This is a genomic window from Streptomyces sp. NPDC046122 (assembly GCF_056429965.1).
The window spans coordinates 7,326-63,504 of the sequence record NZ_JBWKLQ010000015.1 but is presented as its reverse complement, the minus strand read 5'-3'; the positions used below and the strand labels follow the sequence as shown (position 1 = coordinate 63,504).

The window sequence follows — 56,179 nt, the reverse complement described above, 5'->3', positions numbered from 1 at the left end:
CCGCTGGACGGGGACGACGCCGGGGGCGTACCGGGTGGGCGGCGGCACGGGGCCGGGGTGACGGGCCGGGGCGGGCCCCGCGAAGGCGGTGGCCGGCGCGGAAGATCACCGGCCGGGTGGCTTTCCGCCCGGGGCGCGTCCCTGGCGACCGTCCGCGTCGTTGACATGCGGGGTCAGCAAAGCTGAGCTTCCCGGTCAGCTCCGTACCTACCGGTCAGTCACTACCGTCTCGGCAACGACCCCAGCCCCCCGTAGGAACGTTGGGAGAGCCGTATGAGTCACCCGAGCCGCACCCGCACCCGCACCCGCGTCCCCGTCCGCGCCAGAGTGGTCACCACCCTCACCGCCCTGGCCGCGATCACCCTCACCGCCGTCCCCGCCGGCGGCTCCGCCGCGGCGGCGGCGCAGTCGCCCGGCGCGCCCGGCGACCTCCTGAGCTCCGCCCCCACGTCGTTCCACCCCCTGCCCAACCAGCCCACCCGCACCGACGCCTGGCACATCACCTACCGCTCCACCACCGCCAAGGGCGCGCCCAACGTGGTGTCCGGCACCGTGATCGTGCCCAAGGACGGGCGCACCGGCCCGCGCCCGCTCGTCACGTACGCCGTCGGGACCGTCGGGCTCGCCGACCAGTGCGCGCCGAGCGCCGGGTTCCCCGAGGGCACCACCGTCGAGGCGACCCTCATCAACCAGGCCGTCCAGCGCGGCTGGGCCGTCGCCGTCACCGACTACGAAGGGCTCGGCACCCCGGGCGACCACACGTACACCGTCGGCCGCGCGGAGGGTCACGCCGTCCTCGACGCCGCCCGCGCCGCCCTGCGCCACCCGGAAGCCGGCCGCAGCGGTCTGGGCGACGACTCGCCCATCGGCATCATGGGCTACTCCCAGGGCGGCCAGGCGTCGAGCTGGGCCGCCGAACTGCACGACTCGTACGCCCCCGAACTCAACGTCAGGGGGACGGCGACCGGCGGTGTTCCGGCCGACCTGCTCGACGTGGCCGAGTTCAACGACGGCAACATCGGCGCGGGCCTGATCCTGATGGCCGCCACCGGCCAGCAGGCGGCGTTCCCCGAGCTGGACCTCGACAAGTACCTCAACGCCAAGGGCCGCGTCTACGTCGACTTCATGAAGAAGAACTGCGTCGCCGTCGACACGGTCGCGGGCCTCTTCCAGCGCATCTCCGATGTCACCGTCACCAACCCGCTCGAACAGCCCGACTGGCAGCAGCGGCTCAACGAGTCGAACGTCGGCACCCGCGCCCCCGGTCACCCCGTGTACCTCTACCACGGCGGGCTCGACGAGCTGATCCCGTACTCCGTGGGCAAGCAGCTGCGCGCCGACTGGTGCCGCAGGGGCGCGAACGTCCAGTGGCGCTCCCACCCCCTCCTCGGGCACATCGGCGCGGTGACCGCGGGCGCCGTCCCGGCGATGGACTGGCTGGGCCAGCGCTTCGCGGGCGAGCCGGCCAGGAGCAATTGCCCCTAGCGGCGGGCGGAGGGGCGTCCCCGTCCCACCCGGGCGCCCCTCCTCCCCCGGCCCCCCCCTCACCGCCGGTACAGCGCCGCGATCTCCTCCCCGAACTGCCGTACGATCGCCGCCCGCCGGAGCTTGAGCGACGGCGTCAGACAGCCGTTCTCCTCCGTGAACTCGACCGGCAGGACCGTGAACCGGCGGATCGACTCCGCCCGCGACACCAGCCGGTTGGCCTCGTCGACGGCCCGTTGCAGCGCGGCCCGCAGGTCCTCGTCGTCGACCAGCTCGCGCAGCGGGACGTCCTGCTTGTTCGTCATCCGGCGCCAGTGCCCCAGACCGTCCGGCTCCAGCGTCAAGAGGGCGGTGATGTACGGCCGGTCGTCCCCCAGCACCACGCACTGGCCCACCAGCGGATGGGCCCGCAGCCAGTCCTCCAGGGGCGCCGGGGCGACGTTCTTGCCCCCCGAGGTGATGATGACGTCCTTCTTGCGGCCGGTGATGGTCAGGTAGCCGTCGTCGTCGAGCGCCCCCAGGTCGCCGGTGGCGAACCAGCCCCCCTCACCGGTCACGTCCACGGGCGCCTGCCGCTCCCGGTCCCAGTAGCCGCCGAAGACCTGACCGCCGCGCAGCAGCACCTCCCCGTCGTCGGCGATGCGCACCCCCGTGCCGGGCAGCGGCCAGCCGACCGTACCCAGGCGGGGCCTGAGCGGCGGGGTCACCGTCGCGGCCGCCGTCGTCTCGGTCAGCCCGTACCCCTCGAATATCTCGATCCCGGCGCCCGCGTAGAACGACGCCAGACGCCGCCCGAGCGGTGAGCCGCCGCAGATCGCGTACGTGACCCTGCCGCCCAGCGCCGCCCTGATCCGCCGGTAGACCAGCGGATCGTAGAGCGCGCGGGCGGCGCGCAGCCCCAGGCCGGGGCCCTCCCCCGTCCCGTGCTCCCGCGCCTCCAGTGCCTGCCCGTACCGCTGCGCGATCCGGGAGGCGCGGTCGAACGAGGCGGCGCGGCCCATCTTCTCGGCGGTCGCGCGCCCGGTGTTGTAGACCTTCTCCAGTACGTACGGAATGGCGAGCAGGAACGTCGGGCGGAAGCCGCCGAGCGCGGCCAGCAGGTCGTCGGTCGCGATGCTCGGCGCGTGGCCGAGCCGTACCCGGGCCCGCAGGCAGGCGACCGCGACCATCCGGCCGAAGACGTGCGACAGCGGCAGGAACAGCAGGGTGGACGCGGGCTCCCGGCTGACCGACGTGAAGACCGGGTGCAGCAGCTCGATCGCGTTGTCGACCTCGGCGAAGAAGTTGGCGTGGGTGAGGACGCAGCCCTTGGGGCGGCCCGTCGTCCCCGAGGTGTAGATGAGGGTGGCGACCGCCTCCGGCGCGAGGCCGGCGCGGCGCGCGGTGACGACGGCGTCGGGTACGTCCCGGCCGGCCGTCCGCAGCCGGTCGACCGCGCCGGTGTCGAACTCCCACAGGTGCGCGAGGTCGTGGAGGTGCTGGCGCTCCGGACTGATGACCCTGGCCTGCTCGGCGCTCTCGATGGCGCAGGCGACGGCGCCGGAGTCCTGGAGGATCCAACGGGCCTGGAAAGCGGAGGAGGTGGGGTAGATGGGAACGGTGACCAGGCCCGCCGCCCAGGCGGCGAAGTCGAGGAGCGTCCATTCGTACGTCGTACGGGACATGATCGCGATCCGGTCGCCGGGCCGCAGCCCTTCCGCGATCAGGCCCTTGGCCACCGCGAGCACGTCGGCGGCGAACTCGGCCGCCGTCATGTCGCGCCAGGAACCGTCCGGTCGGCGCCGTCCGAGCACGGGATCGGCCGGGGCCTCGCGGGCGTTGTCGAACGGGATGTCGGCGAGCGAGCCGCGCCGCACGGGCGGCACGAGCGCCGGCACGGACACCTCCCGCACCACACCGTCCACTCGGGTCTTCTCGGGAGGGCGCGGCCGGAGCCTCGGCTCCGTCAGCGGTGGTACGGGCGCGGGGTGCATCATCTCGACCTACTCCTGACCCTTGAGTAACCTTACTCCGGAGTAAATCTACGACCGAGCAGGGAGTCCGGACAATGACCTCGCTCGTACCGCTCCTCGCCCTCGGGGCGCTCACCTCGCCCTTCAAGCGCCCGGTCTCCCCCACGACCGCCCTCCCCACCGCCCGCCTCACCCACGCGGCCACCCTTGTGCCGCTGGACCACGGCCAGTTGGCCGCGTACGCCCGCATCTGCGGCTTTCCCTGCACCGACCCGCTGCCGCTCACCTATCCGCACGTCCTCGGCTTCCCCCTCGCCCTGCGCGTGATGACCCGGCGCGCCTTCCCGCTGCCGCCGGCCGGGCTGGTCCACACCGGCGTCACGCTCACCCGCCACCGGGCGCTGCGCCCGGACGACCGCCTCGAACTGACGGTGTACGCCGCCGGGTTGCGCCCCCACCGGCGCGGCACGGAGGTCGCCATGGTCACGGAGGTGCGCCTGGACGGCGCCCTGGCCTGGGAGTCCCGCAGCACGTACCTGGCCCGCCACCGCACGACCGCGAGCGCCGGCACGCCGCTCCGCCCGGCCCCCTCGCCCGCCGGGCTCCCGGCCGTCGCCACCTGGGACCTGCCGGCGAACCTGGGCCGGCGCTACGGCGTCGCGTCCGGCGACCTCAACCCCATCCACCTGCATCCGGCGACGGCGCGGCTGTTCGGCTTCCCGCGCGCCGTCGCCCACGGCATGTGGACGTTGGCCCGGTGCGTTGCGCGGCTCGATCCCGCCGACCGGGCCCATGTACGGGCCGACTTCAGGGCACCGGTCCTGCTCCCGGCGACCGTCACCTGCGGGGCGGCGGGCGACGCCTTCGAGGTACGCGGGCAGGACGGCCGCGTCCACCTCACGGGGACGTGGTCGGCCGCCCGGCCGGACTCACGGGCGCGCTGAGGGCGAAGGCGCCCAGCGCCGCCCGTTCATGAGGTTCCCCAGGCCCGCCCAGGCGAAGTTCATCAGCGTCGCGGCGGTCTCCTTCGCGGAGACGCCGGGCGTCTCGTTCCCCCATCCGGCGAGCGACTCGGCGGCCCCCACCAGCGCGTGGGCGAGACCGGCCACTTCCCGCTCGGCCAGCTCCGGGTCGCAGTCCGCCTCGCGGGCCGCGGCCCCTATCAGGTAGGTCACGAAGGTGAGGATCTCCGCGCGCATGGCCGAGACCTCGGCGGCGAACGGCTCCCCGTGCGTACGGGCCTGGTGGTGCAGGACCGCCCAGCCGTCCGGGTTCTCGGCGGCGTGGGTGAAGAACGCCCGCAGCCCGTCCCACAACTGACGGTCGGCCGGCGCCCCGGGCTCGACCCCGGCCCGTACCGCCGCGAGCAGCGCGCCCGCCTCGCGCCGGATGCAGGCTGTGAACAGCTCTTCCTTGGAGTTCAGATACAGGTAGACGAGCGGCTTCGACACCCCGGCCAGCTCGGCGATCTCGTCCATCGACGCGGCCCGGTAGCCCCGCTGCCCGAAGGTCTGCACGGCGGCGTCCATCATCTGCCGCTCCCGCACGGCACGCGGCATCCGCTTGCCCTTCACAGCCCCACCCACGTCCGCATCCTCCACCCGGCAGCCCGCCGCACCGCACAGCGCGGCCCCCTCCCGGTAAGCGTACGGCGCTGCCCCGGCCGGAACCCGAAGTGCCCCTGAACGCCGGGCGTCCAGGGGCACTTCGCCGGTGTGGCACACGCTCACGCGGTGACGGGCACCGCGACCTTCTCGTCGGCGTCGCGCACCTCGGCGCGCACGTCCTCACGGTCGTCGACCGGCGACGACGAGGCCGAGTTGTACGCGTCGTGGTCGAGGATCTTCTCGCGTGCCGCGACGACGACCGGCACGAGCGCCTGGCCCGCGACGTTCGTGGCGGTCCGCATCATGTCCAGGATCGGGTCGATCGCCATCAGCAGGCCCACGCCCTCCAGCGGCAGGCCCAGCGTCGAGAGGGTCAGCGTCAGCATCACCGTCGCGCCCGTCAGACCGGCGGTGGCCGCCGAGCCGATGACCGAGACGAAGGCGATCAGCAGGTAGTCCTGGACGCCGAGCTGCACGTCGAAGATCTGCGCGATGAAGATCGCGGCGAGCGCCGGGTAGATCGCGGCGCAGCCGTCCATCTTGGTCGTCGCGCCGAACGGCACGGCGAAGGACGCGTACTCCTTCGGAACGCCCAGGCGCTCGGTGACGCGCTGGGTGACCGGCATGGTGCCGACGGAGGAGCGGGAGACGAAGGCCAGCTGGATGGCCGGCCAGGCGCCCTTGAAGAACTGGAGCGGGTTGACCTTGGCGACCGTCGCGAGCAGCAGCGGGTAGACGCCGAACAGCACGATGGCGCAGCCGATGTAGACGTCGGCGGTGAACGTCGCGTACTTGCTGATCAGCTCCCAGCCGTAGTCGGCGATGGCGAAGCCGATGAGGCCGACGGTGCCGACGGGCGCGAGGCGGATGACCCACCACAGGGCCTTCTGGAGCAGCTCCAGGACCGCGTTGCTGAGCTTGAGGATCGGCTCGGCCTTGTCACCGAGCTGCAGGGCGGCGATACCGGCGACGGCGGCCATGAAGACGATCTGCAGCACGTTCAGTTCGGTGAACGGCGTGATGACGTCGGTCGGCACGATGCCGGTGAGGAAGTCGATCCAGGAACCGGAGCCCTCAGGCTTCCGGCCGTCCTTCGGCGTCAGGCCCGTACCGGCGCCCGGGTTGGTGACCAGGCCGATCGTGATGCCGATGGCGACCGCGATCAGCGACGTGATCATGAACCAGAGGAGCGTGCGGGAGGCCAGCCGGGCGGCGTTGTTGACCTTCCGCAGGTTGGTGATCGACACCAGGATCGCGAAGAAGACGAGCGGCGCGACGGCCAGCTTCAGCAGCTGGACGAAGATGCCGCCGACCTGCTCGAGCGTGGTCTTCAGCCAGCTGACGTCCTGGCTGCGGGCGAGCCAGCCAAGGAGGACGCCGAGGACCAGACCGACGATGATCTGGGCCCAGAAGGGGAACTTGTCGGATATCCGGAAGCGGGTCTTCTGCTTCTCGGGCGCGCTGTCGGGCGCGGTCGCGGAGTTCGCGGACACGGACACACTCCGTTGATGACGTACGGCGATACGGGGACGGGGGTGCGGCGGCCGTGAGCTGCACGGGCACGGGACGTGCTGGAGCCTGGAGCGGTCGCCGCTGCGTGATGTCGCTTCTGATGTCAGATGTGGCGGCGACAGGCCGCGGACATGCAGCGGCAGAGATCGACGTGCAGGCGCGCCACCAGCACGAGCGGGACGCTCGTGTCGGGGAGGTGCGCGGCTGCTGTCGTCATGCCGAGAACGTTAACACTTGTACTTTGAGAACATCAAAGCTGTTCTTTGGGTAAGCGGTCCCGCCGCAACGCCAACACCCCGGCCCCGGACGGGTGTCCGGGACCGGGGCGCCGGTCGGGCTGTTGAGTGTGACGTGCCTTACGCGGGCGGCTACTGGGCCAGACCGTCTTCCTGCCTGCGGTTGGACTCCAGCCTGGCCTTCGCGCTGTCCACGCGCTCGACGATCCGCTCGGACATCGCGTCCCGCTGCTTGCGCAGCAGCACGAAGCTGAGCGGCGCGGAGACCACGATGGCGAGCATCAGGACCCACAGCAGGTTGGAGTTGCCGAGACCGGCCGGCAGCACGCCGAAGTGGACCAGGCCCCAGATGACGAAGAAGCAGCCGACGAAGACGCCCAGGCGCATGGCGGTGTAGCGGATCGTTGCGTGCTTGGTGCTCACGGGGGACCTTCTTCTCAACGGCACCTAAAGGGTCCCCACCAGTCAAGCACAACCGCCCGGCGAGCCGTCCGGGACCCCGGCCCTCGCGCGGCCGCAGCGGTGAAGGCGCCGGTCAGTGCAGTTCCAGCAGCATGACGATGTCGTCGCGGTCGTCCCCCGGCGCGACGCGGATCGCGCCGGGCACCCGCCCGACCTCCTTGTAGCCGCAGGAGGCGTAGAAGCGGTCGACCCCGGTGCCACCGCGGCAGGTCAGCCGTATCGCGTCGATGCCCTCGAAGCCGCGGACCGCCGACTCGGCGGCGGCCATCAGGTCGCGTCCGTACCCCTTTCCCTGGTGGGAGGTGTGGACCATCACCGTGTAGAGCCACACCCAGTGCCGCATCAGCCGGTGCGTGTTGTGCGTGATGAAGGCGGTCGCGCCGACCGCGCCCTCCTCGTCGTACCCGACGAGCAGCCGGGTACGGCCGTCACTGATCGCGGCGAGGTGCCTGAGCCACTCGGGCCGGATGTCGTCGTGGGTGACGGGAGGCACGAAGCCGACGGCCCCGCCCGCGTTGGAGACGTCCGCCCACAGGCCGAGGACGCCGTCGCGCAGGCCGGGGCCGATCCGGGGATCGAGTTCGAAGGTCAGCGCCATGCGTTCGACGATAAACGGATCAGCCGAGCGCCTGCGCCGCTATCCGCAGGTCGGACACCAGGCCGCCGTACGCCGCCTCGCGGTCGTCCGCGCGCAGGACCGCCGAGGGGTGGATGGTGGCGACGACGCTCTCGCCGCGCCCTTCGAGCGGCAGCAGCATCCCGCGCTGCTTCGTCACCCGGAACGAGGAGCCGAGCAGCGCCTTCCCCGCGGTGGCGCCCAGCACGACGATGATCTCGGGGCCGACCACGCGCAGTTCGGCGTCGAGCCACGGCTTGCAGGCGGTCATCTCGCGCAGGTTCGGCGCCTTGTGGATGCGGCGCTTGCCGCGCTCCGGGGCGATCTCGAACTTGAAGTGCTTGACGGCGTTGGTGACGTACGTGTCGTCCGGGTCGATCCCGGCCTCGTCCAGGGCCCGGGTCAGGACCTTGCCCGCGGGCCCGACGAACGGGCGGCCCTGCCGGTCCTCCTGGTCGCCGGGCTGCTCACCGAGCAGCAGGACGCGGGCGTCCGGGCTGCCGGCGCCGAAGACGGTCCGGGTGGCGTCCCGGTGCAGCGGACAGCCGCGGCAGCCGGCCGCCGCCTCGCGCAGGCCGGGGAGCCCGGCGCGGGGGCCGGGGAGGAAGGGCTCGGCGTCGTACGCGTCCTCGGGGGCGGGAGGCCCGGTGTGGCTCGCCATGCGGCCCGGGTACCCCCGGGCCGCCCGGCGACACCACAAACCGGCCCTTACCGTCGCCGAACCACTCGTACGGGTCAGACGCGCATGGCCTGCGGCGACTCGCGGCGGTCGGCCTCCGGGCCCGGGTACTCGCGGATGATCTCGTACCGGGTGTTGCGCTCCACCGGGCGGAAACCGGCGTCCCGGATCAGCTCCAGCAGGTCCTCGCGGCCCAGCTTGTTCGGCGTGCCGTAGTTGTCCGCGTCGTGCGTGATCTTGTACTCGACGACCGAGCCGTCCATGTCGTCCGCGCCGTGCTGCAGCGCGAGCTGCGAGGTCTGCACGCCGTGCATGACCCAGAAGACCTTGACGTGCGGCACGTTGTCGAAGAGCAGCCGCGAGACCGCGAACGTCTTCAGCACGTCGACGCCGCTCGCCATCGTCGTACGGGCCTGAAGGCGGTTGCGGATCTTGCCGTCCTTCATGTCCTCGAAGTCGTGCTGGTAGCGCAGCGGGATGAAGACCTGGAAACCGCCGGTCTCGTCCTGGAGCTCGCGCAGCCGCAGTACGTGGTCCACGCGGTGGCGCGGCTCCTCGATGTGCCCGTACAGCATGGTCGAGGGGGTCTTGAGGCCCTTCTCGTGCGCGAGGCGGTGGATCCGCGACCAGTCCTCCCAGTGGGTGCGGTGGTCCACGATGTGCTGGCGGACCTCCCAGTCGAAGATCTCCGCGCCGCCGCCGGTCAGCGATTCGAGACCGGCCTCGATGAGCTCGTCGAGGATCTCGGACGCCGACATGCCGGAGACGGTCTCGAAGTGGTGGATCTCGGTGGCCGTGAACGCCTTCAGCGAGACGTTCGGCAGCGCCTTCTTCAGCTCGCTCAGCGACCGCGGGTAGTAGCGCCAGGGGAGGCTGGGGTGCAGGCCGTTGACGATGTGCAGCTCGGTGAGGTTCTCGTTCTCCATCGCCTTGGCGAGCTTGACGGCTTCCTCGATGCGCATCGTGTACGCGTCCTTCTCGCCCGGCTTGCGCTGGAACGAGCAGTACGCGCACGACGCGGTGCACACGTTCGTCATGTTGAGGTGGCGGTTGACGTTGAAGTGGACGACGTCGCCGTTCTTGCGCGTACGCACCTCATGGGCGAGGCCGCCCAGCCAGGCCAGGTCGTCGGACTCGTAGAGGGCGATGCCGTCCTCGCGGGTCAGCCGCTCCCCGGCCCGGACCTTCTGCTCCAGCTCGCGCTTCAGCCCCGCGTCCATGTACGGCCGCCTCCCATATGTCTACGTAAAACAGGCTCCACCCACGGTACGCCTAGCTTTCCTCGGGCAGTTCCCCGACCCGGTTCTCCCACTTGGTGGAGAGCACGATGGTGGTGCGCGTACGGGAGACGCCCCGCGTGCCGGAGAGCCGGCGGATCGTCTTCTCCAGGCCGTCGACGTCGCCCGCCCGGATCTTGAGCATGTACGAGTCGTCGCCCGCGATGAACCAGCAGTCCTCGATCTCCGCGAGATCGCGCAGCCTGCGTGCCACGTCCTCGTGGTCGGCGGCGTCGGACAGCGAGATGCCGATCAGCGCGGTGACGCCGAGGCCGAGCGACTTGGCGTCGACCGTGGCGCGGTAGCCGGTGATGACACCCGCCGCCTCGAGACGGTTGATGCGGTCGGTGACGCTGGGGCCCGAGAGGCCGACGAGCCGGCCGAGCTCGGCGTACGAGGCCCTGCCGTTCTCCCTGAGGGCCTGGATGAGCTGCCTGTCCACGGCGTCCATATGCCTGAAGCCTTCCATTGTTCAGCAATACCGCGAGTTTACGTTTGCCATCTAAGGCGCGCAGGGGCCAACGCCCGGCGAAGTCTCTCAGACGATCAAGGGCGCGGGTCCGGCCGGTCCGGCCGGGAGCCCCCCAGCTCGCCCTCCCAGCGGCGGTACAGGCCGTGCGGCACGCCCACCGCGTCCAGCACCCGCCCCGCGACGAAGTCCACCAGGTCCTGGATGTGCGTCGCCCCCGCGTAAAAGGCGGGGGACGCCGGCAGCACCACGGCCCCCGCCTCGTCCAGCGCCACCATGTGCTTCAGGGTCTGGCCGCTCAGCGGCGTCTCGCGCACCGCGACCACGAGCGGGCGCCGCTCCTTGAGCGTCACGCTCGCCGCCCGTTGCAGCAGGTCCTTGGAGAGCCCCAGCGCCACGCCGGCCACGCTGGCGGTCGACGCGGGGACGATCAGCATCCCCTTGGCCGGGTACGAGCCCGACGAGGGCCCGGCGGCGAGATCGCCGGCGGCCCAGTGGCGCACGTCGCCGACATCGGCCGTGAACGTGCCGGGCTTGCCGTCCGCGCCGCGCGCCAGCCAGGTGCGCAGGTCCTCCTGCCAGTGGGCGTCGCGGAACGCGATCCCGGTCTCGTCCAGCAGCGTCAGCCGCGAGGCCCGGCTGACCACCAGGTCCACGCTCTCGCCCGCGTCCAGCAGCCCGCGCAGCACGGCGGCGGCGTACGGCGTGCCGGACGCGCCGGAGACGCCGACGACCCAGGGGCGGCGCGGCGGCCGCCCCGGCTGCTGACTGCGTGCTCGTCCTGACTCCACGTGCCCGACCTTATCCAAGCCGCCGTGCGCGGAACCGAGTCAGGTGCCCGGGACGTTCTCCTGGCAGGCCGCACGGGCCGCTCGCACCGCAGGGGGATGCCATGTCACCGACCGCCACCGACCGGAGCCGGAGCCGTCCGGTGCGGACCGCCGCCCTGCTCATGCTCGGCTGGGTCGCGCTGCTGTGGGTCCTGGAGGCGCTGGACGCCGCGACCGGCGCGCTCAACACGTACGGGCTGAGCCCCCGAGACGCCGGCGAGCTGCGCGACGTACTGCCGATGTCGTTCCTGCACCACGGCTTCGACCACGTCGCGTCGAACACGGTGCCGCTGCTGATCCTCGGCTTCCTGGCCGCCCTGAGCGGCACAGGCCGCTTCGTCGGCGTGGTCCTCACGATCATGCTCGTCGGCGGGCTCGGGGTGTGGCTCACCGCCCCGTCGTACTCCAACACGGCGGGCGCGTCGGTGGTCGTGTTCGGCCTCCTGGGCTACCTGCTGGTGCGCGGCTTCGTCGACGGCAGCGCGCGCGACATCGTGATCGGCCTGCTGGTCGGGGCGTTCTACGGCTCGCTGCTGTGGGGTGTGCTCCCGACGGACACGGCCGTCAGCTGGCAGGGCCACCTCTTCGGGCTGATCGGCGGTGTGCTCGCCGCCTTCGTGTTCCGGCGGCGGGGGCCCGTCGTCACACCGTGAGGCCGCGCACCAGCAGGTCCAGCAGCGCGCACACGAACAGCGCGATGCCGATGAAGCCGTTGGTCGAGAAGAACGCCCGGTCGAGGCGGGACAGGTCGTGCGGCTTCACGATCGTGTGCTCGTAGAGGAAGGCCACGGTCACGATCACCAGGCCGGCCCAGAAGAACACCCCGGCACCGGTGGCCAGCGCGTACCAGACCAGCAGGGCCGTCGTCACGGCGTGGCAGGCCCGCGCGCCGTACAGCGCGGCGGGGACGCCGAAGCGCGCCGGCACGGACTTCACGCCGTGGGCGCGGTCCGCGTCGACGTCCTGGCTGCCGAAGATCAGGTCGAAGCCGCCGATCCAGATGCCGACCGCGAGGCCCAGGATCACCGCGTCCCAGGACCATGTCCCCGTGATCGCCAGCCAGGCTCCGATCGGGCCCATCGCCTGGGCGAGGCCGAGGATCGCGTGCGGGAAGTTCGTGAAGCGCTTCCCGTACGGATAGACCACCATCGGCACGACGGCGATCGGCGCCAGCGCCAGGCACAGCGGGTTCAGCGCGGCCGCCGCGCCGAGGAAGACGACGACGGCGATCAGCGCGCCGGTCCACGCCGACCGCACCGAGACCGCGCCGGTGACGAGCTCGCGGTTGGCGGTGCGCGGGTTACGGGCGTCCAGCTCGCGGTCGATGATCCGGTTGCACGCCATCGCGAACGTGCGCAGCCCCACCATCGCGACGGTGACGAGCAGCAGCTTGCCCCAGTGGATGTTCCGGTCCAGCTGGAACATCGCGGTGAGGGCGGCGATGTACGCGAAGGGCAGCGCGAAGACCGAGTGCTCGATCATCACGAGCCGCAGGAATGCCTTGGTCCTGCCGCCCTGCGGGACAGCCGCGGCGGCGCTGCTCACAGCCCGTACTCCTTCCACCGGCGGTCGACCTTCGACGCCGTCTCCGGGTCCGACTCGACCATGTTCGGCCAGCCGCCGTCCCGGGTGTAGCCCTCCTCGGGCAGCTTCTTCGTGGCGTCGATGCCCGCCTTGCCGCCCCAGAACTGCTGGTACGAGGCGTGGTCGAGATGGTCCACCGGGCCCTCGACCACCGTGAGGTCGCGCGAGTAGTCCACGTTCCCCAGGGCCCGCCAGGCCACCTCGTGGTAGTTGTGCACGTCGCAGTCCTTGTCGACCACGATGATCAGCTTCTCCAGCGAGAGCATGTGCGCGCCCCAGATGGCGTGCATGACCTTCTGCGCGTGCTTCGGGTACTTCTTGTCGATCGCCACGATGACGCAGTTGTGGAAGCCGCCCGCCTCCGGCAGGTGGTAGTCCACGATGTCCGGCACGATGATCTTGAGCAGCGGCAGGAAGAAGCTCTCCGTCGCCCGCCCCAGCGGCCCGTCCTCCGTGGGCGGCCTGCCGACCACGATCGACTGGAGCAGCGGACGCCGCCGCATCGTGATCGTGTCGATCGTCAGCGCGGGGAAGTCCTCCTGCGGCGTGTAGAACCCGGTGTGGTCGCCGAAGGGCCCTTCCGGCAGCATCTTCCCCGGCTCCAGCCACCCCTCCAGCACGACCTCGGCCTGCGCCGGGACCTGGAGCGGAACCGTCTTGCAGTCGACCATCTCGATCCGCCGGCCCGACAGGAATCCGGCGAAGAGGTACTCGTCGATGTCCCCCGGCAGCGGCGCCGTGGAGGCGTACGTCACGGCGGGCGGCGCGCCGAAGGCGATCGCGACCGGCAGCCGTTCACCGCGCCGGGCCGCCACCTGGTAGTGGTTCCGGCTGTCCTTGTGGATCTGCCAGTGCATGCCGATGGTGCGCTTGTCGTGGCGCTGGAGCCGGTACAGCCCCAGGTTCCGGATGCCCGTCTCCGGGTCCTTCGTGTGCGTGAGCCCCAGGTTGAAGAAGGACCCGCCGTCCTCGGGCCAGGTGAACAGCGCGGGCAGCCTGTCCAGGTCCACGTCGTCGCCCGTCAGGACGACCTCGTGCACCGGGGCCGCGTCCGACTTGACCTTCTTCGGCGGCACGTGGGCCATCGACCCGAGCTTGCCGAACGCCTCCCGCACGCCGACGAAACCGTGCGGCAGCTCCGGCTTCAGCAGCCCGCCGATCTTGTCCCGGATGTCGTCGTACGACTTCAGTCCGAGCGCCTTGAGCAGCCGGCGGTCCGTGCCGAAGACGTTCATCGCCAGGGGCATCGCGGAGCCCTTGACGTTCTCGAAGAGAAGCGCCGGGCCGCCCGCCTTGTTCACGCGGTCGACGATCTCCCCGACCTCGAGGTAGGGATCGACTTCGGCCTTGATGCGCTTGAGGTCGCCCTCGCGCTCCAGCGCCCGGAGCAGCGAGCGAAGATCGTCGTAAGCCATGTGGTCCAGTATCCGGTACGCACTACGCTTGGCCCGTCACCGGGGCCGAGCACCGCGCCCCGCGGTCTGCGCTCTGGGAGCTTGCACTCATGCTCAGGTATCTGCCGTTCCTTCTGGTCCTGGCGCTGTGGATCTACGCCTTCATCGACTGCCTGAACACCCCCGAGGACGAAGTCCGCCACCTGCCCAAGGTGGTCTGGGTGATCATCGTGCTGCTCTTCGGCGAGGTCCTGATCGGCCCGGTCGCCTGGCTGGCGGTGGGCAAGGTCCGCAAGGGCCCGCGGGGCGGGAGCACGCCCTCCGAGTGGCGCCGCGGAAACCGGCAGCAGTGGGTCGCCCCGGACGACAACCCCGACTTCCTCAAGTCCCTCAAGGACGAGGCCGCGTCGTCCGGGACGAGTGGCGAGGACGAGTCGAGGATGAAGGACTGGGATGCGGACCTGCGCCGCCGCGAGGAGGACCTCAAGCGCCGCGAGGACGGCGGCCCCGAGGACCCGACGCCCCCGAAGTCCTGACCCGGCGGCCGGAAGTCCCTGACGCGGCGCCCCCGAAGCCCTCACCCGGCGGCCGGCGGAACGAGCCGGCGCACAAGTCGAAAACCTGTGCCCCGTCAGCTCACTTTCAGTAAGCTGGAGTTAACGTAGCGACACCTGTTGCTGGTGCGGGGGGGCACTGTGGACAGAGAGCTGTTCGGTCGTGAGGCAGTCCTCGACGGCCTCGCGCCACGGCTCGTAGGGCTGCCTCCCCGCGGGTTCCAGAAGGTGCCGTTCGAGCACCGCGACGACGTCCCCGCCGTCGTGCTGACCGGCGGTCGCGGCATGGGCAAGACCGCCGTGCTGAAGCGGCTGCACAGCGGCTACAAGCAGCGCACCCCGGTGGCCCTGATCGACTGCGAGCGACCGCAGTTCGCGGACCGGCCCGCGGCGCTCTCGTCGTCCTGGTCACCTGTCACCGAGGCGCTCGCCGAGCTCGGCGAGCAGCTCGCGCCGGCCGTGCACGGCGCCGGCGCCGTCGAGTTCCCGAGGCTCGCGGCCGGGCTGCTGGCCGTGGCGAGTCTCGGCTGGCGGCCGCACGACGACGAGAACATCCTGGCCGAGGGGCTGAGACTCGGCCTGCTCGTCGAGCCGGGTTCGCGCTGGCGCAACCAGACCCGCACCTGGCTCACCAAGGTCGTGGCGAAGTTCGCCGCCATGGCCTCCGGAGTCGGTCCCGGCCTCGACGTGATGGTGGAGGCCACCGTCGAGTCGCTGCTGGACGACCTGTTCAACCGGGGCCAGCGCGCCTCCGCCGAGTGGTACGGCGACTACCCGGGCGCGGGCGGCAAGGCCAAGCGCGGGCTGACCCTGCTGGCGCTGCACTTCCGGCGCGGCGACGAGCACCGCGTACGGGCCGAGCGGCACCTGGTGGGCGCGCTGCGGGCCGATCTGGAGGCGGCGTACCACGGGCTGGGACGGCTGCGCCGGGTCGGCCGGCCGGTGGTGCTGATCGACAACGCGCAGGCGCCGCTGGGCCGCCGGCTCGTCGAGCCGGTGCTGCGCGACCGCGCCGAGGGCAGGCGCGACCCGGTGGTGCTCTTCGCGGCCCTGCGCGGACACGATCACCCGGCGCTGCGTCATGCCGTACGCCGCACCCTGCCGGAAGTCCGGCACGAGCTGCGGTGGCAGCGCGGTCAGGAGATCGCGTCGGGAGCGGTGGCCGTCGAGCTGACCCCGCTCGAACCGGAGCACGTACGGCAGTTCCTCGACCTGACGGACGTACGTCAGATGGCCCATCCGAAACTCGCGCGGGCCGTGCACCGGCTCACCGGCGGGCGGCCGCTGGGCGTCGATCTGCTGGCGCGCGCCGCCGGCCAGGACGCACACCCGGAGCGGTTCACGCCCGCCTCCCTGCTCGCCGCGCCCGTCACCCTGCGCGAGGACAGCGAGGGGCGGGCCGTCGCCGCCGAGCTGCTGGCCCGGCTGGTGCCGGCGTCGCGGCTGGACTGGCTCACCGTGCTCGCCCCCGCGCACGACGTCCCCTCGGCCGAGGCGCTGGCCGCCTCCCGGCTGCCGGGCGAGGAGGGGCGTACGGGACTGGCCGCCGTACGGGACGTGCGGACGCTGCTCCTCGACGAGCACTGGACGCAGAGCCCGGACCACTTCGTGGGCGACGCGTTCCTGCGGACGCTGCTCCTGCACCGCCTGCGGCACGGCGACCGGGACTTCGCCCGCTGGCGGGCGGTCCACGAGACGCTGCGCACCCACTACGGCGACGGCCCCCGGCGGCACCACCACGAACTGGCGCTGGGGACGACGGAGGGGGCGGTGACGTATCTGCGGGAGACCTTCGCGCACTCCGACGCCCGCGTCTGGCTGGACGAGCTGCGCTTCATCGCGTCCGCGCCGTACTTCGACGAGCCGGACGAACGGCGTTCCGTGGCGCTCGGCCGATCCGGCGGCGGCGCGCCGCCCGGCGTGGACGCCACGCTCCATCCGCGGATCCGCCGCCTGCTGTTCGCGGTGTGGCAGCTGACCGATCCGCTGGCCCTTCCGGACGACGAGGTGACCGAGAAGATGGGGTACGAGCTGGGGCTCCTTTCGGAGCTGCACAGTTCCGGCAACGAGATCCTCTGGCAGGCGTCCCGTTCATGGCCGCAGGCTGTGCGCGAGTGGCGGCCGCTGAGCGGCGCGGGAGGTCCGGCATGACGGAGTGGCTGCGTCGCGTCTTCTGGTTCACACCGTTGCGCAAGGGACTGACGGTACTGCTGGTGCTGGCGGTGGCCGGCGTCGCGGTGTACGGCGGTTACCGCGTCCTCAACCCCGACCTGTCCTGCGCCGAGGGCGTGGCCCGCCCCGAGGAGGGCGCAGAGTGCGTCGGGGTGTCGGGCGACGGGTACGCGTTCGAGGTGGACGCGCTGAAGCAGGTCGCCGCCGCGATCGCGCGGGAGAACGACCGGCTGGAGGGCGACTACGCGACGGTGGCGCTCATGCTGCCGCTCACGTCCACCGACAGCGGCATGCGCACCAAGATCGTGCAGGAGGTCCAGGGCGCGTACCTGCGGCAGCACTCCGCCAATCACGACTCGAACGACGAACTGCCGAAGATCCGGCTGGTGCTGGCCAACACCGGCATGGGCAACGGCCACTGGCGCACGACGGTCGAGGCGCTCAAGGGCATGGTGGACGCGCCGCACCACCTGCGCGCGGTGTCCGGGGTCGCCACCAGCAGCGCCGAGACCAAGGCCGCCGTGAAGGAGCTGACCGGCGCGGGCATTCCGGTGGTCGGCACCACCATCACCGCCGACGACATCGCCAACGGGCCCGGCGGAGACCCGTATCCGGGGCTCGCCCGCGTGTCGCCCACCAACGGGGACGAGGCACGCGCCATCGCGCGGTTCGGCAAGGTCGACGCCGAGAAGGCCGTACTGGTCCAGGACACCCGCCCCGGCGACCACTACACGGCCACGCTGCGGAAGGCGTTCGCGGACCTGCTCGCGGACGCGCCGTACGAGCCCCAGCTCTTCACCTCGCCGCCCGACCCCACCGAGGAGGGCTCCACCCCGAACACGTTCCGGCAGATCACGCTGCTGCTGTGCGACACCCGCGCGGACACGGTGTACTTCGCCGGGCGCCACACCCAGCTGCGGCAGTTCGTCAACGCGCTGGGCAAGCGCGGCTGCCAGGACCGGAAGTTCACCGTCCTCACCGGTGACGAGGGGTCCTACCTGGGAGCGGACGACAAGCTCGACAAGGGGGCCCTCGCGCGGAAGGTCAGCGTCCGGTACGCCGCGCTGGCGCACCCGGACGCCTGGACGAAGCCCGGCGCGCCCCGGACCGGCGGGTCGAAGGCGGACTACGCGACCTTCGCCGGCCTGCTCGCGCGGGCGGCGCAGCCGGACATGGGGCCGATCGGTCCCACCTCGCTCACCGACGGGCAGGCGATCATCGCGTACGACGCCATGTCGACCGCCGTGCAGGGCATCCGGGAGGCGACCCCGGCGGGCGCGAAGCTGCCGCGGCTCGGTGACGTCGTCACGCAGTGGCCGCAGACGAAGGCGTCGCTGAAGGTGGAGGGCGCCAGCGGCTGGATCTGCCTGGACAACCACGGCAACCCGTACAACAAGGCGGTCCCCATCGTGGAGCTGGCTCGCGACGGCACGCCCCGGTTCGTCGAGATCGCATGGCCCGAGGGCAAGCCCCCGGCTCAGGACTGCGTCCCCCCGGCGGCCTCGTAACCGGCGTACAGCTCGCGGTGGCGGTCCGGGATCCACTGTGACCAGTCCCGCGGCCGGCCGCCGAGCGCCTCGACGAGGTACTCGAAGTGCTGGTGCCACCGGGCGAGACGGTCCGCCGGGGCCCGGCCGGCGGACGGGGGCGCCTCGTGGGTGAACCGCAGCACCGTGCTCGCGTGCCCCAGGGTGGGCTCCAGGTGAAAGCGGATGCGCCCCTGCCCGCCGAGGGTGTACTCGGCGACGTGCTCGACGTCCCAGGCGGTGACCGTGCCGCGCTCGGACGCGGCGTCCCCGTGGCCGGGGTGCGGCCACCGCAGGACGACGGCCCCGCCCAGCCGGGGCTCCAGCGCGTCCGCCGCCGCCAGCCAGTTCCGCAGGCCCTCGGGGGTCGCGACGGCGGGCCAGACCTCGTGCGCGGGATGCGGGAGGCGCAGCGTGAACCGCACCGCGTCCGTGCCGTCGTGGGGCTCGGTGCCGCCGCGGCCGATCACATCGGTCATACCTCCAGCGTCCCTCCGCGCGGTACCCCGCGCACCCGCTGGCGGCCGGGTCAGACGCCCGCGTACGAGTGCTTGCCGGAGAGGAAGATGTTGACGCCGTAGTAGTTCCACAGCCAGCAGCCGAACGCGAAGAGCGCCAGGTAGGCGGCCTTGCGCCCCTTCCAGCCGGCCGTCGCGCGAGCGTGCAGGTAGCAGGCGTACGCGACCCAGGTGATGAAGGACCAGACCTCCTTGGGGTCCCAGCCCCAGTAGCGGCCCCACGCGTCGCCCGCCCAGATCGCGCCCGCGATGATCGTGAACGTCCACAGCGGGAAGACGGCGGCGTTCACGCGGTAGCTGAACTTGTCCAGCGTGGCGGCCGACGGGAGGCGCTCCAGGACCGAGGACGCGAAGGAGCCCGGCTCGCCGCCGCCGGCGAGCTTCGCCTCGTACGCGTCGCGGAAGAGGTAGAGCAGCGTGCCGACCGCGCCGAGGTAGAACACCGCGCCGCAGAAGATCGCCGTGGAGACGTGGATCCACAGCCAGTACGAGTCGAGCGCCGGGACGAGCTGGTCGCTGTCCGTGTAGAGCCACTTCGTGGCGATGCCGAGGTCCAGCAGGACCGTGGTGACCAGCGGCAGGCCGGCCCAGCGGACGTTCTTCCCGGCGGCCAGGAGGGCGAGGAACACGCCGACGACCACCGTGGAGAAGGTGATCGAGAACTCGTACATGTTGCCCCACGGCGCGCGCTGCACCGACAGGGCGCGGGCGACGACGCCGCTCGCCTCGACGAGGAAGGCGAGCGTGGTGAGCGAGACGGCGACCCGTCCGTACAGGTCGCCCTTCTCGGTGCCGCCGGCGGCGCCGGGGCCGTCGGGGACGTCACGCGTCCCGGCGGCGGAGCGGGTGACGACCTTCGGCTTGTCGAGGACGGTGGTGGAACCGCCGGCCCGCACCGTCACCGCCGGGGCCGCCGCGTTCGCGCCCCGCGCGGTCAGCGCGGCGGCGGTGCGGCCGACCTTGCTGCGGCTGCCGAAGACCCATTCGGCGATGAACGCGAGGAAGGCCAGCGTGTAGACGGCCATCGACGAATAGATCAGCACGTTGCTGATGTGGGCGAGGTTCTCGTTGGTCTCGGCCGCGAGATTCACGCGCGGACTCCTTCGACAGGTTCAGCGGGATCAGGTGCCGTCGGCGCCTGTGAATTGAGCGTTGCGGCCAGGTCGGCCAGTTCCTCGGGAAGCTTCGAGGACTCACTTCGGCCGAGTCCGGCCATCTCGACGACGGTGACGCCGTCCTCCCCCCGTACGGCCCGGACCCAGATCCGGCGGCGCTGGATGAACAGCGAGCCGGCGAGCCCGGCGATCGCGGCGACGGCGCCCACGAGCGCCGTCATGGTGCCGGGCTGCTGCGAGATCTGGAAGGTCGCCCACTCCTGGACGCCCTCCTCGAACGTGATGGAGCCCGCGCCGTCCGGCAGCTTCATGGTCTCGCCGGGCAGCAGCCGCTGCTTGAGGTCGGCGCCCCGCTCGTCCTTGAACGCCTTCATCTTCCGCTTGTCGAGCTGGTACACGTTCTGCGGCAGACCCGCGTCGACGCCGAGGCTGCCGTGGAACGCGTTGAGCGCGAGGACGGGGAAGTCGAGACCGGGGTACTGCGAGAGCATCGTGCCCTTGCCCGCGCCCGCGAACGTCGGCACGAAGAACGCCTGGAAGCCCAGCTGGTCCTTCTTGCCGTTCTTGTCGCGGTAGCCGTCCATCACCTTGATCGCACCGGACGAGGTGACGTTGGAGTCCATGGGCAGCAGCGGCACCGCGCCCTTGAAGACCTCCTTGCCCCGGCCGTCGCGGACGGTGACGACGGGGGCGTACCCGTGGCCGATGAGGTGGACCTTGGAGCCGTCGACCTCCAGCGGCTTGTTGACCTCGATCACGGTCTTCTTCTCGGCGCCGTCCGCGCCCTCGGAGTACGTCACGTGCGCCTCGTACGTCCGGGGCGTGCCGCGCTGAGGGCCGGTGCGCTCGTACGTCCCGACGAACTTGTCCAGCCGGAAGCTGAACGGCGCCAGGTCGTGCTCCTTGTCGAAGAGCGACCCCGACTTGAAGTCGTCGTACTGCGTGAGCGTGTTGGCGAAGCCGCCGCCCTGCACGATCAGCTTGCCGCCCTCGGACTTGAAGAGCTGCCCTGCGGCGAAGGACACCAGCATCACGATGAGCGCCAGGTGGAAGACGAGGTTCCCGGCCTCGCGCAGGTAACCCTTCTCGGCGGCGACCGCGTCGCCGGCGGCGTGGGAGCGGAAGCGGCGCCGCTTCAGCATCGCCAGCGCGGCCTCGCGGACCTGCTCGGGCTCGGTCTCCGTACGCCAGGTCGTGTACGCCGGAAGCCGCGTCAGGCGGCCCGGCGCGCCCGGCGGGCGGCTGCGGAGCTGGCCGACGAACTGCCACGTGCGGGGGACGATGCAGCCGATGAGGGAGACGAACAGCAGGATGTAGATCGCGGAGAACCACACCGAGCTGTAGACGTCGAAGAGCCCGAGATCCTCGTAGAGCGGCGCGAGCGTCTCGTGCGCCGCCCTGAACTCCTCCACCTTCGTCTCGTCCACGGAGGTCTGCGGGACGAGCGACCCCGGGATCGCGCCCAGGGAGAGCAGGAAGAGGAGGATCAGCGCGACCCGCATCGACGTCAGCTGCCGCCAGAACCAGCGCGCCCATCCGCTCGTCTCGCGCCAGGCCCAGGCGGCGCGGCCGGCGATGCCGGGCTCCATCACGCCGCCGAAGGAGCCGGGGACAGCCCGTTCCTGGGGGGCGGTGGAGAGCTGGGCGCCGGCTTCGCCGAGTTCCCGCTCGTCGGCGGCGGTCGCGGCCGCGTCGCCGGTCGTCTCGGTCTTGCTCATGGAACTCAGATCCCCACCGTGAAGCTGTCCGTCCAGCCCTGCATGTCCTGAATGATGCCGTTCCAGATCCCCGTGACGAGCAGGATGCCGGTCGCGATCATCATCAGTCCGCCGATGCGCATCACCCAGGCGTAGTGCTTCTTGACCCACGAGAACGCGCCGAGCGCCCGCCGGAACGCCATCGCGGCGAGCACGAAGGGCACGCCGAGGCCGAGGCAGTACGCGACGGTCAGTATCGCCCCGCGTCCCGCGCTCGCCTCGGTGAACGAGAGCGTCGTGACCGCGCCCAGCGTCGGACCGGTGCACGGCGCCCAGCCGATGCCGAAGAGAGCGCCCAGCACGGGCGCTCCCGCGAGTCCCGCCGCCGGCCGCTTGTGGAAGCGGAATTCGCGCTGGGTGATCCAGGGCATCAGCCCCATGAAGAAGAGGCCCATGAGGATCATCAGGCCGCCGAGCACCCGGGACAGCGTCTCCTGGTGCTCCTGGAGCGTCTGGCCGAAGTAGCCGAAGAGCGCCCCGGTCGAGACGAAGACGGCGGTGAAGCCGAGCACGAAGAGGGAGGCGCCCGCGACCATGCGCCCGCGCCTGGCCTCCGCGAGGTCGGTACCGCTGATCCCGGTGACGTACGACAGATATCCCGGTACGAGCGGCAGCACGCAGGGAGAGAAGAAAGAGACGAGACCGGCGGCGACGGCGATCGGCAGAGCGAGAATCAGGGCACCGCTCAGAACCGTCGGGTTCGGGTCGGTGATCGCGGCGGCGAGAATGCTCACAGGGTCACTTCTCCGCGATCAGCGGGTCGATCATCTGGCGCAGCTTCTTTTCGTTGAGGGCGGTCAGCGAGCGCGCCGCGATCCTGCCCTCACGGTCGATCACGATGGTCGACGGAATGGCCTGCGGATGCAGACTGCCCTTGGGGAAACGCAGCAGGAGCTTGCCGATCGGGTCGTAGAGGCTGGGGTACTCGACGCCGTAATCCTCTTCGAACTTGATCGCGGGCTGCGTGGAGTGGTCACGCGTGTTGATGCCGACGAACTCGACGCCCTTGTCCTTGGTCTCCTTGGCGACCTTCGCGAAATGCGGGGCCTCCGCCCGGCAGGGCGGACACCACGAACCCCAGACGTTCATGACGACGACCTTGCCCTTGAAGTCGCCGACGTCGAGCTTCTCGCCCTGGAGGGTCTCGCCGTCGAGCTTGGGGGCGTCCTGCCGCTCCCCCTCGGCGACGGTGGAGATGCCGCCGGCGGCGGTCACGAAGTTCGTGCCGCTCGACTTCGACGATTCGGTGCCGCCGCCTCCGCACGCGGTCAGGGCGAGCGCGCCCGCGATCACGACGGCGCCCGCCGACGTGGCGCGGCGGGTGCGGTGCGAGCGGCGGCGGAGGGCGCGGCTGAGGCTCATGTGAAAAGTTTCGCATGGGCGTTCCAGTGATCTTCCGCGCCCCCCGCGGTGCCCGTAAAGCCCCTTGTCAAGACGCCTTAAGGAAAGACTTCCAGCCGCCCGCCGGGGACTGTCCGACTTCGAGGGAACGGAGCTTGTCGAGCACCTTCGGGTCCTGCACGTCGAGCCAGTCGCAGAACTGCCGGAAGGAGACCAGGCGCACGTCCTTCTTGCCGGCCATGCCCTTGATCGCTTCTTCGACGGCGTCCATGTAGATTCCGCCGTTCCACTGCTCGAAGTGGTTGCCTATGAAGAAGGGCGCGCGATTGCTTTCGTACGCCCGGCGGAAACCGGCGAGATAGGCGTCGGTCGCCTGCTTCTTCCAGCCGGGGTAGCGCGACGGCATGCCCTGGGTGGAATTCTTCGACTGGTTGGCGAGGATGTTGTAGTCCATCGACAGCACCTCGAAGGAGTGGCCGGGGAACGGCATGGCCTGCAGCGGCAGGTCCCACAGACCGCCCCGCTTCACGGGCCACATCTGGCGGCCGCCGGGCGAGCTGGCGTCGTAGCGCCAGCCGAGCTTCTTCGCCGTCGGCAGCAGGTTGTCCTGGCCGAGCAGGCAGGGCGTGCGGCCGCCGACGAGCTCCTTCTCGTAGTCGAAGGGCAGCGGGTCGAGGTCGGTCCAGCCGCTGTTGGTCTTCCACTGGGTGACGAACGACTTGGCCTGGGCGGTCTCGTTCTCCCACTGGGCGGGCGTCCAGTTGCCGACGGTGCCGGACCCGGCGCAGAAGTGGCCGTTGAAGTGGGTGCCGATCTCGTGGCCCTCGAGCCACGCCTGGCGGACGTACTTCAGCGTGTCCTTGATGTGGTCGTCGGTCAGGTAGCCGATGTCGGACGCGCCGACCGGGTTGTTCGGCGGCTTGTAGAGGCTCTGCTTCGACTCGGGCAGCACGTAGATCCCGGAGAGGAAGAACGTCATCGCCGCGTCGTGGTCCTTGGCGAGCTTGAGGAAGCGCGGGAACAGGCCGTTGCCGACCTCGCCCGCCCCGTCCCAGGAGAAGATCACGAACTGCGGCGGGGTCTCGCCGGGCTGGAGCGGGACCGGCTTGTCCGGCTGGTTCGGCTGCTTGCCGGTGTCGGCCGTCGAGCCGTCGCCTATCAGCCGTATCTCGTCAGGGGTCCCGTCGGGCGACGGCGCGCCGCCGCCCTTGCCGGAACCCGTCCCCGTCAGCCCGGGGGCGCCGCAGCCGGCCATGCCGACCGCGGCCGCCGCCCCGAGTCCCAGTCCGAGCAGACCCCTTCGACTCATGTCCCGCATACCCGTCGCCCCATCCGCGCTCGTCGTCCCCGTTGACGTCCGCCGGTCGTACAAACGGACAATGAGTAAGAGGCGGTGGTGAGGAAACGGGTTCCGGAGAACCGGCACATTCTTGCCAGCGGCGGCCGGAATGCGGGGTTGTTACGCGCCGAATGCCTTCGCTTTACCCTTTACGGGCTTGGCGCCGGCCAGCAGGTGCGCCGGTACGAGATCGCGGGCCGGCTCGCTGTAGCCGACGGACACGATCTTGTCGCCCTCGAAGGTGAACGACGTGAGCGAAGCGAGCGTGCACTGCCGCTTGCGCGGGTCGTGCCACAGCCGCCGCCGCTCGACGAAGCTGCGCAGCGTCCAGATCGGCAGCTGATGGCTGACGGCGACCGCCTCGTGCCCGCGCGCCGCGTCACGCGCGGCGTTCAGCGCGCCCATCATCCGTACGACCTGCTCGATGTACGGCTCGCCCCACGACGGCTGGAACGGGTTCGTCAGGTGCTTCCAGTTCGCCGGCCTGCGCAGCGCCCCGTCACCGACTCCGAAAGCCTTGCCCTCGAAGACGTTCGCCGCCTCGATCAGCCGCTCGTCGGTGGCCAGGTCCAGGCCGTGCGCCTTGGCGATCGGCGTCGCCGTCTCCTGGGCGCGCTCCAGGGGCGACGCGACGACGTGGGTGACGTCGCGGGCCGCGAGGTGCTCGGCGACGCGGTCGGCCATCTGCCGGCCGAGCTCCGAGAGGTGGTACCCGGCGCGGCGCCCGTACAGCACACCGTCCGGATTGTGCACTTCGCCGTGGCGCACGACGTGGACGACGGTGGTCTCGCTCATGCCGTGGCCTCCGCTGCGGCGCGGGCGGCGGCGGGCAGCGCGGCGGCGATGCGCTCGACGGCCCGTGCGTCGTGGGCGGTGGACACGAACCAGGACTCGAAGGCGGACGGCGGCAGGTAGACGCCGTCGGCCAGCATCGAGTGGAAGAAGGCGTTGAAGCGGAAAGCCTCCTGCTTCCGCGCGTCGTCGTAGTCGCGCACCTCGTCGGCCGTGAAGAACACGGAGAACATGTTGCTGGCCGTCTGCAGGCGGTGCGAAACGCCTTCCTTGGCCAGCGCCGCGGTGACCAGCTCCTGGATCTCCCGCGACACCGCGTCGACCTTCGCGTACGCCCCGTCGTCCAGCAGCCGCAGCTGCGCGAGGCCGGCGGCGGTCGCGACCGGGTTTCCGGAGAGTGTGCCCGCCTGGTAGACGGGGCCCGCCGGCGCGAGGTGCGCCATGACGTCGGCGCGTCCGCCGAAGGCCGCGGCCGGGAAGCCGCCGCCCATGACCTTGCCGAAGGTCATGAGGTCGGGTGCGACGCCGTCGACGCCGTACCAGCCGGCCTTCGACGTACGGAAGCCGGTCATGACCTCGTCGGAGATGTAGAGCGCGCCGTCGGCCCGGCACAGGTCCCGGAGCCCGGCGTTGAACCCCTCGCCCGGCGGGACGACGCCCATGTTGCCGGGCGAGGCCTCGGTGATGACGCAGGCGATCTCGCCGGGGTGGGCGGCGAAGGCGGCCCGTACGGCGTCGAGGTCGTTGTACGGCAGGACGATCGTGTCGCCGGCCTGAGCGCCCGTCACGCCGGGCGTGTCCGGCAGCGCGAAGGTCGCAAGGCCCGACCCGGCGGCGGCGAGGAGCGCGTCCACGTGGCCGTGGTAGCAGCCGGCGAACTTCACGACCTTCGCGCGGCCGGTGAAGCCGCGGGCGAGGCGGATGGCCGACATGGTCGCCTCGGTGCCGCTGGAAACGAGCCGTACCTGCTCGACCGGCGCGACCCTGGCGACGATCTCCTCGGCGAGCGCGACCTCGCCCTCACCGGGCGTACCGAAGGACGTGCCGCGGGCGACAGCCTCCTGAACTGCGGCGATGACCTGGGGGTGGGAGTGGCCGAGGATCATCGGCCCCCACGAGCACACGAGGTCCACGTACTCGCGGCCGTCGGCATCGGTGAGGTACGGACCGGAACCGGACACCATGAACCGGGGCGTACCGCCCACGGCGCGGAATGCGCGGACCGGAGAGTTCACGCCGCCGGGCGTCACGAGGGACGCGCGGTCGAAAAGCGTCTGCGAAACTGGGGCGTCATAGGGGAAGCTCACACAAGCCATGGTGTCAGAGGCTCCGACGGTCTTGCGGACCGGTGTTTCACCGCACGGCCGTGGGGGAGGTCACTGACACGATGATCGGGTTGCGCGGCCGTGGCCGCGAGTGGTCGGGTGGAGATATGCATCGCGGTGGCGGAGTGGGCGAGGGGACCGACGACCTGGGTCCCGAGCGGGCCCAGGGGGGCCGGCATCGGCGTGAGCGCGAGCGGGAACGCGGAGCGAGGGCGGCGGACAGGCGCGAGGCGAACGCGAGCGCGAAGGCGGACACGGGAAACAGGAGTGGCCGGGTGGGGGTGACCTACAAGTACTTCGGCGCTCCGAACGGAGCCACCGCGGCCCGTGTGCCGATCTCGATGCGCCCGGAGGAGCTGGGCGGCGACGAGCTCGGCATGGGCGGCATGTTCACGAAGATCAAGCCGGAGACGGTGGCCGCGATGGTCCTGACCGGCATCGAGGGCATACCTCTGCACAAGGTCCCGCCGCTCGAACTGGTCGTGCTCCACCCCGACTACGCGGTGGTCAAGCTGCCCATGACGGTCGTCGACCCGCTGCGCGGCATCGGCGAGGAGTCGGTGGGCGCGGCGGCCTTCATCTGGTCGACGGTCCCCGACCGCGGCGGGCCGCGCGACGCGTTCAACGTCTACCAGCTCCTGCACGAGTGGCAGGACTTCAGCCACCGGCTGCACGAGGCGGGCCACCAGCCGTACTGCCTGGTCTGGCCCTGACGCGGCCGGGCCTGCCGGCCCGGAGGCCCCACGCCCCGCGCCGCGAGTGGGGGACGCACAACCTTGTGCACACCTCGTAGGTCTTCACCGGTGACCACGGTCGTGGTCGCGCCTACGAGGAGACTGTCATTCCCGCCATACGCAAGACCCTGACCGCCGCCGCAGTCGCCGTTGTCGCCCTGGCGGGTACCTCCGCCTGCGGCACCGTGGAGAACCTGACCGCCGGACAGAAGCTGGACCGCGCCTTCGACAAGCTCGGCAAGGAGCACTCGCTCTCCTTCGAGCTGGACCTGGACGCCGACGCCGCGACGCTGAAGGCGATGGATGCCGCGTCGAAGCCCGAGGACAAGATGCCCGACGAGGTCGCCGAGCTGATCAGCGGAGCGCGGATCTCCGTCTCCATGCGGTCCAGGAAGCCGGTCGCGGAGTCCGGCGAGAAGGACTTCAGCGCCATGGCGATGAAGTTCGGCGGCCCGGACGGCGACCTGCTCGAGTACCGGGTGGTCGGTGACTACACCTACTTCCGCGCCGACGTGGCCGAGCTCGGGAAGGCGGCGGGCAACCCGGTGCCGTCCGCCGACGAACTGCCGGACAGCGCCGGAGCGTTCAAGAAGGTGCTGGCCGGCGAGTGGGTCAAGGTCGCGACGAAGGAGCTCGAGGAGACCCGCGACCTGGTGGAGGAGATGGACGCCCCTGAAGGCAGGAAGCCCTCGGCGGAACCCACGCTCGACGCCAAGACGCAGAAGAAGCTGGTGAAGGCCCTGCGGCAGGTCGTCACCCGGGAGGTCGTCTTCAAGACCGGCGGCGGGGCGGACGGCACCGAGCACATCAAGGCCACGGCGCCCTTCCGCACGCTGATGACCGAGCTGATCGACGAGCTGCGCCCGCTGTCGAAGGAGCTGCCGCCGGGCACCGAACTGCCCACGGCCAAGGAGCTCGAGGACGTACCGAACAAGAAGGTCACGGCCGACTTCACGCTCAGGAACGGCGCGCTGACCGAGGTGTCCGTGGACCTGGCCGCGCTGGCCGAGAACGCGAAGGTCAAGAAGTTCGCGCTGGTGGTGCGCATGGGCGAGGGCCGGGAGGCCAAGGCCCCGGCCGGAGCCACCGAAGTGAGGATGGACGAGCTGATGGACGGCTTCTTCCAGGGGGGCGCGGCCGACGCGTTCGCGGAGGACGACCAGAGCTGACGCACGGGACGGCGGGCGGCGGGCGCGGGCAGCCCCGAGGGTGATCTTTCGATCAAAAGTCGGCCTGCCCGCACCCCTCGTATGATCTTCAGAAGTCTCCCCGGCGTGCCGATGCATCGGACATCGACACTGAAGGAGGCCCGGCATGGGCGACATTCTGACGGCCCTCGCCATACCGGCCCTGTTGTGCGCGAGCGGTCTCTACGCCGCGGGCTCCTGCTGGTGGCGCAGGCGGCACCCCGCCCCGCCGCCCTACTCGCAGAGCGCCGCCCGGCTCGCGGAGCTCGACCTGCTGGCGGTCACCGAGGGCATCATCCGGGAGTCGTGGGCGGAGCTGGACGACCTCTACCGCGCCCCCGCGTCGGAGTCCGGGGCCGGATCGCCCCGCCCGTGACGCCGGAGCCCGCGCGGCGCCCGCGCGGCACCCTGTGTTCACCGGCCAAAAGCCCTGGATGCGGCGTACGCCCCGATGGCATGCTGGCGGCGTGAACGGACCGGAGATCCACCTCAGCGTCGCCCCCGAACTGCACCTCTTCGTCGCGGCGGACCGGCGCGGCGGGGCTACGGCCGTGACCACCGACGGAGCCTCGTCGCTCGGCCACGTCGTCGAGTCGCTCGGCGTCCCGCTCACCGAGGCGGGACGCCTGCTCGTCGACGGCCGCGAGGTGCCGGCGTCGCACGTCCCGGCTGCCGGCGAGAGCGTCGAGGTGCACGCGGTCCGGCGCCCGCAGCAGGTACCGGGGGCGCCGCTGCGCTTCCTGCTCGACGTTCATCTGGGCACGCTGGCGCGGCGGCTGCGGCTGCTCGGCGTCGACGCGGCGTACTTCAGCGAGGACATCGGCGACCCGGCACTCGCCGCCTACTCGGCGCGCGACCGGCGCGTACTGCTGTCGCGGGACCGGGGGCTGCTGCGGCGCCGCGAGCTCTGGGCCGGTGCGTACGTCTACAGCGACCGGCCCAAGGAGCAGCTCGACGACGTGCTGAGCCGGTTCGCGCCCGCCCTGTCCCCCTGGACGCGGTGCGTGGCCTGCAACGGCGATCTCAGGGACGCCACGAAGGAGTCCGTGAGCGGCTTCCTGGAGGACGGCACGGAGCGCTCGTACGACGTCTTCGCGCAGTGCACGGCGTGCGAGCGGGTCTACTGGAACGGCGCGCACCACTCCAGTCTGCAGACGATCGTCGACGACGCCCTGCGCGCGTACGACGCCGCCCGGGACCAGCGGCAGGCTTCCTGAGCCCCCCGGCCGGCGGCTCCCGTCGCCGCCCCTACGGCCGCTCCGCCGTCAGATACCGCTGCACGGTGGGCCCCAGCCAGTCGACGATCTCCTGACGGGTCATCTCCACGGCGGGCGGCAGACGCAGCACGTACCGGGCCATCGCCATGCCGAGTATCTGGGACGCCACCAGCGCGGCACGGCGCGGCGCCTCTTCGGGGACCGGGCTCACACCGGCCGCGACCGGACCGAGCTGCTCGCGGAACACCGCCCGCATGCGCTCCGCCCCGGCGGCGTTGGTGACGCCGACCCGCAGCAGAGCGGTCAGCACCTCGTCGGCCTCCCACCGGTCGAGGAAGTGCTCGACCAGGACGGCCCCGACATGCCGGCCCGGCAGCGCGGCCAGCTCGGTCAGCCGTTCCAGATCCGGCATGCGCAGGTCGAACTCGGAGGCGGCGGCGAACAGTCCCTCCTTGTTGCCGTAGTAACGCATCACCATCGACGGGTCGATCCCGGCGTCGCGCGCGATGGCGCGGATGGTGGCGCGCTCGTACCCGTCGGCCGCGAACCGCTCGCGGGCGGCGCCCAGGATCGCCGCCTTCGTGGCGTCGGACCGACGGCGCGGCGGAGCTTCGGAAGCAGGCGAGTCACTCATGCCAACAACTGTAGGCCCACATACGTTGGTGCGCCAGTGCCGCCCTCCCCGCCGCGCCGAGCGCCGAGCAGCGCGCACGGCCGGGGCCGGAGCGCGGCAGCGGTCCCGCCCGCGCCCGGCGCGGCCCGCCCGTCCCCTCACCCCCCGCACCCCACGTGGCACGCTGAGCGCATGACCGTCGCCCGCTCCGCCGCCCTCTTCGTCGTCGCCGCCCTGTTCGAGATCGGCGGCGCCTGGCTGGTCTGGCAGGGGGTACGCGGCGGACCCCACGGCCAGGGCCGGGGCCTCCTGTGGACCGGCGCCGGCGTCGTCGCCCTCGGCGCGTACGGCTTCGTGGCCACCCTCCAGCCCGACGCCGAGTTCGGCCGCATCCTCGCCGCGTACGGCGGGGTGTTCGTCGCCGGGTCCCTGGCCTGGGGCATGGTTGCCGACGGCTACCGCCCCGACCGCTGGGACGTCGCCGGCGCCCTCGTCTGCCTCGCCGGGATGGCCCTCATCATGTACGCACCACGCTCTCGCTAGCCTGTCTCCATGTCTACGCCTATCGCCGTCATCACCGGAGCGAGCAGCGGAATCGGCGCCGCCACCGCGCGCCGACTGGCCGCCGCGGGCTACCGCGTCGTGCTCACCGCCCGCCGCAAGGACCGCATCGAGGCCCTGGAGGCGGAGCTCACCGCCGCCGGCCACCAGGCGACGGCGTACGCGCTGGACGTCACCGACCGCGCGGCGGTCGACGAGTTCGCCACCGCGTTCCGCACCCTCGCTGTCCTGGTCAACAACGCCGGCGGCGCGCTCGGCGCGGACCCCGTCGCCACCAGCGACCCCGCCGACTGGCGCCAGATGTACGAGACCAACGTCATCGGCACTCTCAACCTCACCCAGGCCCTGCTCCCCGCCCTCACGGCGAGCGGCGACGGCACGGTGGTCGTCCTCTCCTCCACCGCCGGCCACGGCACGTATGAGAACGGCGGCGGCTACGTGGCCGCCAAGCACGGCGCGCACGTCCTCGCCGAGACGCTCCGGCTGGAGATCGTCGGCACGCCCGTCCGCGTCATCGAGATCGCGCCCGGCATGGTGAAGACCGAGGAGTTCGCCACCACCCGCTTCCGCGGCGACGCCGACAAGGCCGCCAAGGTCTACGCGGGCGTGGCCGAGCCCCTCACCGCCAACGACGTGGCGGAGACCATCACCTGGGCGGTCACCCGCCCCAGCCACGTCAACATCGACCTGCTGGTGGTCCGCCCCCGCGCCCAGGCCTCCAACACCAAGGTCCACCGCGAGCTCTGACCGCCCGCCCCCGGCGGGCGTGGCCGGGGTCGCACGCGTCGCGAGCGGCCCGCGACGGGAATTGCCACCCGTCGCGGGCCGCCCCACGAGAGGCCCCGGCGACCGCTACGTACCGCCGCTCTGGTCGCGGGCCTCGCCCGCCACCGTCCGGCCGGACTCCCGGGCCTGGTCGGCGACCTGACCCGCCTGGTCGCGCGCCTGCTCCTGCGTCGTACGGGCTGCCTCGGCGGCGGTCTCCTTGACCTCCTGGACCGCCTGCTGCGCCGCCTGCGCGGCGTCGTCCTTCAAATGCTGCGCGGACTCGGCCGCCGCCTGCTTGACCGGCTCGATGGCCCCACCGGCCCGGTCCGCCAGCTGGGCGGCCGCCTGCTGCTCGGCCTGCGAGCTCGGCAGCATGGAACCGGCCAGCAGCCCCGCGCCGAAGGCGATCACACCGGCGGCCAGCGGGTTGCCCTCGGTCTGCCGCATCGCCTGCTCGGGCGCGTTCCTGACCGCTTCGCCCGCCTGCCCGGCCGTCTGGCGCACGGTGTCGGCCGCCTGCCCGGCGCCTTCCTGCACCGACTGGGCTGCCTGCTGCGTACGGTCCTGGGCCAGGCCCTTGGTGTGCGAGGCGCTGCCCATGACCCGCCGCCGCACGCCCGACACCGCGCCACGCACCCGGCGGTTGCGCCGGCGCGCCATCCGGCGGGGGCTCGTACGGTCGGCCAGCCGGTCCACGTCGGCGGACAGCCTCTCCCGCGTCGTCTCGATGTCAGCCCTTACTTGGTCGGGTGACGTGCCCATTGCGCGTCCTCCTTCAGTGTCTGCACGGTCCGTTCCGGCTTCGGCGAAACCCTGCGCATCCGCGAGCGGCCCATCACGAACAGGACGGCGCCGATCACGGCCCACACCCCGGTGACGATCAGCGCGGCCCAGCCGGCGTCCATCAGGTTGGCCAGGCCGAACACGGCCGCCAGCGAAGCGAAGAGCGCCACCATGTACCCGGCGAAGCCCGCCCCGCCGAACATCCCCGCGGCCTTGCCCGCCTTGCCGGCCTCCTCACGGATTTCGAGCTTGGCCAGCTCCATCTCCTGCCGGAAGAGGAGCTGTACGTCCGAGGTGACCTCCGACAGCAGCTCACCCACCGAGCTGTTCTGCCCCCGCTTGTGGGGAGCCGGTGTGTACGTCGCCATCCCTCACACCTCCGGTGTTCCCGGCAGCCCCGCCCAACCGGGCGCCTGAGCCGTTCGGCCGTCGGTCTCCGGCGGCGGGACCTGCACCGGCGGATCCTGCGGGAACCCGGCGGCGTCGCCGCCCATCCGGCTGCCGCCGTCTTCGCCCGCCCGTATGCCGCCGTCGCCGCGCGCCCGGCTGCCGCCGTCGCCGCCGGCCTGGGCCTTGCCTGCCTTGGCCAGCCGTCCGACGGCCAGGCCGGCCAGCGCCGCACCGCCCAGGAATGCCCCGGGCCGACGCCGCGCGAATCCGCGCACGTCCTCCACGACGCCGCCCAGACCGTGACTGTCCAGGTAGTCGGCCGCGCGGTGGCCCCCGTCGGCCGCCTGCGTCACCAGGCTGCGCACCGGCGAGTCTCCGGGCGCGTTCTGGGCCATCCCGTCGAGGTCGTCCGCCCACTTCCGCAGCGTGCCCACCGCTCGTTCGGCCTGGCCCTGCACCTCTTCGTTCACGCGCCCGCGCAGGTCGCGCGCCGCCGTACCGGCCTGGTGCTTGGCCTCCCCGGTGACGGCCTTGGCCTGCTGAGCAACCGAGCCGGCAACCTCACCCGCGGCCTGCTTGGCCTGGCCGGCTGTGACCGATGCCTCCTCTTTCGCTGTCTGCCCGGCCTGCTGGACACGCCCGGCACCGCCATTCGCGGACACACCACTCATGGATTCCACCTTCTCCGGGGACGCGCGAGACCGGTCGGTACGCCCGGGGCCCTCGCGCCGTGCCCCATGTCTCTCGTGCTGGCTGGGACATCCTCCGGGTAACCCCCGACACACGCCGCAAACAACCCAAAAGCCACATTTAAAATCCACACGGGCCCACAGCCGGCCGGAGACCGGGGGCGGAGCCCCACCGCGCTCGCCCCGCACCGGGCTCCAGCCCCCACCCGCTTCCGCTTCCGCCGGCGCTTCCGGGCACGCGGAAGGCCCCGGCAACCACAACCGGGGCCTTCCGCTCTCCGCGTCCGGGCTCCTCAGCCCTTGACGCAGATGACCTGCTTCAGCTTCGCGACGACCTCGACGAGGTCCCGCTGCTGATCGATGACCTGCTCGATCGGCTTGTACGCCGCCGGGATCTCGTCCACGACGCCGGAGTCCTTGCGGCACTCCACGCCCCGCGTCTGCTCCTCCAGGTCCCGCGCCGTGAAACGCCGCTTCGCCGCCGTGCGGCTCATCCGGCGTCCGGCGCCGTGCGAGGCCGAGTTGAACGACTTCTCGTTCCCCAGCCCCTTCACGATGTACGAGCCCGTGCCCATCGAGCCCGGGATGATCCCGAAGTCCCCGGACCCCGCGCGGATCGCCCCCTTGCGGGTGACCAGCAGGTCCATGCCGTCGTAGCGCTCTTCGCTGACGTAGTTGTGGTGACAGGAGATGACCGGGTCGAACGTCACCCGGGCCTTCTTGAACTCCCGCCGGACCACGTCCTGGAAGATCCCCATCATGATCGCGCGGTTGTACTTCGCGTACTCCTGCGCCCAGAAGAGGTCGTTGCGGTACGCCGCCATCTGCGGGGTGTCCGCGATGAAGACCGCCAGGTCACGGTCGACCAGGCCCTGGTTGTGCGGCAGCTTCTGCGCCTGCCCGATGTGGTACTCGGCGAGCTCCTTGCCGATGTTCCGCGAGCCGGAATGCAGCATCAGCCAGACGGAGTCGTCCGTGTCCAGACAGAACTCGACGAAATGGTTTCCGCTGCCCAGCGTTCCCATCTGCTTCGTGGCGCGCTCCTGACGGAACTTGACCGCGTCGGCCACCCCGTCGAACCGCCCCCAGAAGTCGTCCCAGCCGGAGGTCGGGAAGCCGTGCAGCCGTCCCGGGTCGACCGGGCTGTCGTGCATCCCGCGGCCCACCGGAATCGCCTGCTCGATCTTCGACCGGAGCCGCGAGAGATCACCCGGAAGGTCGTTCGCCGTGAGTGACGTTTTCACCGCCGACATGCCGCAGCCGATGTCCACCCCCACTGCCGCCGGGCACACCGCGCCGTGCATCGCGATCACCGAGCCGACCGTGGCCCCCTTGCCGTAGTGGACGTCCGGCATCACGGCGAGGCCCTTGATCCAGGGCAGCGTGGCCACGTTCTGCAACTGCTGCATCGCGCCGCCCTCGACCGTCGCCGGGTCGGCCCACATCCGGATCGGCACCTTCGCGCCGGGCACCTCTACGTACGACATAGCTCCTCAATTCCCCCGTATTGCCCATACCGCAAAAATGCCACCTAGCACCGCGGAAAAGACAGCGGACCGGCATGGTGGCCAGTGCGTGCGATACACATTGTGTCCACCGGCCGCCCTCGCGCGGCAACCGCATTTCTGATCGAAGGGAGCCTGGGACCGTGCAGCGAAAGGTGTACGTCACCGGCGTCGCGCTCCTCGCGGCGCTCACCGCCGGCTGCACCGGCGGCTCCGGTACCGACGACCCCGCCACCGACGACAAGGCGGGCGAGGCGAACACCTCCGTCGCCGCCCCGGGCAAGTACCGCACGCTCCGCGAGCCCTGCGGCGCCGTCGACCGCGGCCTTCTGCGCGACCTCCTGCCGGGCGCCACGACGCTCCCCGAGAAGCAGCAGGAGAAGGCGTACGACGGCACCCCCGCCGTCACGTACGACACGGACCGGCGCGTCGGCTGCCGCTGGAAGGTGGACTCCCCCGGCGCCACCCACCACCTCAAGGTCGACTTCGAGCGCGTGGTCTCGTACGACGCCGACGTCAGCGACGACGACCGGGCGGAGGAGGTCTACGCGAAGCAGGAGTCCGCCGCCGACCTTCCCGCGCCCACCGAGAGCCCGGAAGAGGGCGAGGACACGGAGGACGGCGAGGGCGGGTCGAGCGCCTCCCCCGGCACCGGCGACTCCCCCACGGCCTCCGCCTCCGAGGCCGGCGCGAAGCCCGACGCCACCTCCGGCCCCGACGGGTCCACGAGCGACCCGGACAGCGGCGCCGGGGGCGGCGCGGGCGTCCAGACTCCCCCCGAGGGCCTCGAGCCCCGCATCCTCGCCGACCTCGGCGACACCGCCTTCCTCGACGACGCCCTCGTCCGCTCCGGGTCGACCGCCCAGCGTCGTACCGTGAGCGTGGTGTTCCGTACGTCGAACGTCATCGTGACCGTCCAGTACAGCGAGCAGCCCGCCCTGACCACCGATGTCCCCGACAGCAAGGAACTGCAGGAGAAGACGCAGGCCGTGGCCCGCAGGCTCGCCGAGCAGTTCAACGACTAGCCGGCCGGCCGACCCGGACGATCAGCCACGCGCCGATCGCCCGCCGGCCGGCAGGCGCCTCAGTCGATCAGCCTCCATGAGTGAAGGAACCATGCACCGATCAGCCCCGCGACTCTCTCGCATACTCGCCTGCGCAGCCGTCCCGGTGATGCTCGTCGCCGCCGGCTGCTCCTCGGACTCCGAAGGCGACAAGGACACGTCACCCTCGGCGAGCGCCTCGCCCTCGGTGTCGGCCAAGCCCACCGTGAAGCCGGCCGCGTTCTCGGAACTCCCCGAGCCGTGCGACGCGATCAAGAAGAAGACGGTCTCCTCGCTGGTGCCCGAGGCGAAGGACACATCGGGTACGGCGGACAAGTCGAACGACGTGTCCACGCGCGGCGGCTGCTCCTGGAACGGCCTGGACAGCAAGGGCGTCGACGGGTCGCAGTACCGCTGGCTGTCCGTCTCCTTCATGCGGTACGACTCCGACCAGTCCCGCGGCCCCGGCGACAAGCTCGCCGAGGAGTACTACACGAAGCAGGTCGACGGCGCGAAGGCGGCCGACGGTGCGAAGAAGACCGAGGCCAAGCCCGCCGCCGGCATCGGCGACGAGGCGACGGCGGTCACATACGACCTGCGCAAGACGGACGCGGACTTCAAGTACGCAACGGTCGTGACACGTACGGAGAACGTCGTCGTCACGGTCGTCTACAACGGCGCCGGCTACCAGGGAGCCAAGTCCCCCAAGGGCGCCGACCTGCTGAAGGACGCCGAGAAGGCGGCCAAGGAGGCGGCGGCCTCGGTCACCGCAGCCAACAAGTAGCGCCTGAGCCGCGCCCAGCAGGAAGCGGTACGAACCCCCCGATCCAGGACATTTAACGGAGCCCGGCCTTCCCCTTGGGGGCCGGGCTCCGCCCCTACCCGCGCAACGCGGCCCGCACACATGTGCCAGGCTGACCCCCGCCAGGTCCGACGTAACGGGAGGGGATCGCGGGTGGCCGCGATGCAGTTGACACGCACGCACCGCATATTGATCGGTGTCGTCGTCGCGGGAGCGGTGGTGATCGCCGCGATCGGTTTCGCCGGTTCGTACGCCGCCGTGCGCGAACTCGCCCAGGAGAAGGGTTTCGGGGACTTCTCGCTGGTCTTCCCGATCGGCATCGACGCGGGCATCTGCGTCCTGCTGGCCCTGGACCTCCTGCTGACCTGGATGCGGATCCCCTTCCCCCTGCTCCGCCAGACGGCGTGGCTGCTGACGGCCGCGACGATCGCCTTCAACGGCGCGGCGTCGTGGCCCGATCCGCTGGGTGTCGGCATGCACGCCGTCATCCCGGTCCTGTTCGTCGTCTCGGTGGAGGCGGCGCGGCACGCGGTCGGCCGGATCGCCGACATCACGGCCGACAAGCACATGGAAGGCGTACGCCTCACCCGCTGGCTGCTCTCGCCCCTGCCGACGTTCAGGCTGTGGCGCCGCATGAAGCTGTGGGAGCTGCGCTCCTACGAGCAGGTCATCAAGCTGGAGCAGGACCGCCTCATCTACCAGGCGCGGCTCCAGGCCCGGTTCGGGCGTGCGTGGCGGCGCAAGGCGCCGGTCGAGTCGCTGATGCCGCTGCGGCTCGCGAAGTACGGCGTCCCGCTCGCGGACACCGCCCCGGCGGGCCTGGCCGCGGCCGGCATCGAGCCGGCGCTGCTGCCTCCGGCCCCGGAGACGGAATCCCGGCCCCAGCAGCTCCAGCAGCTCCAGGACTCGCGCGAGCCCCACGAGCCGCAGCAGCTCCGGGCGCTGCCCGCCCGGGAGCCGGCGGCGCAGCCCTACCCGGACGAGGAGTGGCCGCAGGAGGCCCCCGAGGCGGACGACCACTACGCCGAGGGCGCCCCCGAGGAGGAGGAGCAGGGCCCCGGCTCGCACTCCAGCCCCTGGTTCGCCGCGCCGCTGCCGCCGCAGGCCGCGCAGGAGGCGGCGTACGCCAACGGGTACGACCCGCAGTACGCCGAAGCTCCCGAGCCGGCCCCCGTGATGGTCCCGTCGGGCCCCGGCCGCACCCGCCCCCTGGGCGGCATTCCGGGCCCGCGCCACGAGCAGGCCCCCCAGGCGCGGTACGAGGAGGCGGAGCACGAGGAGCCGTACGACCCCGAGGCGTGGTACTACGGCGCGTTCCGCAAGTACGTGAGCGAGAACCAGTCCATGCCCACTGCCCGCGAGTTCGGCTCCTACCTCCAGGACCTGGGAGCCGAGCCCCCGACCCCGCCCGAACTGACCGACTACACGAAGCGCTTCGAGATCCGCTACCAACAGGACCTGGACGCCGAACACATCGCGTAACACGCCGACCGGACGCCCTGCGACCAGGTGCCCCACCCCTGACCGGGCCCGTCCGCCCCGTAAGCCCCGCCCCTGACCGGGACCACAGGCCACGCCTGCGGTCTACACCCGCAGGCGCGCCAGGGGCCCCACCCCAGCCACCGCCCCGCGAAACGCCACCGCCACGCGAAAGGGCCGCCACCCCCGGAAACCAGGAGCGGCGGCCCTCGCGGCAGCAGGAGGCCGGGCTACGCGCCCAGCAGCTTCCGCACCCGCTCAGCACCCACCGCGAGCAGCAGCGTAGGCAGTCGCGGACCCGTGTCGCGCCCGACCAGCAGCTGGTAGAGCAGCGCGAAGAACGACCGCTGCGCGACCTTCAGCTCCGGCGTGGGCTTCGCGTCCGGCTCCAGCCCCGCCATCACCTTCGGCACGCCGTAGACGAGCGTCGTCAGCCCGTCCAGCGACCAGTGCGAGTCGAGACCGTCGAGCAGCAGCCGCAGCGACTCCCGCCCGGCCTCGTCCAGCGAGCCCAGGATCTCCGCGTCCGGCTCCGCACGCACGACCGTGCGCTGCTCGGCCGGCACCTGCGTGGTGATCCAGTTCTCCGCGCGGTCGAAACGCGGCCGCACCTCGTCCAGCGACGTCACCGGATTCTGCGGGTCCAGTTCGCTCAGGATGCGCAGCGCCTGGTCCTCGTGCCCGGCCGTGATGTCCGCCACCGAGGCGAGCGTCCGGTACGGCAGCGGGCGCGGCGTACGCGGCAGCTCACCCGCGGCCGTCCTGATCGCCCGCGAGTGCGCCGCCGCGTCGGCCGGCAGCACGGTCCCCTCGGCGACCTTCTTCTCCAGCGAGTCCCACTCGTCGTAGAGCCGCTGGATCTCCTGGTCGAACGCGATCTTGAACGACTGGTTGGGCCGCCGGCGCGCGTACAGCCACCTCAGCAGCGGCGCCTCCATGATCTTCAGCGCGTCACCGGGCGTGGGCACGCCGCCCTTGCTGCTGGACATCTTCGCCATGCCGCTGATGCCGACGAAGGCGTACATCGGCCCGATGGGCTGCACCCCGCCGAACACCTCGCGCACGATCTGCCCGCCGACCACGAACGACGACCCCGGCGACGAGTGGTCGACACCGCTGGGCTCGAAGATCACGCCCTCGTACGCCCAGCGCATCGGCCAGTCGACCTTCCAGACCAGCTTGCCGCCGTTGAACTCGCTCAGCAGCACGGTCTCGGAGTGCCCGCAGGTGCACACGTACGACAGCGCGGTGCTGTCGTCGTCGTACGCGGTCACCGTCGTGAAGTCCTTGCCGCAGACGGTGCAGTAGGGCTTGTACGGGAAGTACCCCGCGCCGCCGCCGCTGCCGTCGTCCTCGGACGCCGCCCCGGACCCCTCGGCGGCCTCGAGCTCCGCCTCGTCGACCGGCTTCTGCCCCTGCTTCTTCTTGCCGCCCGCCGCCGGGTCCTTCTTCGTGCGGTACCGGTCGAGCACGGCGTCGATGTCGGCCCGGTGCTTCATCGCGTGCAGGATCTGCTCACGGTAGGTCCCGGCCGTGTACTGCTCGGTCTGGCTGATGCCGTCGTACTCGACACCGAGCTCGTCGAGCGCCTGCGTCATGGCCGCCTTGAAGTGCTCGGCCCAGTTCGGGTACGCCGACCCGGCCGGCGCGGGCACCGACGTCAGCGGCTTGCCGATGTGCTCGGCCCACGACTCGTCGACCCCGGGAACCCCCGCCGGCACCTTGCGGTACCGGTCGTAGTCGTCCCACGAGATCAGGTGCCGGACCTCGTACCCGCGCCGCCGGATCTCGTCCGCGACCAGGTGCGGGGTCATGACCTCGCGCAGGTTGCCCAGGTGGATCGGGCCGGACGGCGAGAGGCCGGACGCGACGACGACCACCGGGGAGGCAGCACCATCGTGTTTCGCCCCAGGGGCACGTCGCTCCGACTCGGCGATGACCTCGTCCGCGAACCGGGAGACCCAGTCGGTCTCTGTGCTGCTCTGAGCCACGATCGGCACGTCCTCTTTCCCTCAATAGCTCTCGATGGCTGACGTCAGCCATTCTCCCAGACGAACCACCGGCGTCCGGGGGCCGCCGCCCGTATCCCGAAGGCCGCCGCCGGCGCCCCGGGAACGGCCGTCCGTGTCCCGGAGTCCGCCGTCCGTGTCCCGGGCGCTGCTGCCTTTATACGAGACGACGGCCGCACACCCCCCATGAAATACTCGTCTGCACCTTCAACTTTCCTCTCGACAGGAACGGCAGCTCATGGCCTCGGTCCATTCCCTCGCTTCGACCGTCAACCAGCGCGTCGCGGACGCCCTCTCGGCCGCCCTGCCGGAGGCCGGCGCCGCCGACCCGCTGCTGCGACGAAGCGACCGGGCCGACTTCCAGGCGAACGGCATCCTGGCCCTCGCGAAGAAGGCCAAAGCCAACCCGCGCGAGCTGGCCACGACCGTCGTCGCCGGGCTTCCCGCCGGTGACGTGATCAAGGAGATCGAGGTCTCGGGCCCCGGCTTCCTGAACATCACGGTCACCGACCGGGCGATCGTCGAGACCCTCGCCGCCCGCGCCGCCGACGCCCGTCTCGGCGTACCGGCGGCCGAGCGGCCGGGCACCACGGTCATCGACTACGCGCAGCCGAACGTGGCCAAGGAGATGCACGTCGGCCACCTCCGGTCCGCCGTGATCGGCGCCGCGATGGTCGAGATCCTGGAGTTCACGGGCGAGAAGGTCGTACGCCGACACCACATCGGCGACTGGGGCACCCAGTTCGGCATGCTCATCCAGTACCTCACCGAGCACCCGCACGAGCTGGACCACCAGCACGGCGGCCCCGAGGAGGGCGAGGCGGCGATGTCGTCCCTCAACCGCCTCTACAAGGCGTCGCGCGTCCTCTTCGACTCCGACGAGGACTTCAAGGCGCGCTCGCGGGACCGTGTCGTCGCCCTCCAGGCCGGCGACCCGGAGACCCTCGCGCTGTGGCAGCGGTTCGTCGACGAGTCGAAGATCTACTTCTACTCGGTGTTCGACAAGCTCGACATGGAGATCCACGACGAGGACGTCGTCGGCGAGTCGGGCTACAACGCCATGCTCGAAGAGACGTGCCAGATCCTGGAGGACACGGGCGTGGCCGTCCGGTCCGACGGCGCGCTCTGCGTCTTCTTCGACGACGTGAAGGGCCCGGACGGCAAGCCCTCCCCGCTGATCGTGAAGAAGTCGAACGGCGGCTACGGCTACGCCGCCACCGACCTCTCCGCGATCCGCGACCGCGTCACGAACCTCGGCGCGAGCACGCTCGTGTACGTCGTCGACGCCCGCCAGTCCCTGCACTTCAAGATGGTCTTCGAGACCGCCCGCCGGGCCGGCTGGCTGAACGAGGACGTCAAGGCGGTCCAGCTCGCGTTCGGCACGGTCCTCGGCAAGGACGGCAAGCCGTTCAAGACGCGCGAGGGCGAGACGGTCCGGCTGGTCGACCTGCTGGACGAGGCGGTCGACCGCGCCACGGCCGTCGTGCGCTCGAAGGCCGACAAGGTGGGCCTGACGGAGCAGGAGATCGTCGAGAACGGACGGTACGTCGGCATCGGCGCGGTGAAGTACGCCGACCTGTCCACCTCCGCCTCCCGCGACTACAAGTTCGACCTGGACCAGATGGTGTCGCTGAACGGCGACACGTCCGTCTACCTCCAGTACGCGTACGCCCGTATCCAGTCGATCCTCCGCAACGCGGGCGACCGCAAGCTCACCGCCCACCCGGAGCTCGAACTGGCCCCGGCGGAACGCGCCCTGGGCCTGCACCTCGACCAGTTCGCGGAGACGCTGGCCGAGGTAGCCGCGGCGTACGAGCCGCACAAGCTGACGGCGTACCTCTACCAGCTCGCGTCGCTCTACACGACGTTCTACGACCAGTGCCCGGTCATCAAGCCCGAGCCCGCGCCCGACGTCGCCGAGAACCGTCTCTTCCTCTGCGACCTGACCGCCCGCACGCTCCACCAGGGCATGGCCCTCCTCGGCATCCGAACCCCCGAGCGCCTCTGAACCACACGCGATACGGCCGCCATACGGCGATGCCCCCACCGGGACCGGTGGGGGCATCGCCGTATCCGGCCGCGCTCGGCCAACCCACTACCTCCGAGCCACTCCCGGACGTGCTCCCCTCACGACGTCAGCGGGTACGACGGCCGCCCCGCGGCCTCGTCGATCTCACCGTGGGCCTTGCCCAGAAGCTGCGACGCGAGGTCCATGAGCGCACGCGCACCCGCGATCTCCTCGCCGACCCGCAGCTGCTCGGCATCGGTCGGGTGCCGTTTGGCGTACCCGTGGGCCCGCAGCTCCACGCCGTCACCGAGCCGCACCATGGCAGCCGCCCTGGTCCTCCCGTCCTCCTCCTGGAACTCCATCTCGACGTGCCATCCGACCAGTGTGTGCATGACTGCTCCCTCCAGCTGTGCCCCCTTCCCCTTCCAGGGTGCGCCGCCGGGCGACTGATCACCACTCCCCACTTACCTGCTGGTGAGTACCCCACCAATTAGTCGGTACTTGTCGCCAACTCAGCGCCGCACAAGGATCGAAGACGCCGGGACGGCCTACAGCACACCCGCCGCCGTCCCTCCTGCCTCTCCTTGATTCCCTGGAGCAGCCGATGCCCGAGCGCCCTTCCCACTCACCCGGCTCCGACACCGCCTCCGCCCCCGTTTCGGCCGCGGTTTCGGCCCTCAATTCCGCCCCCCATTCCGCCGCCGTTTCCGTACTCGGCCTGGGCCTCATGGGCAGTGCCTTGGCCGCCGCGCTCCTGCAGGCCGGCCACCCGGTCACCGTCTGGAACCGGACGCCCGCCAAGGCCGCCCCTCTGGCGGCACAGGGCGCGAGCGCCGCCGCGACGATCACGGACGCCGTGGCCGCGAGCCCCCTGGTGATCGTCTGCTTCACGACGAACGACGGCGTCACCGAGGCCCTCGCCCCCGTCGGCCTCACCGGCAAGACCCTCGTCAACCTCACCAACGGCACCCCCGCCCAGGCCCGCGCCCTCGCAGCCTGGGCCGAGAAGCGGGGCGCGGCGTACGTCGACGGCGGGATCATGGCGGTGCCGCAGATGATCGCGACCCCGGCCGCGTACATCCTCTACAGCGGTGACGAGCAGGCGTACGAGACCCACCGCCCCACCCTCTCGGCCCTCGCCGGCACCCAGTGGGTCGGCACCGACCCGGGCCGCGCGGCGCTGCACGACCTGGCGCTGCTGACGGGCATGTACGGGATGCTCATCGGCGTGGCCCAGGCGTTCGCCGTGATCCGTACGGAGAACATCACGGCCACGGAGTTCGCCGAGCCGCTGCACAACTGGGTCGCGGCGATGCTGCGCGGGGTGGTCCCCGGCATGGCCGAGGCGATCGACTCCGGGCAGCACGTCACAGACGTGTCGAGCCTCGGCATCAACCAGGCGGCGTTCGGCAACTTCATCGACGCCTACGACGACCAGGGCGTCAGCCCGGAACTCTTCGTCCCGTTCCAGAAGCTGCTCGACCGGTCTGTGGAGGAGGGCCACGCGGCGGACGGCGTCCCGCTTGGTGGAGCTGCGCAAGAAGTAACGCCCGTCGCGTGCCACGCGCGCAAGCGCGCCGAGCCGGAGCTGCGACGACGGCCATGGGCCGGAGCCGGGCTGCCCCCGGAGCGGCGATCGCTTCTGGTGTGGGGGCCGCCTTTCTGGAGGGTGGCGTCGGAGGTCCGGCCCCCGGGGGAAGGAGCCCATGGGACAGCCTCGGTGAGTGGCCGCTCGTACGCCGCCGGGTGGCGGGTATGGCGCACTCTCGTACACCGGCCGGGGGGATGCTGGCGTGCGCGGCCGACCGGTTGCCACGATGGGGCAGGCGTGGCGGTCCACGTGGCTGATGCGGGCCGAACCCCACACGTGAGGCTGGGCGGCACACCCAGTGTGACGGCTGGGACTTGAGCGGCGCCGACCCCCACAAACTGTGGGTTTCCTTCCACGCACGCGGACGATGACTACTCGTACTGCGGCCCCTCGGGTGCGCCCGGCCCCCCACGCGCGCGACGATCAGCTGACCGCCACTCCCGCTCCCGTGCCGACGAACAACGCTCCCGTCGTCCGCTCCCACCGGCGGCGGAACACCGGCCGGGCCATCAGCCCCCGCAGCTTGGCCGCGACCACGACCACCCAAGGCCAGTACAGAACACCGATCAGCACATCAAGCACCCCGAGCAGCAGGATTTGAGCCGTCACCGAGCCGCCTCCATCGATGAACTGCGGCAGGACGCTCAGAAAGAACAGCGCGGCTTTCGGGTTGAGCACGTTGGTCAGGAACCCCTCCGCGAAGCTGCCGCGCTTCGTCCCACGGCTTTCGCTCCGCGCGCCTTCCTGCACGCCCGCCGTCGACGCTCCGCCTCCCCTGCCTGCGGCCAGGAACGCCCGTACGCCGAGGAAGACGAGGTAGGCCGCACCGGCCAGTTTGATCACGGTGAACGCCACCGCCGACTGCGCGGCCAGCACCGAAAGCCCCAACGCCGCTGCGGCCATGTGGACGCACAGCCCGGCCTGTGCCCCCGAAGCGGCTGCCCACCCCAGCGACCGCCGCCTGGCGGCAGCCCTCACGATGACGAGAAAATCCGGCCCGGGAACGACGTACGCGAGCAGTACGACTCCCAGGAACCCCACCAAGTTGACTGACATCGGCTGCGCTCCCAATCGGCCGGCGTACCGCAGGAGAATCCCGTGCGGCTGTCCGTACACCGACTTCCACGCACTACCGCATCTCACGCGTCCCGCAGCCGCCCTCCACCGCGCCGATACGTCAGCAAGCCACCGCCAGACCCTCGCCATCGGCATCGGCATCGGCATCGGCATCGGCGTGAACCAAACCCCACACATGACGAGCACCGCACCCCCTCCCATGCACCCATATCAGGCACAGGGCATGCGAGTTCATCAACTGTCGAGTTCATCCCCCCGCACCCTGCCCACCCAGCCCCACACCCTCATGTGAGTGCAGAGGAAGTTCGGTGTCGCACCAACGGCCGTCGCCGCACCCGCCGAGACTGGGGCCGCACCACCCCAAGACCGTCCGCGCCCCCACCCACTCGCCCGCATGCCACCAAGCCGGCGCCCGCCCATCTCGCCGCTCCCGTGCAGGGCGTCTTTCTTTGGGCCGGCCCACCGACACTCAAGCGCTCGGGGACGGCCCCGAACCCCCCAGAAGCATCGGGTGGTTCGAATACCTCCGCCTCCACCCCCACCGACCTACCGCTCCCGCCCCAGCCCCCGTGCGACCTCGGTCGCCCAGTACGTCAGGATCATGTTCGCGCCGGCGCGCTTGATCCCCAGCAGCGACTCCATGATCGCCTTCTCGCGGTCGATCCAGCCGCGCTCCGCCGCCGCCTCGATCATCGCGTACTCGCCGCTGATCTGGTACGCCGCGACCGGTACGTCCACCGACTCCGCGACCTTCGCCAGCACGTCCAGGTACGGTCCGGCCGGCTTCACCATCACCATGTCGGCGCCCTCGTCCAAGTCCAGCGCCAGCTCCCGCATCGACTCCCGCAGATTCGCCGGGTCCTGCTGGTACGTCTTGCGGTCGCCCTGCAGCGAGGAACCCACCGCCTCGCGGAACGGACCGTAGAAGGCCGACGAGTACTTCGCGGTGTACGCCAGGATCGACACGTCCTCCTTGCCGATGGTGTCCAGCGCGTCGCGAACGACGCCGACCTGGCCGTCCATCATTCCGCTGGGGCCCACCACATGCGCGCCCGCGTCCGCCTGGACCTGCGCCATCTCGGCGTACCGCTCCAGCGTCGCGTCGTTGTCGACCCGCCCGTCGGCGTCCAGGACGCCGCAGTGCCCGTGATCGGTGTACTCGTCCAGGCACAGGTCGGACATGATCACGAGGTCGTCGCCCACCTCGGCCCGCACCTCGCGCAGCGCGACCTGGAGGATCCCGTCGGGGTCGGTACCGGCGGTCCCCGCGCCGTCCTTCTTCTCGTCGGCCGGTACGCCGAACAGCATGATCCCCGCGACGCCCGCCTCGACCGCTTCGACGGCCGCCTTGCGCAGCGTCTCCAGCGTGTGCTGCCGGACGCCCGGCATGGCGGAGATGTCCACGGGCTCGCTGATGCCCTCCCGCACGAACGCCGGAAGGATCAGATCGGCCGGGTGCAGCCGGTTCTCGGCGACCATGCGGCGCATGGCGGGGGTGGTACGCAGCCGACGGGGCCGGGCCCCGGGGAAGGATCCATACACAGTCATGTCAAACACGCTACGCCGCCCCGATGGCAGGTTTTACCGTCACCCCGTCGGCACCATGCCCACCCACGGACCCCCACCCACGAACCTCCCCCCATGGCCCCCAGCCAGCCCAACGCCCAACGCGGAGGGCCGGGACCCCGGGCATCCGCCCCAGGTCCCGGCCCTCATCCCGCACACACCCACGCCGCCCGGCACACCCAAGCGCCACGCGACCCGGGACACCCACCCGGCGCACCCACACGCCACGCCACCCATCGCACCCACGTGTCACGCCGTCCCAAGGGACTACGCGCCACGCCGTCCGAAGGCGCTACGTAGTGCGTCGGCGTCGTGAGCCCGGGCGGCGCTCGCTCGGGCGCGTCACGTGCTCGCCGGCTTCGATCGCCGCCTCGCGCCGCGCCGTACCGAACGCGGCCAGCGCCTCGGCCAGCTTGTGCACCGACGGTTCCGGCGACAGCACGTCGACCCGCAGGCCGTGCTCCTCCGCCGTCTTGGCCGTCGCGGGGCCGATGCACGCGATCACGGTCACGTTGTGCGGCTTGCCCGCGATGCCCACCAGGTTCCGCACGGTGCTGCTCGACGTGAAGAGAACGGCGTCGAAACCGCCGCCCTTGATCGCCTCACGCGTGTCCGCCGGCGGCGGCGAGGCCCGTACCGTCCGGTAGGCCGTGACGTCGTCGACCTCCCAGCCCAGCTCGATGAGGCCCGCGACCAGCGTCTCCGTCGCGATGTCGGCCCGCGGCAGGAAGACGCGGTCGATCGGGTCGAAGACCGGGTCGTACGGCGGCCAGTCCTCCAGCAGCCCGGCCGCCGACTGCTCCCCGCTCGGCACGAGATCCGGCTTCACGCCGAACTCGACCAGCGAGGCGGCCGTCTGCTCACCCACGGCGGCGACCTTGATCCCGGCGAAGGCACGCGCGTCGAGCCCGTACTCCTCGAACTTCTCACGGACGGCCTTGACCGCGTTGACGCTCGTGAAGGCGATCCACTCGTAGCGGCCCGTGACGAGCCCCTTGACCGCCCGCTCCATCTGCTGCGGCGTACGCGGCGGCTCGACCGCGATGGTCGGCACCTCGTGCGGCACTGCTCCGTAGGACCGAAGCTGGTCGGAGAGCGACGCCGCCTGCTCCTTCGTACGCGGAACCAGCACCCGCCACCCGAACAGCGGCTTCGACTCGAACCACGACAACTGCTCGCGCTGAGCAGCGGCGCTGCGCTCGCCGACCACGGCTATGACGGGCTGGTGGCCGTCGGGCGAGGGCAGCACCTTGGCCTGCTTCAGGACCTGGGCGACCGTGCCGAGCGTCGCGTTCCACGTCCGCTGCCGCGTGGTCGTGCCGGCGATGGTCACGCTCATCGGGGTGTCGGGCTTGCGCCCGGCCGAGACGAGCTCGCCCGCGGCCGACGCGACCGCGTCCAGCGTCGTGGAGACGACGGCCGTGACGTCGCTCTGCCCGATCTCGGACCAGCATCTGTCGTCGGCGCTCCGGGCGTCGACGAAGCGGACGTCCGCCCCCCGCCCGTCGCGCAGCGGCACACCGGCGTACGCCGGCACGCCGACCGCCGAGGCGACACCGGGCACGACCTCGAAGGGGATGCCCTCGGCGGCGCAGGCGAGCATCTCGTCGCCGGCGTTGCCGTCGAGGCCGGGGTCGCCGGAGATCGCACGGACGACCCGCCTGCCGCCCCGTGCGGCCTCCATGACAAGATTGACCGCATCCCTGATCGCGGGGATACCGGCGGCTGTTGACGCATCGTCAACCACCGTCAGCTGCGGCGTGCTCACGCCCTGCCTGGCATGAGTACGTACGACATCGAGCACATGTGGCTCGGCGATCAGTACGTCCGCGCTCGCGAGCGCCTCGACGGCGCGCAGCGTCAGCAGACCGGGGTCACCGGGTCCGGCGCCGAGGAAGGTGACGTGCCCGGATACGGGGAACGCCGAAGGTACTGACGTAGAGGTGGTGGTGGGGCTCATTGTGCTCGCTCCCCCATAAGACCGGCCGCACCCTTCGCGAGCATCTCGTCGGCGAGTTCGCGTCCGAGAGTGATCGCGTCGTTGTGCGACGTGGGTACGGGACCGGTGGTGGACAGCTGCACCAGCTCCGTGCCGTCGGGGGTACCGACGACACCGCGCAGGCGCATTTCGTTGACAACCTGTCCGTCGGCCAGCAGGTCGGCCAACGCACCCACAGGTGCGCTGCAACCGGCCTCCAGGGCGGCGAGCAGGGATCGCTCGGCGGTCACGGCGGCCCGCGTGTGCGGGTCGTCGAGCTCGGCGAGCGCGGCAGCGAGTTCGACGCGCGTGGCGGCGCACTCGATTGCCAGGGCCCCCTGACCGGGGGCGGGCAGGACGACGTCGACCGGAAGGAATTCGGTCACCTCGTCGGTCCTGCCGATGCGGTTGAGGCCGGCGGCGGCCAGGACCACCGCATCGAGTTCCCCGCTCCGTACATATCCGACACGAGTGTCGATGTTCCCGCGGATCGGCACGGTCTCGATGTCGAGGCCGTGGGTCCGCGCGTACGCGTTGAGCTGCGCCATGCGGCGCGGCGAGCCGGTGCCCACCCGGGACCCGGCGGGCAGCTGCGCCAGCGTGAGGCCGTCGCGCGCGACGAGTACGTCCCGCGGGTCCTCCCGCTCCGGCACGGCGGCCAGCGTCAGATCGTCCGGCTGGGCGGTCGGCAGGTCTTTGAGGGAGTGGACCGCGAAGTCCACCTCACCCTTCAGCAGAGCGTCGCGCAGGGCCGTCACGAAGACGCCCGTACCGCCGATCTGCGCGAGCTGCTCCCGCGAGACGTCTCCGTACGTGGTGATCTCCACCAGCTCGACGGGGCGGCCGGTGATCCGGCGCACCGCCTCGGCGACGTGTCCCGACTGGGCCATGGCGAGCTTGCTGCGCCTGGTCCCCAGCTTCAAGGCATCCGTAGTCATGCCCGCCCTCTATTCCCACCGTCAGGGGTGTCGTTCAGGTCGGCCCTGCTGACGGCGGCGACCGTCTGCGGGTCGAGGTCGAAGAGTTCGCGCAGCGCGTCCGCGTACCCGGCGCCGCCGGGCTCGCTGGCGAGCTGCTTGACCCGCACGGTGGGCGCGTGCAGGAGCTTGTCGACGACACGGCGCACGGTCTGCGTGATCTCCGCGCGCTGCTTGGCGTCGAGTCCGGGAAGCCGCCCCTCCAGCCGGGCGACCTCGTTCGTCACCACGTCGGCGGCCATGCTGCGCAGGGCGACGACGGTGGGCGTGATCTGCGCGGCGCGCTGGGCGGCGCCGAAGGCCGCGACCTCGTCGGACACGATGGTCCGCACCTGGTCCACATCGGCGGCCATGGGCGCGTCGGCGGAAGCCTCGGCCAGCGACTCGATGTCCACGAGCCGTACGCCGGCCAGCCGGTGCACGCCCGCGTCGATGTCCCGCGGCATGGCGAGGTCGAGCAGCGCGAGCCGCACCGGCGCGCCGGTGGGCACGTCGGCCCGCTCACGGGTACGCGGCTGAGCCGCGGCGGTGCCGTTGTCGGCCCAGGCCCCGTGCTGCTCCATGGAGCCCGCGTCGGTCCCCTGCCGCGCGGCGGGCACGACGGCGCCGGGAGCCTCCCCCGGGCCGGCCGCCACGGGGCACCCCGCGGGCGCACCCGCGCCCCGGCCCACCGCGGAGGCCGCGGCCGCCGCGTGGTCGGCGGTGATCCCGAGCGCGCTCGCGACGTTCTCCGCCGTGAGCACCAGGCCCGTGGCGCCGGTGCAGGAGACGACCACGTCGACTCGTGTCAGTTCCCGCGCCACATCGGCCATCGGAACGGCCCGCGCGACACCGCCGGCCTCGCCCAGGATCTCCGCCAGCCGCTCCGCCCGCGCCTGCGTGCGGTTGGCGACGACGACCTCGGCCACTCCGGTCCGTACGAGCGTCGCCGCGGCCAGCGAGGACATCGAGCCCGCGCCGATCACCAGCGCCCGCTTGCCCGCGGCCCAGTCGCCGACCGGCATGCCGCTGCCGGCGGCGAGCTGTTCGAGGCCGAAGGTGACGAGCGACTGCCCGGCCCGGTCGATGCCGGTCTCGGAGTGCGCCCGCTTGCCGACCCGCAGCGCCTGCTGGAAGAGGTCGTTGAGCAGCCGGCCCGCGGTGTGGAGCTCCTGCCCCAGCGCGAGCGCGTCCTTGATCTGGCCGAGGATCTGCCCCTCGCCGACGACCATCGAGTCGAGTCCGCACGCCACCGACAGGAGGTGGTGGACGGCCCGGTCCTCGTAGTGCACGTACAGGTAAGGAGTGAGCTCCTCGAGACCGACGCCGCTGTGCTGCGCGAGCAGCGTGGACAGCTCGGCGACACCGGCGTGGAACTTGTCCACGTCGGCGTACAGCTCGATGCGGTTGCACGTCGCGAGCACGGCGGCCTCGACCGCCGGCTCCGAGGCGAGCGTGTCCTGGAGCAGCTTGGCCTGCGACTCGGCGGTCAGCGACGCCCGCTCCAGCACGCTGACCGGAGCACTGCGGTGACTCAGTCCGACTACCAGAAGACTCATGCCGGCATCACCGCGGGAACGTCCCCGTCGGGTCCCTTCCGGCTCGCCGCGGCCGCCGCGGCAGCCGCAGCCGTGTCCGGCCGCAGCGGGGGCGGCGTCACGACGTCGCCCGAGGTGGCGGCCACGGCGGCGGCTTCCTCGCCGGCCTTGCGCTGCTCGTGGAACGCGAGGATCTGGAGCTCGATGGAGAGGTCGACCTTGCGTACGTCGACCCCGTCCGGCACCGACAGCACGGTCGGCGCGAAGTTGAGGATCGAGGTCACGCCGGCGGCGATGAGCCGCTCGCTGACCTGCTGGGCGGCGCCCGCCGGGGTCGCGATGACACCGATGTGCACGCCGTTGTCACTGATGATCTTCTCGAGATCGTCGGTGTGCTGGACGGGCATCCCGGCGACCGGCTTGCCCTTCATGGCGGGATCGGCGTCTATGAGCGCGGCGACCCGGAAGCCACGGGAGGCGAACCCGCCGTAGTTGGCGAGGGCGGCGCCGAGGTTACCGATGCCGACGATGACGACCGGCCAGTCCTGGGTGAGGCCCAGCTCGCGCGAGATCTGATAGACGAGGTACTCGACGTCGTATCCGACCCCGCGCGTCCCGTAGGAACCGAGGTACGAGAAGTCCTTGCGCAGCTTCGCGGAGTTGACCCCGGCCGCGGCGGCGAGCTCCTCGGAGGAGACCGTGGGGACCGAGCGCTCGGAGAGCGCGGTCAGGGCGCGCAGATACAGCGGAAGTCGGGCGACGGTGGCCTCGGGAATGCCTCGGCTACGGGTCGCCGGTCGGTGAGTTCGGCCAGTTGCCACGGTGCTCCTGCGGGATGAGCGGGGCTGCAGGCGGCCGTATGTACCAAGACCGCCCCGTCGCATGCAGGCTATGCCTTTGTGAACGCGTGCACAAAGATGGTGTCCGTTTTGTCCGCCCAAAGTGACCGGGGTCACGCACACCGACCGCCTGATCACGGAACCGCCGGCCGGCCGGACTCGTTGAAGATCCGAAGCGGGCAAAACCGTCCACACTCCTCACGCCTGCGTTCCCGAACCATCCGAAATCATCCTGACGCCGGGATCGCCCCGGGTCAGCCGCCCAGCGCCGTCCGCAGTCTCCCGGCGTCGACCCGCCAGAAGGTGTGCTGCTCGCCGTCGATCAGGACGACCGGGATCTGCTCCCAGTACTCCCGGTTGAGCTCCTCGTCCCGCGTGATGTCCTTCTCCTCCCACGGCACCCCGAGCGCCCCGCACACCTCGCTCACCACGCCGCGCGCGTCGTCACACAGATGGCAGCCCGGCTTCCCGAGCAACGTGACCAATCGCTCGTCCGGCTTCCTCTTCGCACGCGTACGCCGCAACAGGGGACTCATGACGCCATTCTCGCCCCGCCGGGCTCCTGCGGACCGCCTTCGTCCGTCCACCCCGTAACGCGGGTGCCCCGGAGAGTTCACGCCGCCGCATCCCGGCAGGTCCGGAAGTACCGAACAGACTGGCTATGCTCACGACATGGCCGCACTGGGATGGCTCACCCCCCGCAGGCGCTCGGCGACAGCCCGCAGCGTGCTGGCGGGAGAGGCAGCAGCCGAGGCAGCACGCAAAACGTCTCTGGAGCAGGAAGAACTCGAAGCGGCGTACTCCGGCAGGCCCGCCGCGCGCGAGCCCGCCTTCCCCGTCGTCGGCGACGACCGGGCCGCCGCCTTCTTCGACCTCGACAACACCGTCATGCAGGGCGCCGCGATCTTCCACTTCGGCCGCGGCCTCTACAAGCGGAAGTTCTTCGAACGCCAGGAGCTGGCCCGCTTCGCCTGGCAGCAGGCGTGGTTCCGCCTGGCCGGCGTCGAGGACCCCGAACACATGCAGGACGCCCGCGAGAGCGCGCTGTCCATCGTGAAGGGCCACCGCGTCTCCGAGCTGATGTCGATCGGCGAGGAGATCTACGACGAGTACATGGCCGAGCGCATCTGGCCCGGCACCCGCGCCCTCGCCCAGGCCCACCTCGACGCTGGCCAGAAGGTGTGGCTGGTCACCGCCGCCCCCGTCGAGACCGCCACGATCATCGCCCGCCGCCTCGGCCTGACCGGCGCCCTCGGCACCGTCGCCGAGTCCGTCGACGGCGTATATACGGGAAAGCTCGTCGGCGAGCCCCTGCACGGACCCGCGAAGGCCGAGGCGGTACGCGCCCTGGCCGCCGCCGAGGGCCTGGAGCTGGCGCGCTGCGCGGCGTACAGCGACTCCCACAACGACATCCCGATGCTGTCGCTCGTCGGACATCCGTACGCCATCAACCCCGACGCGAAGCTGCGCAGGTACGCCCGCGAACGCGAGTGGCGGCTGCGCGACTACCGGACCGGCCGCAAGGCCGCCAAGGTCGGCATCCCGGCGGCCGCCGGCGTCGGCGCCATCGCGGGCGGCACCGCCGCCGCCATGGCACTTCACCGCCGCCGCCGCTAGCACGGGCAATCCGGGGTCCCTACCCGCCCGCGCCCCCCGGCAGTCCCGCCCGTTCCACTCGGGCACAACGCATCCAGCAATCACGCAGATTACGAAGTGATCCGATCAACAACTGATCACGAACTGCTACTGGCAACGCCGCTGAGACGTAACAGAAGCGACGGAACCGGTGATTTTCGCAACTGGGTGTAGCGCTGCCTGTACGAAGCGTTATTCTCCTCAGACGCATACCGGACCCCACCCGTCAGCACGACGAGTGACCGGTCTAGCACTGAACGTGTTGGAAGCTCTGCCTCTGGGAGTCCCGTGTACCCACACGTCGGGGTTGACGCCTCGGGCCTGGCTACGCTGCGCGCAACGGTCGTGGACCGCTTGCGCGGCTTCGTCCCCACCGCGTACGCCGTCCCCGCCCTTGCCACCCCTGCACTTGTCGGCCCCTGCTATGCCCTGGCCGACGGCGGTGCGGCGGTCGGCAGACGCAGCCGCGGCGCCGGCTCGGGCACCGGCACGTCCACCGCCCGTCGGCCCAGCGCCGACAGCGACAGCGCACGCATGATGGACCTCGTCGAACGCGCGCAGGCCGGCGAGGCCGATGCGTTCGGCCGCCTCTACGACCAGTACAGCGACACCGTCTACCGCTACATCTACTACCGCGTCGGCGGAAAGGCGACCGCGGAGGACCTGACGAGCGAGACGTTCCTGCGCGCCCTGCGCCGCATCTCCACCTTCACCTGGCAGGGCCGCGACTTCGGCGCCTGGCTGGTCACCATCGCCCGCAATCTGGTCGCCGACCACTTCAAATCGAGCCGATTCCGTCTCGAAGTGACCACCGGCGAAATGCTCGACGCCAACGAGGTCGAGCGCAGCCCGGAGGACTCCGTCCTCGAATCCCTCTCGAACGCGGCGCTCCTGGAAGCCGTCCGCAAGCTCAACCCGCAGCAGCAGGAGTGCGTGACCCTGCGCTTCCTGCAGGGCCTCTCGGTCGCCGAGACGGCACGCGTCATGGGCAAGAACGAGGGCGCGATCAAGACGCTCCAGTACCGGGCCGTCCGCACCCTGGCCCGGCTGCTGCCCGACGACGCCCGCTGAACGCGCCCGCGCACGCCCCGCCGATCGGCCGAAATCGGTCACCGTCGGTGACGTCGCGACGACCCTCCATGACGTTGTGGTCGGATCATCCTTCGCGCGTAACCCAAGTGCCGAGACGCTCGTTGTGCGGGATGCAGGCTCCCTGCGGTCACGCCATGTCCGCAGCCACTCACTCGATCGTGTGGATGTGCTCATGGCGTGCAACCTTCCGGACCCCCAGGGGAGTCGATCGTCATGACGAGAGGAGGTGCCGCCAGTGATCGCGAACGTATCGGCGCACCGGCGGGCGAACGCCTTCGCCCAAGCGCTGGAGGCACAGACGCCCCAGGGCACGGCGGCAGATCAGCCCGAAGAAACGGCCGAAGGGCCGGAGACCACACGGCTCTTGGCCCTGGCGAACGGTCTCGGCGAGCTGCCGTCACCGGAGTTGGACCCCGAGGTCAAAGTCGTCCAGCGGGCCCAGCTCATCGCCGCCATGGAAGCGATGGTCGCCGAAGGCGGCGCGCCGACGGGCCCTACGGTGCCCGAGCAGCGGACCGGACGGGGCACCCATCGGGCGTCGCCGCTCCGGAAGCTGCGCCCGCGCTCCCGGTGGTCGAAGGGCATCGCCGCGGGCGGGCTCACCGTCGGTGTGGCCGCAGGAGCCTTCAGCGGAGTGGCCGCTGCGAGTTCCGACGCCCTGCCCGGTGATTCGCTGTACGGGCTGAAACGAGGGATGGAGGACGTCAAGCTCGGCATGGCGGGCGACGACGCCGACCGTGGCGAGATCTATCTCGACCAAGCGTCGACCCGCCTCATGGAGGCTCGCCGCCTCATGGAGCGCGGCCGGGCCGGCGACCTGGACCACGAACAGCTGGGCGAGGTCAGACGCACGCTGAGCGGTATGACGCACGACGCCGGCGAGGGCCACCGCCTTCTCAGCCGGGCGTACGCGCGAGACGGCTCGATCGGCTCCATCCAGGCCCTGTCGTCGTTCGCCAGGGCGCACCGCCAGGCATGGAGCAACCTGCGCGAGAAGCTGCCGGTGCAACTGGCCGACGTCGGCGAAGAGGTGAGCTCGGTCTTCGACGCCATAGACGAAGAGGTGGCCCCGCTCCAGTCGCTGCTTCCGCGCGCCCCGAAGGCCCCCGAGACCGCCGAACGCCCCGGCGCCTCGACCCAGGACCGTACGGGCACACCGGGGGCGGACCGGCCCGCGCCGACCAGCACCTCGTCCTCAGGCGGCCGTACGGGCGACGACGCCCGGCCCGGACCGTCGTCCCCCCGCAGCACCGCCGAGGACGAGGGCCTCATCGGCGGCGCACCGGGCGACCTCCTGGACCCGCCGTCCGAGGACACGACGGCCCCGTCCTCACCGTCCGCCAAGGACAAGGACCCCAAGGCCCCACCGGTCCCGGACGTCACGGTTCCCCCGCTGCTCCCCGGCATCCTCCCGGGCCTGGGCATCGAGGAGGAGAACGCGCCGTAGCACCGCCGAAGACCGAGGCGTGGGGGGGGGGGGGGGGGGGGGGGGGGGGGGGGGGGGGGGGGGGGGGGGGGGGGGGGGGGGGGGGGGGGGGGGAGGAGAAGGAGATGGAAGGATGGGTGGGGGGTGGGTG

The 56,179-nt window shown here is 71.4% G+C and carries 54 protein-coding genes (1 of these 54 running past the window's edge); 21 read left to right on the top strand and 33 right to left on the bottom strand.

What is annotated here, in order from left to right; all coding sequences use genetic code 11:
* Both AC07FK_RS28770 and AC07FK_RS28765 read left to right on the top strand, forming a co-directional pair.
* Positions 1-61, top strand: partial view of an AraC family transcriptional regulator gene (locus AC07FK_RS28770; protein WP_479107877.1) — the 3' end only. Its footprint begins 968 nt before the window's first position; only the last 61 of its 1,029 coding nucleotides appear in the window; the start codon falls outside the window, past its left edge; its stop codon occupies positions 59-61.
* 212 nt (positions 62-273) lie between these two features.
* Positions 274-1,485: a lipase family protein gene (locus AC07FK_RS28765; protein ID WP_479107876.1), complete on the top strand. Its 1,212-nt coding sequence runs from the start codon at positions 274-276 to the stop codon at positions 1,483-1,485.
* 59 nt (positions 1,486-1,544) lie between these two features.
* Here AC07FK_RS28765 and AC07FK_RS28760 read toward each other — a convergent pair whose 3' ends face one another.
* Entirely contained in the window at positions 1,545-3,461 is a 1,917-nt protein-coding gene (locus AC07FK_RS28760) for an AMP-dependent synthetase/ligase (RefSeq protein WP_479107875.1), read from the bottom strand.
* A gap of 71 nt (positions 3,462-3,532) precedes the next feature.
* On the opposite strand from AC07FK_RS28760, the gene AC07FK_RS28755 reads away from it, so the two are divergent.
* Positions 3,533-4,381, top strand: coding sequence for a MaoC/PaaZ C-terminal domain-containing protein (locus tag AC07FK_RS28755; RefSeq protein WP_479107874.1), 849 nt, complete (start codon positions 3,533-3,535; stop codon positions 4,379-4,381).
* On the opposite strand, the gene AC07FK_RS28750 is transcribed toward AC07FK_RS28755, so the two are convergent.
* The 8 genes from AC07FK_RS28750 to AC07FK_RS28715 all read right to left on the bottom strand — a co-directional run bounded on the left by AC07FK_RS28750 (position 4,367) and on the right by AC07FK_RS28715 (position 11,086).
* On the bottom strand, positions 4,367-4,996 hold the full coding sequence (locus AC07FK_RS28750) for a TetR/AcrR family transcriptional regulator (protein WP_479107957.1): 630 nt from the start codon (positions 4,994-4,996) through the stop codon (positions 4,367-4,369). The genes AC07FK_RS28755 and AC07FK_RS28750 overlap by 15 nt on opposite strands.
* Before the next feature lie 167 nt (positions 4,997-5,163).
* Positions 5,164-6,537 (bottom strand): dicarboxylate/amino acid:cation symporter, encoded by a 1,374-nt coding sequence (locus AC07FK_RS28745; RefSeq protein WP_479107873.1) that lies wholly within the window; start codon positions 6,535-6,537, stop codon positions 5,164-5,166.
* 387 nt (positions 6,538-6,924) lie between these two features.
* On the bottom strand, positions 6,925-7,179 hold the full coding sequence (locus AC07FK_RS28740) for a DUF4229 domain-containing protein (protein WP_479107956.1): 255 nt from the start codon (positions 7,177-7,179) through the stop codon (positions 6,925-6,927).
* 148 nt (positions 7,180-7,327) lie between these two features.
* Positions 7,328-7,852, bottom strand: a complete 525-nt coding sequence (locus AC07FK_RS28735; RefSeq protein ID WP_479107872.1) for an N-acetyltransferase family protein — start codon at positions 7,850-7,852, stop codon at positions 7,328-7,330.
* 19 nt (positions 7,853-7,871) lie between these two features.
* Positions 7,872-8,531, bottom strand: a complete 660-nt coding sequence (locus tag AC07FK_RS28730) for a UdgX family uracil-DNA binding protein (RefSeq protein WP_479107871.1) — start codon at positions 8,529-8,531, stop codon at positions 7,872-7,874.
* A gap of 74 nt (positions 8,532-8,605) precedes the next feature.
* Positions 8,606-9,769, bottom strand: a complete 1,164-nt coding sequence (mqnE, locus tag AC07FK_RS28725; RefSeq protein WP_214908279.1) for an aminofutalosine synthase MqnE — start codon at positions 9,767-9,769, stop codon at positions 8,606-8,608.
* 52 nt (positions 9,770-9,821) lie between these two features.
* The gene (locus AC07FK_RS28720; protein ID WP_479107870.1) at positions 9,822-10,277 is read right to left on the bottom strand and encodes an Lrp/AsnC family transcriptional regulator; all 456 of its coding nucleotides are present in this window, start codon (positions 10,275-10,277) and stop codon (positions 9,822-9,824) included.
* Between the two features lie 95 nt (positions 10,278-10,372).
* A complete protein-coding gene (locus AC07FK_RS28715; protein ID WP_479107869.1) occupies positions 10,373-11,086 on the bottom strand; it encodes a UbiX family flavin prenyltransferase in 714 nt (237 codons plus the stop codon).
* 101 nt (positions 11,087-11,187) lie between these two features.
* On the opposite strand from AC07FK_RS28715, the gene AC07FK_RS28710 reads away from it, so the two are divergent.
* Entirely contained in the window at positions 11,188-11,778 is a 591-nt protein-coding gene (locus AC07FK_RS28710) for a rhomboid family intramembrane serine protease (protein WP_479107868.1), read from the top strand.
* On the opposite strand, the gene mqnP is transcribed toward AC07FK_RS28710, so the two are convergent.
* Both mqnP and AC07FK_RS28700 read right to left on the bottom strand, forming a co-directional pair.
* Positions 11,768-12,670 carry a menaquinone biosynthesis prenyltransferase MqnP gene (mqnP, locus tag AC07FK_RS28705; RefSeq protein WP_479107867.1) on the bottom strand — a complete coding sequence of 301 codons (903 nt, stop codon included), beginning with the start codon at positions 12,668-12,670 and terminating at the stop codon, positions 11,768-11,770. The genes AC07FK_RS28710 and mqnP overlap by 11 nt on opposite strands.
* Complete coding sequence (locus AC07FK_RS28700) at positions 12,667-14,124, bottom strand: menaquinone biosynthesis decarboxylase (RefSeq protein ID WP_479107866.1); 1,458 nt, start codon at positions 14,122-14,124, stop codon at positions 12,667-12,669. The genes mqnP and AC07FK_RS28700 overlap by 4 nt, the downstream gene beginning before the upstream one ends.
* Before the next feature lie 89 nt (positions 14,125-14,213).
* Between AC07FK_RS28700 and AC07FK_RS28695 the strand changes: the two genes are divergently transcribed.
* The 3 genes from AC07FK_RS28695 (at position 14,214) to AC07FK_RS28685 (ending at position 18,337) form a co-directional block, all read left to right on the top strand.
* Positions 14,214-14,639 carry a PLD nuclease N-terminal domain-containing protein gene (locus AC07FK_RS28695; RefSeq protein WP_479107865.1) on the top strand — a complete coding sequence of 142 codons (426 nt, stop codon included), beginning with the start codon at positions 14,214-14,216 and terminating at the stop codon, positions 14,637-14,639.
* Between the two features lie 159 nt (positions 14,640-14,798).
* Positions 14,799-16,808 (top strand): hypothetical protein, encoded by a 2,010-nt coding sequence (locus AC07FK_RS28690; RefSeq protein WP_479107864.1) that lies wholly within the window; start codon positions 14,799-14,801, stop codon positions 16,806-16,808.
* Positions 16,805-18,337 carry an ABC transporter substrate-binding protein gene (locus AC07FK_RS28685; RefSeq protein WP_479107863.1) on the top strand — a complete coding sequence of 511 codons (1,533 nt, stop codon included), beginning with the start codon at positions 16,805-16,807 and terminating at the stop codon, positions 18,335-18,337. Before AC07FK_RS28690 ends, AC07FK_RS28685 begins: the two co-directional genes overlap by 4 nt.
* Here AC07FK_RS28685 and AC07FK_RS28680 read toward each other — a convergent pair.
* The 8 genes from AC07FK_RS28680 to hemL all read right to left on the bottom strand — a co-directional run bounded on the left by AC07FK_RS28680 (position 18,307) and on the right by hemL (position 26,533).
* Positions 18,307-18,834: an SRPBCC domain-containing protein gene (locus AC07FK_RS28680; protein ID WP_479107862.1), complete on the bottom strand. Its 528-nt coding sequence runs from the start codon at positions 18,832-18,834 to the stop codon at positions 18,307-18,309. The genes AC07FK_RS28685 and AC07FK_RS28680 overlap by 31 nt on opposite strands.
* A gap of 50 nt (positions 18,835-18,884) precedes the next feature.
* A complete protein-coding gene (ccsB, locus tag AC07FK_RS28675) occupies positions 18,885-19,964 on the bottom strand; it encodes a c-type cytochrome biogenesis protein CcsB (protein WP_479107861.1) in 1,080 nt (359 codons plus the stop codon).
* Positions 19,961-21,706, bottom strand: coding sequence for a cytochrome c biogenesis protein ResB (resB, locus tag AC07FK_RS28670; RefSeq protein WP_479107860.1), 1,746 nt, complete (start codon positions 21,704-21,706; stop codon positions 19,961-19,963). Before resB ends, ccsB begins: the two co-directional genes overlap by 4 nt.
* Positions 21,707-21,711: 5 nt before the next feature.
* Complete coding sequence (locus AC07FK_RS28665) at positions 21,712-22,473, bottom strand: cytochrome c biogenesis CcdA family protein (protein WP_479107955.1); 762 nt, start codon at positions 22,471-22,473, stop codon at positions 21,712-21,714.
* Positions 22,474-22,483: 10 nt separating this feature from the next.
* The gene (locus tag AC07FK_RS28660; protein ID WP_479107859.1) at positions 22,484-23,107 is read right to left on the bottom strand and encodes a TlpA family protein disulfide reductase; all 624 of its coding nucleotides are present in this window, start codon (positions 23,105-23,107) and stop codon (positions 22,484-22,486) included.
* 67 nt (positions 23,108-23,174) lie between these two features.
* A complete protein-coding gene (locus AC07FK_RS28655; protein ID WP_479107858.1) occupies positions 23,175-24,404 on the bottom strand; it encodes a polysaccharide deacetylase family protein in 1,230 nt (409 codons plus the stop codon).
* A 141-nt stretch (positions 24,405-24,545) separates the two neighbouring features.
* A complete protein-coding gene (locus tag AC07FK_RS28650; RefSeq protein ID WP_479107857.1) occupies positions 24,546-25,220 on the bottom strand; it encodes a histidine phosphatase family protein in 675 nt (224 codons plus the stop codon).
* On the bottom strand, positions 25,217-26,533 hold the full coding sequence (gene hemL / locus AC07FK_RS28645; RefSeq protein ID WP_479107856.1) for a glutamate-1-semialdehyde 2,1-aminomutase: 1,317 nt from the start codon (positions 26,531-26,533) through the stop codon (positions 25,217-25,219). Before hemL ends, AC07FK_RS28650 begins: the two co-directional genes overlap by 4 nt.
* Positions 26,534-26,649: 116 nt before the next feature.
* On the opposite strand from hemL, the gene AC07FK_RS28640 reads away from it, so the two are divergent.
* The 4 genes from AC07FK_RS28640 to AC07FK_RS28625 all read left to right on the top strand — a co-directional run bounded on the left by AC07FK_RS28640 (position 26,650) and on the right by AC07FK_RS28625 (position 29,680).
* Entirely contained in the window at positions 26,650-27,255 is a 606-nt protein-coding gene (locus AC07FK_RS28640) for a hypothetical protein (RefSeq protein ID WP_479107855.1), read from the top strand.
* A gap of 206 nt (positions 27,256-27,461) precedes the next feature.
* Positions 27,462-28,445, top strand: coding sequence for a hypothetical protein (locus AC07FK_RS28635; RefSeq protein WP_479107854.1), 984 nt, complete (start codon positions 27,462-27,464; stop codon positions 28,443-28,445).
* 145 nt (positions 28,446-28,590) lie between these two features.
* The gene (locus AC07FK_RS28630; protein WP_479107853.1) at positions 28,591-28,839 is read left to right on the top strand and encodes a hypothetical protein; all 249 of its coding nucleotides are present in this window, start codon (positions 28,591-28,593) and stop codon (positions 28,837-28,839) included.
* Between the two features lie 91 nt (positions 28,840-28,930).
* Complete coding sequence (locus AC07FK_RS28625; RefSeq protein WP_479107852.1) at positions 28,931-29,680, top strand: Mut7-C RNAse domain-containing protein; 750 nt, start codon at positions 28,931-28,933, stop codon at positions 29,678-29,680.
* Between the two features lie 31 nt (positions 29,681-29,711).
* On the opposite strand, the gene AC07FK_RS28620 is transcribed toward AC07FK_RS28625, so the two are convergent.
* Positions 29,712-30,314: a TetR/AcrR family transcriptional regulator gene (locus tag AC07FK_RS28620; protein ID WP_479107851.1), complete on the bottom strand. Its 603-nt coding sequence runs from the start codon at positions 30,312-30,314 to the stop codon at positions 29,712-29,714.
* Positions 30,315-30,485: 171 nt separating this feature from the next.
* Here AC07FK_RS28620 and AC07FK_RS28615 point away from each other — a divergent pair, with 171 nt between their 5' ends.
* Positions 30,486-30,836, top strand: coding sequence for a YnfA family protein (locus AC07FK_RS28615; protein ID WP_479107850.1), 351 nt, complete (start codon positions 30,486-30,488; stop codon positions 30,834-30,836).
* A gap of 9 nt (positions 30,837-30,845) precedes the next feature.
* On the top strand, positions 30,846-31,601 hold the full coding sequence (locus AC07FK_RS28610; RefSeq protein ID WP_479107849.1) for an SDR family NAD(P)-dependent oxidoreductase: 756 nt from the start codon (positions 30,846-30,848) through the stop codon (positions 31,599-31,601).
* A gap of 105 nt (positions 31,602-31,706) precedes the next feature.
* Here the strand turns inward: AC07FK_RS28610 and AC07FK_RS28605 are convergent, their stop codons facing one another.
* The 4 genes from AC07FK_RS28605 to AC07FK_RS28590 all read right to left on the bottom strand — a co-directional run bounded on the left by AC07FK_RS28605 (position 31,707) and on the right by AC07FK_RS28590 (position 34,971).
* A complete protein-coding gene (locus tag AC07FK_RS28605; protein ID WP_479107848.1) occupies positions 31,707-32,384 on the bottom strand; it encodes a DUF3618 domain-containing protein in 678 nt (225 codons plus the stop codon).
* A complete protein-coding gene (locus AC07FK_RS28600; RefSeq protein ID WP_479107847.1) occupies positions 32,360-32,773 on the bottom strand; it encodes a phage holin family protein in 414 nt (137 codons plus the stop codon). Before AC07FK_RS28600 ends, AC07FK_RS28605 begins: the two co-directional genes overlap by 25 nt.
* A gap of 3 nt (positions 32,774-32,776) precedes the next feature.
* Positions 32,777-33,466 (bottom strand): hypothetical protein, encoded by a 690-nt coding sequence (locus AC07FK_RS28595; protein ID WP_479107846.1) that lies wholly within the window; start codon positions 33,464-33,466, stop codon positions 32,777-32,779.
* A gap of 311 nt (positions 33,467-33,777) precedes the next feature.
* Positions 33,778-34,971 (bottom strand): RtcB family protein, encoded by a 1,194-nt coding sequence (locus tag AC07FK_RS28590; RefSeq protein WP_479107845.1) that lies wholly within the window; start codon positions 34,969-34,971, stop codon positions 33,778-33,780.
* A 161-nt stretch (positions 34,972-35,132) separates the two neighbouring features.
* On the opposite strand from AC07FK_RS28590, the gene AC07FK_RS28585 reads away from it, so the two are divergent.
* From AC07FK_RS28585 to AC07FK_RS28575, 3 genes are all read left to right on the top strand, one after another.
* Positions 35,133-36,014, top strand: coding sequence for a DUF3558 domain-containing protein (locus AC07FK_RS28585; protein WP_479107844.1), 882 nt, complete (start codon positions 35,133-35,135; stop codon positions 36,012-36,014).
* Between the two features lie 91 nt (positions 36,015-36,105).
* The gene (locus AC07FK_RS28580) at positions 36,106-36,816 is read left to right on the top strand and encodes a DUF3558 family protein (protein ID WP_479107843.1); all 711 of its coding nucleotides are present in this window, start codon (positions 36,106-36,108) and stop codon (positions 36,814-36,816) included.
* Between the two features lie 180 nt (positions 36,817-36,996).
* Positions 36,997-38,316, top strand: coding sequence for a DUF2637 domain-containing protein (locus AC07FK_RS28575; RefSeq protein ID WP_479107842.1), 1,320 nt, complete (start codon positions 36,997-36,999; stop codon positions 38,314-38,316).
* Positions 38,317-38,543: 227 nt separating this feature from the next.
* Here AC07FK_RS28575 and lysS read toward each other — a convergent pair whose 3' ends face one another.
* Positions 38,544-40,313 (bottom strand): lysine--tRNA ligase, encoded by a 1,770-nt coding sequence (gene lysS / locus AC07FK_RS28570; RefSeq protein ID WP_479107841.1) that lies wholly within the window; start codon positions 40,311-40,313, stop codon positions 38,544-38,546.
* A 247-nt stretch (positions 40,314-40,560) separates the two neighbouring features.
* On the opposite strand from lysS, the gene argS reads away from it, so the two are divergent.
* Complete coding sequence (argS, locus tag AC07FK_RS28565; RefSeq protein WP_479107840.1) at positions 40,561-42,330, top strand: arginine--tRNA ligase; 1,770 nt, start codon at positions 40,561-40,563, stop codon at positions 42,328-42,330.
* 119 nt (positions 42,331-42,449) lie between these two features.
* On the opposite strand, the gene AC07FK_RS28560 is transcribed toward argS, so the two are convergent.
* Positions 42,450-42,722, bottom strand: a complete 273-nt coding sequence (locus tag AC07FK_RS28560; protein WP_138904484.1) for a DUF1876 domain-containing protein — start codon at positions 42,720-42,722, stop codon at positions 42,450-42,452.
* A 335-nt stretch (positions 42,723-43,057) separates the two neighbouring features.
* Here AC07FK_RS28560 and AC07FK_RS28555 point away from each other — a divergent pair, with 335 nt between their 5' ends.
* Positions 43,058-44,239: an NAD(P)-dependent oxidoreductase gene (locus tag AC07FK_RS28555; protein ID WP_479107839.1), complete on the top strand. Its 1,182-nt coding sequence runs from the start codon at positions 43,058-43,060 to the stop codon at positions 44,237-44,239.
* Between the two features lie 105 nt (positions 44,240-44,344).
* Here the strand turns inward: AC07FK_RS28555 and AC07FK_RS28550 are convergent, their stop codons facing one another.
* From AC07FK_RS28550 to AC07FK_RS28520, 7 genes are all read right to left on the bottom strand, one after another.
* A complete protein-coding gene (locus AC07FK_RS28550; RefSeq protein ID WP_479107838.1) occupies positions 44,345-44,977 on the bottom strand; it encodes a LysE family translocator in 633 nt (210 codons plus the stop codon).
* A gap of 567 nt (positions 44,978-45,544) precedes the next feature.
* Positions 45,545-46,546, bottom strand: coding sequence for a porphobilinogen synthase (gene hemB / locus AC07FK_RS28545; RefSeq protein ID WP_479107837.1), 1,002 nt, complete (start codon positions 46,544-46,546; stop codon positions 45,545-45,547).
* Between the two features lie 310 nt (positions 46,547-46,856).
* Positions 46,857-48,524, bottom strand: coding sequence for a bifunctional uroporphyrinogen-III C-methyltransferase/uroporphyrinogen-III synthase (locus AC07FK_RS28540; RefSeq protein ID WP_479107836.1), 1,668 nt, complete (start codon positions 48,522-48,524; stop codon positions 46,857-46,859).
* Positions 48,521-49,480 (bottom strand): hydroxymethylbilane synthase, encoded by a 960-nt coding sequence (gene hemC, locus AC07FK_RS28535; RefSeq protein ID WP_479107835.1) that lies wholly within the window; start codon positions 49,478-49,480, stop codon positions 48,521-48,523. The genes AC07FK_RS28540 and hemC overlap by 4 nt, the downstream gene beginning before the upstream one ends.
* On the bottom strand, positions 49,477-51,057 hold the full coding sequence (locus tag AC07FK_RS28530; RefSeq protein WP_479107834.1) for a glutamyl-tRNA reductase: 1,581 nt from the start codon (positions 51,055-51,057) through the stop codon (positions 49,477-49,479). Before AC07FK_RS28530 ends, hemC begins: the two co-directional genes overlap by 4 nt.
* Positions 51,054-51,857 carry a redox-sensing transcriptional repressor Rex gene (locus tag AC07FK_RS28525; protein WP_453407848.1) on the bottom strand — a complete coding sequence of 268 codons (804 nt, stop codon included), beginning with the start codon at positions 51,855-51,857 and terminating at the stop codon, positions 51,054-51,056. Before AC07FK_RS28525 ends, AC07FK_RS28530 begins: the two co-directional genes overlap by 4 nt.
* 272 nt (positions 51,858-52,129) lie before the next feature.
* Entirely contained in the window at positions 52,130-52,411 is a 282-nt protein-coding gene (locus tag AC07FK_RS28520) for a glutaredoxin family protein (RefSeq protein ID WP_479107833.1), read from the bottom strand.
* 136 nt (positions 52,412-52,547) lie between these two features.
* Between AC07FK_RS28520 and AC07FK_RS28515 the strand changes: the two genes are divergently transcribed.
* The 3 genes from AC07FK_RS28515 (at position 52,548) to AC07FK_RS28505 (ending at position 56,049) form a co-directional block, all read left to right on the top strand.
* A complete protein-coding gene (locus AC07FK_RS28515; protein WP_479107832.1) occupies positions 52,548-53,492 on the top strand; it encodes an HAD family hydrolase in 945 nt (314 codons plus the stop codon).
* Positions 53,493-53,798: 306 nt separating this feature from the next.
* Positions 53,799-54,581, top strand: a complete 783-nt coding sequence (locus AC07FK_RS28510) for an ECF subfamily RNA polymerase sigma factor, BldN family (protein WP_069927590.1) — start codon at positions 53,799-53,801, stop codon at positions 54,579-54,581.
* Between the two features lie 256 nt (positions 54,582-54,837).
* The gene (locus AC07FK_RS28505) at positions 54,838-56,049 is read left to right on the top strand and encodes a DUF5667 domain-containing protein (RefSeq protein ID WP_479107831.1); all 1,212 of its coding nucleotides are present in this window, start codon (positions 54,838-54,840) and stop codon (positions 56,047-56,049) included.
* Positions 56,050-56,179: the final 130 nt, after the last annotated feature.

Coding starts and splice junctions, on each gene's coding strand:
- AC07FK_RS28555 (WP_479107839.1), top strand. CDS start 43,058: ATGGGCAGTGCCTTGGCCGCCGCGCTCCTGCAGGCCGGCCACCCGGTC.
- AC07FK_RS28560 (WP_138904484.1), bottom strand. CDS start 42,722: ATGCACACACTGGTCGGATGGCACGTCGAGATGGAGTTCCAGGAGGAG.
- AC07FK_RS28610 (WP_479107849.1), top strand. CDS start 30,846: ATGTCTACGCCTATCGCCGTCATCACCGGAGCGAGCAGCGGAATCGGC.
- AC07FK_RS28685 (WP_479107863.1), top strand. CDS start 16,805: ATGACGGAGTGGCTGCGTCGCGTCTTCTGGTTCACACCGTTGCGCAAG.
- AC07FK_RS28650 (WP_479107857.1), bottom strand. CDS start 25,220: ATGAGCGAGACCACCGTCGTCCACGTCGTGCGCCACGGCGAAGTGCAC.
- AC07FK_RS28640 (WP_479107855.1), top strand. CDS start 26,650: ATGCATCGCGGTGGCGGAGTGGGCGAGGGGACCGACGACCTGGGTCCC.
- AC07FK_RS28550 (WP_479107838.1), bottom strand. CDS start 44,977: ATGTCAGTCAACTTGGTGGGGTTCCTGGGAGTCGTACTGCTCGCGTAC.
- AC07FK_RS28765 (WP_479107876.1), top strand. CDS start 274: ATGAGTCACCCGAGCCGCACCCGCACCCGCACCCGCGTCCCCGTCCGC.
- AC07FK_RS28515 (WP_479107832.1), top strand. CDS start 52,548: ATGGCCGCACTGGGATGGCTCACCCCCCGCAGGCGCTCGGCGACAGCC.
- AC07FK_RS28700 (WP_479107866.1), bottom strand. CDS start 14,124: ATGGCTTACGACGATCTTCGCTCGCTGCTCCGGGCGCTGGAGCGCGAG.
- AC07FK_RS28520 (WP_479107833.1), bottom strand. CDS start 52,411: ATGAGTCCCCTGTTGCGGCGTACGCGTGCGAAGAGGAAGCCGGACGAG.
- resB (WP_479107860.1), bottom strand. CDS start 21,706: ATGAGCAAGACCGAGACGACCGGCGACGCGGCCGCGACCGCCGCCGAC.
- hemC (WP_479107835.1), bottom strand. CDS start 49,480: ATGACTACGGATGCCTTGAAGCTGGGGACCAGGCGCAGCAAGCTCGCC.
- AC07FK_RS28710 (WP_479107868.1), top strand. CDS start 11,188: ATGTCACCGACCGCCACCGACCGGAGCCGGAGCCGTCCGGTGCGGACC.
- AC07FK_RS28590 (WP_479107845.1), bottom strand. CDS start 34,971: ATGTCGTACGTAGAGGTGCCCGGCGCGAAGGTGCCGATCCGGATGTGG.
- AC07FK_RS28660 (WP_479107859.1), bottom strand. CDS start 23,107: ATGAGCCTCAGCCGCGCCCTCCGCCGCCGCTCGCACCGCACCCGCCGC.
- mqnE (WP_214908279.1), bottom strand. CDS start 9,769: ATGGACGCGGGGCTGAAGCGCGAGCTGGAGCAGAAGGTCCGGGCCGGG.
- AC07FK_RS28630 (WP_479107853.1), top strand. CDS start 28,591: ATGGGCGACATTCTGACGGCCCTCGCCATACCGGCCCTGTTGTGCGCG.
- AC07FK_RS28750 (WP_479107957.1), bottom strand. CDS start 4,996: ATGCCGCGTGCCGTGCGGGAGCGGCAGATGATGGACGCCGCCGTGCAG.
- AC07FK_RS28755 (WP_479107874.1), top strand. CDS start 3,533: ATGACCTCGCTCGTACCGCTCCTCGCCCTCGGGGCGCTCACCTCGCCC.
- hemB (WP_479107837.1), bottom strand. CDS start 46,546: ATGACTGTGTATGGATCCTTCCCCGGGGCCCGGCCCCGTCGGCTGCGT.
- AC07FK_RS28720 (WP_479107870.1), bottom strand. CDS start 10,277: ATGGACGCCGTGGACAGGCAGCTCATCCAGGCCCTCAGGGAGAACGGC.
- AC07FK_RS28730 (WP_479107871.1), bottom strand. CDS start 8,531: ATGGCGAGCCACACCGGGCCTCCCGCCCCCGAGGACGCGTACGACGCC.
- AC07FK_RS28595 (WP_479107846.1), bottom strand. CDS start 33,466: ATGAGTGGTGTGTCCGCGAATGGCGGTGCCGGGCGTGTCCAGCAGGCC.
- AC07FK_RS28620 (WP_479107851.1), bottom strand. CDS start 30,314: ATGAGTGACTCGCCTGCTTCCGAAGCTCCGCCGCGCCGTCGGTCCGAC.
- argS (WP_479107840.1), top strand. CDS start 40,561: ATGGCCTCGGTCCATTCCCTCGCTTCGACCGTCAACCAGCGCGTCGCG.
- AC07FK_RS28605 (WP_479107848.1), bottom strand. CDS start 32,384: ATGGGCACGTCACCCGACCAAGTAAGGGCTGACATCGAGACGACGCGG.
- AC07FK_RS28615 (WP_479107850.1), top strand. CDS start 30,486: ATGACCGTCGCCCGCTCCGCCGCCCTCTTCGTCGTCGCCGCCCTGTTC.
- AC07FK_RS28600 (WP_479107847.1), bottom strand. CDS start 32,773: ATGGCGACGTACACACCGGCTCCCCACAAGCGGGGGCAGAACAGCTCG.
- AC07FK_RS28695 (WP_479107865.1), top strand. CDS start 14,214: ATGCTCAGGTATCTGCCGTTCCTTCTGGTCCTGGCGCTGTGGATCTAC.
- AC07FK_RS28735 (WP_479107872.1), bottom strand. CDS start 7,852: ATGGCGCTGACCTTCGAACTCGATCCCCGGATCGGCCCCGGCCTGCGC.
- hemL (WP_479107856.1), bottom strand. CDS start 26,533: ATGGCTTGTGTGAGCTTCCCCTATGACGCCCCAGTTTCGCAGACGCTT.
- AC07FK_RS28580 (WP_479107843.1), top strand. CDS start 36,106: ATGCACCGATCAGCCCCGCGACTCTCTCGCATACTCGCCTGCGCAGCC.
- AC07FK_RS28540 (WP_479107836.1), bottom strand. CDS start 48,524: ATGAGCCCCACCACCACCTCTACGTCAGTACCTTCGGCGTTCCCCGTA.
- AC07FK_RS28655 (WP_479107858.1), bottom strand. CDS start 24,404: ATGCGGGACATGAGTCGAAGGGGTCTGCTCGGACTGGGACTCGGGGCG.
- AC07FK_RS28740 (WP_479107956.1), bottom strand. CDS start 7,179: ATGCGCCTGGGCGTCTTCGTCGGCTGCTTCTTCGTCATCTGGGGCCTG.
- AC07FK_RS28530 (WP_479107834.1), bottom strand. CDS start 51,057: ATGAGTCTTCTGGTAGTCGGACTGAGTCACCGCAGTGCTCCGGTCAGC.
- AC07FK_RS28680 (WP_479107862.1), bottom strand. CDS start 18,834: ATGACCGATGTGATCGGCCGCGGCGGCACCGAGCCCCACGACGGCACG.
- AC07FK_RS28575 (WP_479107842.1), top strand. CDS start 36,997: ATGCAGTTGACACGCACGCACCGCATATTGATCGGTGTCGTCGTCGCG.
- AC07FK_RS28760 (WP_479107875.1), bottom strand. CDS start 3,461: ATGATGCACCCCGCGCCCGTACCACCGCTGACGGAGCCGAGGCTCCGG.